The organism is Modicisalibacter sp. MOD 31.J (assembly GCF_020147985.1).
Classification (GTDB): Bacteria; Pseudomonadota; Gammaproteobacteria; order Pseudomonadales; family Halomonadaceae; genus Modicisalibacter; species Modicisalibacter coralii.
Window position 1 is genome coordinate 334,285 of record NZ_JAGXFF010000002.1, and the last position, 55,895, is coordinate 390,179.

Here is a 55,895-nt window from a genome sequence, read left to right on the forward strand (position 1 = left end):
TCCTGACGCATCTCCTTGAGCAGCACCGCCATGGTCGACAGCGGGGTGCCCAGTTCATGGGCGGTGCCGGCCGCCTGGGTGGCCACCGCCAGCACCTGCTCGTTGCGCAGGGCCGCCTCGCGGGTGCGCGACAGCGAGATGTCCCGCCGACGCAGGGCGTGCGCCATCTTGAAGATGAAGTAGGTGACCAGCCCCGCCGAGAGGCCGAAGTTGAGCCACATGCCCAGCACGTGCAGGCTGATGCCGGGCCCGATCATGCCGTGACTGAGCTGGGGCACCGGGTCGTAGAACAGCATCAGGAAGGTGTAGGCGGCCATCGCCGCGCTGGCGATGATCCAGGCGTAGAGCCAGGGCAGGGTCGCGGCGGCGATGGTCACCGGCACCAGGTAGTAGGTGATGAAGGGGTTGGTCGAACCGCCGGTATAGAAGAACAGCAACGACAGCCCGGCGATGTCGGCGAGCAGGTGCAGCAGGTATTCGACGTCGGTCACCGCCCGCGGGCGGCCCAGGCGCCACCAGGAGGCGATGTTGATGAAGCCCATGGCGATGATCACGCTGATCACCGGCACCACGCGCAACTGGAAACCCAGCACCTCGATGCCGAAGATGATCGCGGCGAGAAAACCGGTCCAGGTGATCCCGCGCACGAAGGTCAACCGCACCAGATTGCGGTTGGGGGTCGACAGGGGCAAGGGCAGGGGCGTGGGCTGTGGCATGGCGGCTCCGAGGTCAGGCTGGGGGCATGATAACCGAAGACGGCGACGGTCTCAGCGGCCGTGGCGGCCGCCCGGGCTACAACTCGTGCCCGCGAGGCCGTAGAATTGGCGGCCTTCGATTCACGCACGCCCATCCGCCCGACCGCGAAGCCTCGCTTGGCCGACCGGGTGGGCAACGAGACGACGACCATTCGATGTCAGACACCCAGACCGCTCGCGAAGCCGAGCTGCGCAGGACTTTCGCGATCATCTCGCACCCCTATGATTCTGTGCGTGACACCGAGTGTCATCTTGAGGCGTAAACTACCCGGAACCCGCTGTTTATGGCCTCTTAGCGCCGTTCTGGTGTGACACGCTGTGACGATGTGTAGCGGCGCGAGACTTGCCAAACGTGTACAAATCCGAGTACAAACTCACCCTTTGAGACGAGCGCTGGCTCGCTTGTACATATTATTGGCAGGAGGGTGGTCATGCCGCTCACAGATAGTTGGCTGAAGGCCAATCATAACAAGGAGATTCCCAAGACAGTTACCCGTAGCGACCGCGACGGTCTGAGCGTGAGAGTGTCGCCCAAAGGTAAGCTGACCTTCCAGGTTCGCTATCGGTACGCCGGGCGTGCACAGCGCATCGATATAGGCGCCTATCCCATCATGAGCCTCAAACGTGCTCGGGAGGAAGCGCTGCGCATCCATGGCATGATCCAAGACGGCAAAGACCCCAAGTTGGCCAAGGAGCGTGAGCGGGGCAAGCTGGCCGAGGTGATCAGCGTAGAGGAGCTGTTTCGTGAGTGGTACGCCAAGTACTGCTCAAAGCACAAGGCGGAACCCTCGCTGATAAAGCGAAGCTTCGAGATTCACTTGTTGCCCGAGATCGGTCGACTCCCTGTGGATCAGTTAGAGACGCATCACTGGATCGAGGAATTCGAGCGGGTCGCTGTCTTTGCTCCGTCGATCGCGGAACGCCTCCTGGTCAACTCCAAGCAAATGCTCAACTGGGCGACGCGTCGCAAGGGCAAGTTGGTGCCTGAGAATGTCATTGCGCACATTGGGGCACGCACGGATCTGCACATCAAGAAAAATATCGTGACGCGCGTGCTATCCGCTGACGAGCTTGCGTTGGTTTGGGAGGCGCTGGATAAGTCCCGGATGACGCCCAAGAACGTGCTCTTCGTCAAGCTTTGCATGGTTTTTGGCTGCCGGACGGGAGAGGTTCGGTTGAGCAATATCGAGCATTGGAATCTGGACAAAGGTGTCTGGACGGTTCCACCGGAGAATCATAAGACAGGAAAGGTGACGGGAAAGCCTTTGACTAGGCCCATTATCGATCCGGTAAAGCCGTTGGTCGAGGAAGCCATGCGGCTGTCATCATCGAAAGGAGAGGGGCCACTGTTCAACAATAGGGAAAGTGCGGCGAGGATTGGGCGCAGCTCGATATTGCCGCTGCCTTATAACATCATGCAGTGGGTCCGGCGTCACCGGAAGGTGAACATGGAGCATTGGTCTATGCATGACCTGAGGCGCACGGTGCGCACCAACTTATCCGATCTCACGGCCCCGCACATAGCCGAGACGATGCTGGGGCACACCATGCCCGGGCAGTGGCGGGTCTACGACCACTACGATTATCTGCCAGAACAGGCGGCTGCCTATCAATCCTGGTGGGAAAGGCTGCAATCGTTCGTGTCCACTGAACATGCCAGCGGCAGCAATTAGTGTACCTGTATGTCATTGTCCGCCACCTCGGAGGCCTCCGTGAAGCTCAGCTCGAAGTCCTCGATGTCATCAATCGCCCAGCGGTTGAAACCCGACTTTCCGCTGATGCGCGGCGCCGGAAGCGGACGCTCTTTACGCTCCATCCAGCGGTACAGTGTGCGGCGGTTGATCTTATAGCGAGCACATAAGTCGTTGGTGGTGAGGTAGCCTTTAACCATCTGATTTCTCGCGGGTTACTCTCTGCTTTCGTGTACCAGGGGTGGCGCACTAATGTGATCGCCACCTCAGCAATTATGTAGAGCGCAGCGTATACCAGCGGCAAAAAGCAGTAAGCGTTAAATGGGCTATCTTGAGAGGGGGGTTGATTGGGGAAGGCAAAATGAGACGGCAGATCGTATCGATCCACCGCCCCGAGTGCTCACGTACCTCTAATTTCACGAGTGACATCAACAAGCTGCGCTCGAAGCCTGATTGCCTCATCGCGATACTCCTTAGTGCGCTCCTTAATCCGGCGATCACGCCCCACCATATCGAACTCCCACGGGTTTGCGCGGCGTTGGCCAGGTGTCTGAGAGCGCTCGGATACCATTGTTCTTGCTCGATCTCGGGCATCCCCCCAGCCCGACAGCTTGCGGCCAGCAGGATCCTCGACCCAGCTTTGGATAGCCAGCCCCTTGAGGTTGACTGTTTCGGTCAAGCGCTTCGTATCCCCATTCGGGGCAACATGCCACCTCGTTCCACCGTGGTTGAATGTCGGGCCTACCTTGCTTTCGCGTGCCCTGAAGACACCGAAGAGATGCAGGTACTGAAGCGAACTTCGTAGAAGGAACAAATCATCCTCTTCCTTCCAGACCTCATGCATCCGCATGCGAACGAAGTGCAAAGCGACATCCAGCCACTTGTGCAAACGAGAGACATTGATGCAAACACGAGCGCGTTCACGCTGAAGCGGCTGATCGAGTTTTGGATCGAGCGGCTCCGGCTCAAAGCTCCAACGCACGATATAGTCGCGATAGACTTCCTGAACACGGTCCGCCACGTTTTCCCATCCTCTGGGCAGTTGTTCACCGAGAAGCGTGTGTCGCTGCTCGGCCTCGAGGCACAACGCGCAGCGCGCACATGTTGCCTCTTCATGGTATGCGAGCAGGGCCCAGTCAGACCCTGTACACGCAGGCGTTTCGGTAAATCGTTCTATCCGGTGCCATTCAAAGGCAGTGACCTGATGTCCTCGCCAAGCTGGGGTCAGGTTTTCCTGGTCCCCCCGCAGTCTTACCGGGACAGGGCGATCACCCTTTTTATCGTGGAACCTGACAAACGGTTCGCCCTTGCGATCTAATTCAATGACGAGGTGTTGATTCCGCATCCTTACATCTCCTTCGTGCCTGTCGCTCATTCATTTGTGAAATCGAGGGCATGGATCGCATCCCTCCCCTTGAAATCACACTCCTGCGAGATAACCCAGCTTGTGCCCACGGGCTCCGCGGGCACTGACCAGTTTTATCTCCACTCCGCCATCCAGCGGAGAGGTCCATCCGGAGCCGTGTTGGCGCCGAGTGAACGAACCTCGTTTCCTTCCGCGGTGAGGCCAAGCCGCGCCAGGCATTGCCTGGTGTTGAATGAGCGAAGGCGACTCAGTTTCCTTCAAAGGAGAGCGAATCTCCTGAGTCTAAGCAATATCCTCGGTTTTTTCCCAGGTGTTATCTCTTTGCGCCGATTGAGGCTACTTGCTGCTTTTCACATATTTGGATAATGGGGACCAAGATATAAGGGTGCAGCTAAAGAATCCCCACGGGTAGAGCGATGATTGCGCATGTTTACGCTCGTTGGCTGCATCAGAATGATAGTACGACGAATTTTACAGCGCCCGGCCAGCGGTGGCGCGAATAACACTGGCAGCCAGTGCTCGCTAGCCTCCTAAATCAACTGGCGAGTGAACTGGTAGCCCTGGTCAGGCTCAAAACTGACTTCGATTTCAACTCAGGCAGTCGCGCCTTGGGAAGTGATTCCCCGGCTTCGGTCGGGGTTTTTTTTGCTTATTGGATTCCCATTCAAATCCCCCCCTGCTTAGCCCCCCTATTTCGGCATTTTTACGGCCTGCCAAACACCACAATCGGTGCTCTCACCTTTCACTTTGGAGCCACCGAATGGATCGCATGACCCTGAACACCATCATTACTGCCACTGTGCCGGTCTCTATGCTGGCGCTGGGGGTTGCTTTCTACAACGATTTCGACGCGCCCAAGCCGGACCAGTCAAACAGCGTCGAGCGATCCGAGGTCCGCCAGATCGTGCGCGATGAGCTTAGTCAAGCCGGCCTTACTGGTGACGCACTGGATGCCACGATGGAGAAGGCCATTGTCAACTTCATTAAATCCCGCGCTACCGAGCCGGGGAACAACGCCGCACCACCCAAGCCTACTGCCCAGCCCCAGGCTGCGGAGAATGTTGATATCGACCCGATTGATCCTTCTAGCGAGCCCCTTGCTGGCAATGAGGATTCCCGTTACCAGCTTATCGTGTACTCAGACTACGAGTGCCCGTACTGCCAGCGTTTCGATCCGACGGTGAAGACCGTGATCGAGGAATACGGCGCGGACCTCGCGGTGACGATGCGCGACTACCCGCTTCCGTTCCATGGCGAGACCGCTATGGAAGAGGCCGTCGCGGCGCAGTGCGCCTTCCAGCTCGGCGGCAACGAGGCCTTTTGGCCGTACTCGCACGGTATCTTCGATCGTACGAATTCCAATGGCAGCGGACTCGGCGATGGCGGCTTGGTCGAGCTGGCCGTGGACGTTGGCCTCGAGAAAGACGCCTTTACTACCTGCTTGGCCAACGACGAAGACATTCGCGCCGGCATCCAGGAAGACATGGCGAGCGGTGATGCCATTGGCGTTCGAGGCACGCCGACCTCGGTGATTCTGGATACGGAAACCGGCAGTACGGCAATGATCCGTGGCGCGCAGCCGTTGTCCGCCGTCACCTCCTCGTTGGACAACCTGCTTGGGTCATCACAGTGATGCGTGCCAGCCACTCGCGTCGCGCCCGGCTCTGCCGGGGCGGCGCCAACCCGCTCAAGGTAGCATTGAGGCACCCAATGGGCGTGTTCAGGCCCGCCACGCTCATCCTAATGCTGGTTTTCACCTCCATTAGCCTGGATACCTTCGCCTCGCCCCAAGATAGCAAGCCTTATGCCGCCCTGGTGGATCGCGCGGGCGAAGCGCTGGGTGTCAGTCCAACAGTGGTTCACGCAGTCATTGCGGCTGAGTCCAGTTATGACCCTTCTGCGCGCAGTCATGCTGGCGCCTTGGGGCTCATGCAGCTCATCCCGGAAACTGGTGCACTGGAAGCCTACCGCTACCTGTACGGTCGAAATGAGATCCCTACCGACGCCTCTCTGCTGCGGCCGGAGGTCAACGTGTGGCTCGGTACCGCATACCTGCGCGTTTTGGGTGAACGTTACTTCGGTTGGGTCGGTAATCCGGACGTTCGGGTTCGGGCGATCCTGGCAGCCTACAATTGGGGGCCGACCCGGGTGCTTTCGCGCTTGCTGCCTGAACGGAACCCCATAGGCTTGGACGAGTTCATGGATCGCCTGTACGCCGAGGCGCCCAAGGAGACGCAAGAGTATCTGCGACGGGTGCTTACTCGAGCAGTGGCTCAGGCGGGGCCGGTCCTTGCTTTGAGATAGCTTTCAGGAGACATTCCTTCATGCTGAACTCCCATACCCTCTCCCGGGGCGCCGCCCTCATCACCATGGCCCTCGTGCTGAGTCTCACGGCATTCTTGAGCACGGCCGCCGAGCGGTTGGATGCCACCGTAGTCAATGTCATAGACGGCGACACGCTGAGCATCAGTACCACAGGTTGCCAGGACTGTCGGGTGCGCCTCCTCGAAATAGATGCTCCCGAGAGTGATCAGCCCTACGGTGACCAGTCGCGAGCCGCTTTGATCGAGTTGACCGGTGGCGCTGGCGCCAGGATCGAGCTGGCCACCGATGGCCGTGATCGTTACGGGCGGATACTCGCCACCGTGTATCGTGACGGCGTAAACCTCAATGCCGAGATGATCCGTCGCGGGGCCGCTCACGTCTATGAGCGGTATAGCGACTCTCCCGTCCTCCTGGAACTACAGGACGAGGCAAAAGAGGATGAACGCGGGCTGTGGAATTTAGAGGAGGCCGACCGGAAGAAGCCCTGGGAATGGCGCCATGCCGGTGTTTCGCCGCCTGACTGGGACGCCATAGCAGACAAAGTGGCCGAGATGCTGACACTCTTCGTCGATGTTATCGCAGAGCTGATAGGCTCGTTGATTGAGTGGCTACAGGCGTTTGAGTCGGACCCTGCTGCCTAACGCAAATTCACCGAATTCACCGGTATGGTCGCCGGGCCGAATGGCCCGGCTTTTTGCTGGCGGCTACAGCGGCTCTACCCGAATCTCTGTGTCTACGGAAGTCGCTCTCACGGCCTGAGATTTACTTAGGCGAAGGCGCAGTGGGGTAGGACGGTTGACGCCAATGAAGCGCTCACCGATATGGTCTGGGTCTGGAATGCAGATCACTACATCATCTGGATTGCGTAAGGCTCGCTGACCGATAGCGTCAGGCCTAGGGCCACACGACTCGCCGAAGTCGTGCGCGGCATAGAAAATGGGAATCTTGGCACCTGCGCCCTCAATAGCGGCGTGCAGCATGATCTGCTGGCGTACCAGCCAGCCGAACAACGGTTTCGCGTGCGAGAAGGGTGCTTCTCGGTGGAAGCTGGGGTTGGATACGCGCAAGTAACGATACTCTCTTTCCACGTGAAACCAGTTGGACAGCTCCTCCTCGATCGCGTCCATGTTGGCATTCCACCATACATTGATCCACACCTCGTAGTTGGCGCCTACCGGCTGAACCCGAGTCACTGCTGACTTGATCACGGCATTCTCCAAGGGGGAGAGGACATTACGGCCGATGGAACGCTTTGCCGCTTCGATCAACGACCGGCTGTTGCTGGCCATTTCGATAAGCGTACCTCGCTCGAAGATCACGTTCACATTCGACCGATTCTTTTTGAGTGCTGAGAGGAGGTCGCGATATCCCCATCGGGGTGGGGCCCCTGTTCGAGAACGCGTTTCGAGCAGCCGTGCCCGAAGACGGGTGTTCTCCAGGGCCAGTTGATTGATCATGCGCTGTTTCTCTTCGTCACGCTGAATGGCATCGATGCGATTTCTCAGCTCGCTTTCATCCACGCTGACCGTGGCCGTGGCAGTCAGTAACGATCGACCCTCATCGCTCAGGTGGAACTCTTGTCGGTAATCCCTGATCTCAACCATAGACGCGCCGATCACCTCGATTGTTTTCGATAGATCGTCCGTATCGGACAGCGTGGTCGAGGTCTGAATGTAAGTTTCGGTGCGCTCTGAGGCTTTCACACGCAGGGCCTCAAGGGCATGAGCCTTGGCGGTGATGCGGCTATCGCCATCGCTCATCACATAGTCGACAGAAAGCGTCGCCTCCCAGGCCATTGCCGATGCGGGCAGGAACGCGCAAAGCAGAAGAACAGGTAATTTACGCATGGGGAAAGTCCAATGGTCCGATTCGGTGTTTATCTAGCGCTCGCTCTGCTCGGATGCCTGGTGGCAGCCGGCCCAGTGGCGGCGAAGACGGTATGTCGGGATGTGTCCGGGATGAGCCCGCAGGAGATCCAGGTTGAAGAAGTGAAGCTCCGCGTGGCGCATGCCCGGTTTGGCGAGCCGACCCTTTCCGGCCGATCACTGATGACGGTCAGCGCGGAGGGCGGGGAGTACGCCGAGGTCATCCAGCGGCGGTCCCAAGGGATGGCGCCGCCGGTGACCTTCGAGATCCGCAAAACCGGCAGCGACACCTACCTGTGCGCCATGGCCGGCTAGAGTTGAGCCGCCGCCCTGGCCGCGGCGCCTGCCAGATCCGTTTCTGGCGACCCTTCATCCCTGGCGGCAGGCGCGCCCCCACCCGCGGAAGCTCCTTCGTCATTCTCTTTGGGCGAGACGCCCTCATCGGTGGTCTCCGCGGTGACGGTGGTGGCCTCGCGCACCCGCTGCTGGAGCGCGTCGAAGAGGGTGGCCGACGCCATTCCTTGCAGCGTCCCGCTCTGGGCGGCCAGCGCGTTGCGTAGCGCCTCGGCGCTCATGCGGTAGAGCACGTGGGCCTGGGCCTCGCCCTGGCTGGCGTAGACCACCTGGTCGACGAGGTTGTGGCCTTTCAGCGGCACCGCACTCACGAACCGATCCACGAGAAGCTGGTATTCACCGGACACATCGCCCGACATGGACTCGAATTCGAATTGGCGCTCCTGACCGGAAACCTCCTGTCGGATGGCCTGAGCCAGTGCGAACTCCGCTTTCAGACGCGCTTGTCGCAACGCCATGATAGGTTCGATCGAGCGCGCCGAACCAACCGCATAGATGCCGGTCGTTCCATTGGGTGGTGGCTCAATCACCCAGTCGGGGATCGACTCGATCCGCTCCGCGATGCGCTCGCTCTCCCGTTCCTTTCGCGCTTCTTCCGCTTCGGCCAGTACCTGCTGGGCTTCCATTTGCATCTCTGCATATTCGGCGGCGTCCGGCGCACCGGCGCAGCCCGCAAGTAATGCCGCACCCGCAGCGGCTGTAATAATCATCTGTTTTGTCATCATGGGTCACCTTGTTCGTTGTGGTTCCGTATTCGCAGCCTCCCAAGTTTTGGCAAAGCAGCAACCCCGCCTGATCAGTGGCCCTTAAACCCCCAGGTAACCACCTTTTATTTGGGGCTTGCTGCTTTGCCGATATCGGGCAGGGTGGCTACGGGATACCAAACAAAGGAGAGGCTCCCTTGATCACCAGCCAGGATATCCACGCCGCTACCGCCACTCACGAGATGCTCGATCTCATCCGAGATGCTGCGTCCGAGCGCAACTGTGAGTTCAATGATGAAGCCGGTTTCGATGAACAGGCCGCGTTTTATCGCGAGGAAGCTCGATGCTCAGCGTCGGATGAGGACGATGAGACTGCGATGAAGGAATTTGCTGATCTGCTTGACGCTGCGGATAAGCGCTGGGAAGAAATCGCCGAATAAACAGCTCCGTTTGCTGCTTTGTCAACCAAGGGCAAACTAGCCCTGAACGACGACATTCGGCTTCACCCATATGAAAAATCACTGGAGAAAAACGATGAATAATCGCAACCGCACCGTTCTCGCCAGCCTCACCGGTCTCGCTCTCGTTGGCGTCGCCACCGCGCATGCAGCACCGCTCAACCAGGCTATTGTCGCCTCGGCGGCTCAGGTGAGCGTGGGTGCCGGAGTCCTCGGCCAGGACTACGAGGAGAAGGACGATCGCAACTTGGTGCCCACCGGCTATCTCAATAAGGAGGAAGGCAAGATCCCTGCGTTGGAGTTCGACATCGGCTTGGTGAGTGAGACTGGCTGGTACTCCGAGCTGCACTTCACATACGCCAGCGGTGAGACCGATTATGACGGCTACCTTCAGTACAGTCCTACCACGTTCTCTCCCTACGAGACCGATACCGACAATTCGATATACGAGTTCCGCGGTAATTTCGGGCACCTGTTCGGGCTGACCAACAACATCGCACTGGCGCCCAAAGTGGAGCTGGGCCATCTGCGTTGGGATCGTACCATCACCGGCTCTTATGGTTCCTCGGCTGAATACACATACACCCGCTATGGCGCCGGCCTCGAGGTTCTGTTCGCTGCTACCGATCGGTTGGTGTTCTCGGTGGAAGGTATGTATGGCCGCCAGTCCGGCGAAGTCGCCTCTGACGTGGTGAATGAGGACATAGGTACGACCGCCTACACGCGGTTCAGCGCAGGCGTGGACTACGCGCTCACTGACCGCTGGCACATCGGTGCGAAGATCAGTCGTGCCTCTTTTGACTCGAAGGAGTCCGACGTGAGCCCTAGCGGCTTTCTGGAGCCCGCCAGCGAGACGACGCACACCCGGATGATGGCCCGCGTGGGCTTCTCTTTCTAACCCTGAACCTATGAATTAATAGGAGACATCATGCTGCAATCCGCTCAAGCCAGCGCGACCGATAAGCCCGGTGGTGGGCTTGGGCGGCTTACCGCCCTGGGTCCACGCGAGCCGTGGCAGGTCGCCTTGCTGCTGCCGCGTACCTGGGACGATCTCTCAAACGTAGTGACCGCCTTTGAGGCGGTCGCATTGCGTCCGCGTCTTGGCGAGACCGTGGTACTGCGCGGTCGGCTCGCCGATCTCCCCCAGACCCACTTCCGCCCGGTCCCGCGTGTGAACGCGCGCATTATCGATGCGCAGGGCCGCTCGGTGTCGTTCGCAATCTTCGGCAACACTGCGGACACCGCCAAGGCGCTGACGGATGCGGGCGGGGATCTGTGCCTGTGGGGGCGCATCGACGAGTTCAAAGGCGAGATTCAATTGGCCAACAGCGAGGTGGTGCATCCGGCCTGGGCTGGACGGCTCCGCCCACGCTACCCTGGCAAATCCTCGGTGATCGGGGCCGCCCTGGTGCGCGAACGCGTGGTGGAAGGATTGCGTGCGGCACTCGACGAAGCCGAACAGTATCTTTGCGAGCAGGCAGCCGGTGGCGATCGCGCCCGCCTGCTCGATTTGATCGAGACCATTGCCGGCGAGCCCATGGGGCCACGTCAGGTGCTCGTTGAGGCGCATGTCCCGCGCACGGTCGAGCGTGGCCAGCGGGCGCAATCGGTGCTGGAGCGGCTCAGTGCGTTGGTGCTGGTGCGCTCGACGTTGGCCGAGCGGGATCGCCGGGGAGAAGCGCGTTGGCACGCGCCGAGGGACGCCGGTAAGCGTGCCGCTGGGCTACCGTTCACGCTCAACACCGACCAGGACCGGGCAATCCAGGAAACCCTCGAGGACATGGCCGAGGGCGCCCCCATGCACCGGCTCTTAGCCGGCGATGTCGGCACCGGCAAGACGGCGGTCTACGGCGTGGTCGCGGCCACGGCCATGGACGCCGGCGCCCGGGTCGCGGTGCTGGCGCCCAACACCGGGCTCGTCGCGCAGATCGCGGAGAACCTCTCGGCCTGGTGGCCCGATCTCGACGTGCTGGCGGTCACAGGGGCCACGCGTAAGCGCGAGAAGCTGGTCGATCGTCAGTGCCTGGTGGGAACCACCGCGCTGCTGCACCGGGACATCGGCGAGCGGGATCTCGTCATCGTCGACGAGCAACACAAGTTCTCCCGTGGACAGCGTGAGGAGCTGCTGGCGGCGGGATGTCATCTGCTGGAGGTCACGGCCACCTGTACGCCACGCTCGCAGGCGCTGGTGGAGCTGGGCGTGCGCGAGACGAGCCGGCTCACCATGCGCAGCGTCAAGCGCCGCGTCGAAACCCGACTCTGGGACAAGGACTCTCGCCCGGAGTTGATGGAGGCGATCGAGCAGAGCCTGGGGCGCGGCGAGCAGGTCCTTGTGATCTGTCCGGAGCGGGGAGAGCAGGGTGGCAAGGCTAATGGCGCGGAAGCGAGGAAGAGGGCTTCCGATGCCTTTGTCCTGTGGGAAAAGCGCTTTCCAGGGCGAGTGCGGCTCAGCCATGGCGGGCTCAAAGCCGCCGAGAAGACAGAAGCCCTCCAGGCCATGCGCGATGGCGAGGCGGACATCCTGGTCTCCACCACGGTGGTCGAAGTGGGTATCGATCTGCCGCGCTTGAACCGGGTGGTGGTGCTGCACGCCAATCGCCTGGGGCTGGTCACCCTGCATCAGATCCGCGGCCGCGTGGCGCGCGCCGGCGGTACCGGCTACTGCGATCTGTACGTGCCCGACGATGGTGCCGAGGTCGAGCGACTGAACGTGCTGTGCCAGACCGACGACGGCTTCGAGATCGCCGAGAAGGATCTGCGCCTGCGCGGGTTCGGGGATCTGTCGTCCGGATCGGACGCTGAGAAAGGATTTCTGGACGGCCTGCTGTTCCAGCGTGGTATCGAGGTCGCGCATGTGGAGGAGGCCGCCAGGCTCCTCGAAAACACCCCTTTCCCGCCCACTTAAAACCCCTCCACACACCCGCCGATTGGGTGCTTGCTGCTTTCCTGGTTTGGGGCATGTTGATCTCACCGAACACGAATTGAAGGTTGAGGATCAGCATCATGTCCCGCTACGAATGCCGTAACCCTGCCTGTGCCGCCTACACGATGGCCATTGAAGCCGATAAGGAGACCGCCTGTCACTACTGCGGTGCTCCGATGCTGTCCTCCAGCACCGAGGCGGGGAGCGCCCTGGTGCGCCAGGTGGCCAGCACGATCACCAAGCTGCAACAGGAAGTGGTGGAGCTTGGTCATGAGCGAGACGACGTGCAGCGCCGTCTGGCGGCATTTGGGGGACCGGCCGTGCTCGCGCACATGCAGCGCCTGCAAAGCCTTGGTTGGCGGGCGCAGAACCGTCTGGCGCTCATGGAAGGTAAGCAGAACGCCGGGAGCGGCTTGAGCGAGCTGATGCAGGAGCTGACGGACGCCCTCGATGCGGCTCCGGAAACCAGTTTCGCCGAGCTTGAAGCTCAAGTAATCAGCGGCCTTCGTTTTCCGACGATGCTGCGCAAGATGTGGAGTGGGGGTGAGGTGCAAGCCTGGCTGGAAGAACAGGCGGACGCGCACAGGGCTCGAGCTGCTCGGCCGCAGCGCGAGGTGGTCAACGCAGACCCTGGCGAGGAGGAGTGAACGTGGCCAAGCACACCATCGTCGTTGAGTTCGACGACTGCACCTCGCCCCAATACAGCATCGACAACCGTGTACTGGGTGGGCGGATCACCGCGGTGGACATGGACGGCGATCGATTAACCATGCAGGAACGCCTCCTGACGGCATTGGAAGCCCTCGCCGACAGTGGCGAATTGAGCCCCGAAGGGCAGGCCGTGGCCGATGCGGCCATCGAAGAGGCTACTCGCGCGGTGCGGGAGTAAGCCGTGGATGTTGTCCCATCTCGACGCCGGGCATGTCGCTGTCGTGTGTGTCGGGCGCGCCAGGTGAAGGCAAAGCACCCGCTAGAGTACGTCCGGACGCCGAAGTGCAGCGGCTGCGGTCGGCGCGGAACGCTAAGTATCGATCAGCACCGCGACAGCGGGCTCGAGCGCAAGCAGCACCCTGCGTGTCGGTGCGATGGCTGGCCGTTCCCTCACCGGCATGGCAGCGAGGGCTGCAACTATTACGAGGCCCGGCCGCCCGAGGTCGAGGACTTCCAGGAGTTGTACGTAAGCGGCGACGAACCGCCGTTTTGATGCTGAACAGAAGGAGAATTTATGCAGATTGCCATCCAGGCCCTACGCGATCTTGCCTCCAAGGCGTCCCGCGGGCCGAGAGTCTTCCACGGCGACGGGGAGATCTATCTCGAGAACGCCGACGGCCGTTATACCGTCCTGCTTCCCGAGCCTTCGGCGATCATCGGTGAGTGCGGGTACGACGATATGGCGTCGAAGGAAGCCATGACCGCGAATCATCGACTGTTCGCGGCCCTCGATCCGGACACGGTGATTGGCCTACTCGATCGGCTCCAGGAAGCGGAGCGGGAACTGGAGGAGACGACCCTGTACGCCGAGAGGCTGCGCCGAGCCGCGCTCGAGGTCTGTAACGATTGGATCGACCTTGGCCTCCCGCGTTCGACGGTGGCTGTCCAGCGCGCCTTCCTGGAGAGCACTGGAGACAGATCGCCTGCCGGCAAGCCGATCGATTGGCTCGCGGGCGCAGCACTGTCGATGCCCGCTCGGCCGCACCTGAAACTCAAAGCGGAAACCTCTGCGCGTGATAGTGGAGGTGATTCATGCTGATCCATCTATCTCCACGCTTTTTGACCTGCGCGACCACCGGCCCGAACTGCGAGCTGGTCGACATGACCATCCCCGAGCTGGATCTCATGTGAAAGGTGGGAAGGATCTCGCCAGCCGGCGGCCGTACCCGAACAAGCGCTACGTGGTGGCGTGCCGAAAGGTCGGACGCAAGGCGATCACGGGTTTTCTGATCCAAGCCCCCGATGACGTTCGATGGTTTTCCGCCACGGCCCGCTGGGCAATTGGCGCCACGATCGTTGTGAGACATGTGGTGCGCTATGAGATCATCGACAGCGATTACGATGCAGTCAGCGACGACATGCTGCTGTGGGGGCCGACACCGAAAGCCCTGGGCAACTGGCCGTCTAGGTGGCCGGACTTCACTGCGCAGTGGCCGGCCTACACTGCACAGTGGACACCGGCCAACGCTCAGCCATGCATGGAGGTTACGCCCACGGGGAGAAGAGAAGGGGATGTTCGAGACACCGTGGAGGGTGGCTTGATCCTCTATCGCGAAGAGCGCCTTGGGTTGCCGACTATCGAGAGCGGAAGGTTGCTTGAGAAGGAACTCTCGGTACGCCATCGCTTACCGGAGATCAAGTCGGCGTTTGACACGCGCGGGTGAGCTTGGCGAGGGCGGCTGTAGGAAGAAGCACTTCGTTGCAGGGTAGGCCTCCCAGCCCGTATCGAGCCAAGTCGGTCTGGGAGGCGCTATACGGGAGCCTGTTCGCTAAACCGGTGCCGTGGTGAATTTCTCACTCCTTACCTTGGATTGCTGACACTCGGTGCAAGGCCCTGCACGTCAATGACTTGTTCTTAGGTGGCTCCATGTTGCGTAGTAAGTCACGCTGCTCCTCGTTGAGTGGGAGATTCATGCACAGCTCGCGCCAGGCATTCATTTCATTACTGCTCCAACCCGGTGATGGGGCTGAGTCGACCTCGATGGTCCTTTCACGAGCGGCCAAAGGATATGCCATCGCCTCACGCGACTTTCTCGCCTGGTCGTCTTCATCACGATCCAAAGCGTGGCTGGCATCGGTTACAGCTGTATTGGTCGTCGATGTTTTGAGGTCACCGTCATGCCACCATTGGGGGCCATCGGTGATTACGTGCCGATAACCGTCAACGCGCGCCACAACAGCGTGCTGGTCAAATTCCACCCATGTGACTTCAGCGTGCGCGGGGTCCGTCGTAAGCGTGGGCATCGTCCGGACAACAGTCTCTTCAGGCTGGGGCTGAAAGGCGCAGCCAGTGGTTAGAATTACCCCGGCGGCGAGGAGGGGTGTCCAAACAAAACGATGGCGAGTCTGCTGCATGATTTAATATCCGTGGTCTTGAGGTTGGGTATCGCCACGGTACCGGGCCACTCGCGATAGAAGGTCCAGAATACCCCTTTGGCGAGATGGTGTTTGCCTGCTCAGTGCACGCGCGTGGAACGCATGATGTTGTGCATGATCAAGCTACTACGTGCCCTCTGGCCTCCGCTCGACGAGGCCCCCGTTGAAGACGAAGAGGAGACCCCTCGCTATCCGCCTTTTATGCGAGGTCTCCCCGCTAAATCTGTCGACAAGTTGCTCGACTCACAAGCCGAGCTGATCGGTCGTCTACGTGGGGCCGTCGGCATCACCGACGAATTGTACGACGAGATTTATACCCCCCTGATTCGGCGCTACGCCGCCTACGTGCATCTGCTCCCCGCCAGCGAGGCCCACCACCATCGTGGAGCGGGAGGGCTGCTGCGACATGGCCTGGAGGTGGCCTTGTGGGCGACCCAGGGGGCAGATCGGGTGATGTTCGCCACAGGGGAGCCGCCAGCACGCCGGCGCGAGCTAGAACCGCGCTGGAAGCTAGGTGTCTTCATCGCAGCACTTCTCCACGATATCGGGAAACCCATGTCGGACGTGCAGGTGGTCGATGAAACCGGGGAGCACGAATGGGGCGCTCATGGCGAAGATCTCGCAGACTGGCTGGCGCGAGTCAACTCGAAGCGTTACTACCTTCACTGGCGGGACAACCGTCATCAGCGCCACGAATCGCTAACCCCGTTGGTGCTGCCTCATGTCATCCCCAAGGCCACTATGGGGTATCTACAGACCGCTGGCCCTGAACTCTATAAGCAGATCCTGTTCGCGATCAGTTCACGTGATTTTCAGGCCCGCGACCAGGAGCATAACCCGATCTTCAAGTTGGTGCGCGAAGCCGACCAACACAGCACGCGAAAGGACATCGGCGATCCCTTAGCCGCCGGCATGCCCGGGGCGCTTGGCGTACCGCTGGAACGCTACCTAATGGATGCCATGCGGCGACTCACTCGTGAGCGGACCTGGGCCTGCAATAAGCCGGGTTCACGGCTGTGGGTAATGGATAACAGTGTGTTCGTGGTATGGCCCTCTGGTGCCGAGGATATCGTGAAGATGCTGGCACGCGATCAGGCCCCTGGCATCCCTCGTCATCCAGACAGCCTGGCGGACGTGCTGCTCGATCGCGGGCTCGCCATCCCGTTCGAGGAGGCCGGCTCCCGGGCGCGCTTGTGGACGATCCAGCCGGAGCCTCTTCGCGAACGCAACCCCGGTGTGGTGCTGCATGCTATACGCTTGGATTCCAACGCGTCCGTATTCGACGAGTTTCCTGCCTCGGTGCCAGGTGAGATAGGGGTGGCGTTGCTTGAGAAGCTCGCTTCACGAGAGCGGCCGTCCAGTGGCACCGAGGTAGTGCCCAAGGCGCCCACCGAGACCAATCCCGAGCCTGAGCCCGAGCCCGGGGCCGCGTCTGAGACTGTGGCCGGGGCCGAGCCCGCCCGTCAGCCCAATGCATCGAATCCGGCGCCATCGGCAACCCCCGCGGCGCCTTCCGCTTCATCCCCAGAAAGAGGAGCGACGAATGAACCAGCTCGATCACGGCCCGACGTCGCGCCAACCACTGAGCCTGTCGCAGCGGCGAAAAGCACGGCAGGGGTGGATACCCGGTCGCGAGCGACACGTGAGGCAGCCCCGGTCGAAGCCGAAGAAGCCCGCGCCTGGTTCTCCCGTCAAGGGCACGCCGGGGCGGTGATTGCCTCGCTCGCCGAAGACTTTCGTGATGGTGTGAAGAACTGGGCCGAGCACGGTGTGCGTATGAAGGACGGCGGCGTCGCCATTCGACATCCCGAGGGGTGGGCTGGCGCCGGCGTCGAGGCGAAGGAGATCCTGTCGATGCTCTCTGAGGCCGGCTGGGTCTCACTGGACCCTTTTCAGCCGATGAAGCGCGTGCGCGAGGTCGACGGCTTTACCGCGCTCAAGGGGGCAAGCCAGCGGTCGACGATCGTGCTAACCGAAGCGGTCTCCCAACGCTTCGCGGCGATTTCTGGCGAGGTTGGAGCGAGCCCGCAGACCCCGAAAGCCAAGACAGGCACGCCGGCCAAGGATAAGCCCAAGCGCCAGAAGCCGTCAGTCGGCCCCGAAGCTGCGCCCGATCAATCACATTCTTCCAAGTCGACGAAGCGGAAACGTAAGGCAAAGCCCGAATCCGAAGGTTCCCCTCAGCGGACCCACCACGCGGACGCCGGGTCGAAGTCCGACAGCGAGCCAAAGGGTCCGCAGGGCAAGAAAGATGCCTCTAAAGCAAAAGCGGCGCACGAGGCGAGGCCGGACCCGAATCCCGAATCCCCGGCTGACCATAAATCGAATCACGACGCGTCGAAGTCCGACAATGGCAAGACGGACCGCGATGCCCTCATCGCCACACTTCATGCCCTTATAGCGCCGGATGGGGCAGGGCTCACGCATCGCCTAACGGAGGGACAGGTTTATATCCCAAGCGCCGATGCCACCGCGGCGGTGGCCGAACGGCTCGGGATCTCACTCTCCAAGGCCAGAGGCGTTATGACCGGGCTGCCGACAACCCCAGACCGCAGCGAGATCGTAATCCCCGCTACACCGGAATAGCCCCCTTCCGCCCCGGCATTAGTGGCCTTGCCAGGCCCCTCCCTTTTCTAAACTGGCTCAGTCATTTATCTAATTGGCCAACGAATGCGACGACGCGATCAATCGTACGAATTTCCTTGGCGCCCAAGCTATGAACGCACGAGTTCGCTGGCATGGGGCGCGGGCGCCTTGACCAGCGCGGGCATTTGGACAAGTGCCAGCCTGCCGACTGCCCCATTCATCGTGATGACGAGCATGGGGGCGGTTATGTGTGGCGTGCGGGGAGCCCAGGCGCTGCGGCAAATGCATCGAGTCCGCCGGCTACGGAATACCGAGGCTCTCAAGATCACCCGAGACGAGTTGTTGAAGATCCTCGCCAAGAACCCCGATGTGATCTGGCTGGGCCGGGGCTTCAATTGGCAGGCCGAGCACGCCCAGCTCGCCCACGAAGTTCGCCAATCGGGGATCGAATCGAGTTTGAAGTCCGCCCGCGACGAGAGCGATCCATTCAAGGTCGGCGCCCATTGGATTCATGGGTTGGAGCGAGAGCAAGCCGTCGAAGCGCCGCTAGGGATTCTCGCAGGGCAGACATTGATCGTCGGTACCACCGGCGCGGGGAAGACGCGAGCGTTCGAGACGCTGATCACCCAGGCGGTGCTGCGCGGTGAGCCGGTGATAGTGCTCGATCCCAAAGGGGACAAAGAGTTGTGTGAGACGATGCGTCGCGCCTACGCGCACGCGGGGCATCCGGAGAAGTTCGTCTACTTCCATCCTGCGCATCCATCGGAGAGCGCGCGGATCGATCCCTTGCACAACTGGAACCGACCGACGGAACTGGCTTCGCGCATCGCGGCGATCATCGCTTCTGAGGGGAGCATGGACCCATTCATCGCATTCTCATGGAAGGCGCTGAATGACGTGGTGCAGGGGCTACTGGCCATTGATAAGCGGCCCAACCTGGTTTCGCTACATCAATACATCGAGGGTGGGGTGGACTCTTTGGTATCGGAGGCGCTTAAGCGCTTCCTGGACGAACATGACGCCGGTTGGGCGGATTCGATTCGCTCCCGACTGTCAAAAGCCGCCCAGCGTGGCGGGGAGACCAGCGTCATTGTCGATTACTACAAGGAGCGAACCCAGGGGGCACGGCCAGCGATCGAGCCTTCTCAGGCGCTCAACGGCCTAGTGGGGTCCTACGAACACAATCGCGAGCACTTCCAGAAGATGATCGCCACCCTTATCCCGACGCTCTCTATGCTGACCAGCGGGGATCTTGGAGATCTTCTCTCGCCCACGCCGGACCCCGACGATGAACGGGTCATCACCAACATGACCAAGATTATCAATTCGCGCCAAGGGGCTTACATCGGTCTCGACTCGCTGGCCGACTCCACGGTCTCCGGTGCCATAGGCTCGATCTTGATGGCCGATCTCACCGCCGTGGCGGCCGACCGCTACAACTACGGGATCTCGGATGTGGGCATCAACGTGTTCGTCGACGAGGCCGCGGAAGTCATCAACGAACCCACGATCATGCTGCTCAACAAGGGGCGAGGCGGGAAGTTCTGCCTGACCATCGCGACCCAGACCTTTGCCGATTTCGCTGCTCGGCTCGGTTCCGAACCCAAGGCGCGCCAGGTGCTGGGCAATACCAACAACCTTATCGCGTTACGAACGATCGACGCTGAGACCCAAAAATACGTAGAGGAACAACTCGACGAGGTGATGCTCTCCACGCTTTCCCGGGACTATCGCACCGGCACGAGCGCGAGTGAACCTACCGAGTTTGACGGCTCTTACTCGGAGTCCATCCAGTCCGAGACTGGGGCGTTGTTCCCAGCGAGCATGCTGGGAAAGCTTCCCAACATGCACTACCTCGCCCGGCTTACCGGCGGCCGTATTGTCAAAGGCCGATTCCCAATCATGCAATGAGTAGACAGATGACACCACGATACACCCATCTCGATTCCAGCTTTTCCAGCCAGGCGATTGAGGCGCTACGCCGCGCCGGGATCGTTGCGCTCTGCCGCCGCCTGTTGGTCACATGCCCGCCCGCGGCGGGTATCGCCAACCGCGTTGCTGAGTGCATTGGCCAGGAGCTAACCCGCCCAGAGGACAGCCTGCCGCTACTGTTTACGATCTGGTCCGCTGGTGCGGCCCATCTGCGTACTGCTGAGCAACGCTACGGGACCAATGATCCCCATTACCTCGTTGCTGCCGTCGATGTCCTGCTGTCTCCGATCGACGCGGCATTAGGTCTTGAGGTGTCCGCCGCAGACGGGCATGTCTGGCGTCCTGATGAGGTGCCGTCGTGGGCGGCGTGGCGTGAGCGCCATCCCGGTGACCTTACCATCACACCAGTCGCGCCGAGTGATCGATACAAGCGGCGTGTTGAACTCGAACGCTGGGCATTGGGATCACTATTCACCGAGAAAATCAGGGCGACGAAAGGATGGCCAAACAACGAAATGGCGGGATAGGGCTTGGCTGGCTGCTCGCCGGCGCGATCGTATTGGAAATCGCTGCGGTGCTATTGTTGGTGCCCAGTCACCAAGTGAAGTCTTACAACGCTGCCGAGCGAGCTGCCGTTGTCGCCGACCTGGGCAGGGAAGCCGAAGCCCACGTCGTCGAGACCGCCAATACCTGGTATAAGGCCACCTTGATCGACACCGGGTTCGTCGAAGCGCTCGACTCGTTTCTGTTCGACACTGGTTCGCCGGACTCAGTGATTCAGCATGGCTCTACAAGCTATGTGAGAGACCGCGTTGGCACGTTCTGGTATGCGCTGTACGCGCTCTACTATCGGCTAGCCCTGATTTGCCTCTGGGTGCCTTACCTGCTGCCGATCGCTATCCCAATGTTCGTCGACGCCATCCAAGAACGGCGTGTGCGTCAGTGGCGCTTTAGCTACGTCTCACCACTGACAAGGGTGCTCGCCACCCGTACGAAATTAGCCGTCGGCACGCTTCTGCTCGGGGCGATACTGCTTCCGTTTCATGTGTCGGCGCTCGCTTACCCCATTCTCTTTGCCGTGTTGATGGTTGCGAATTGGGTGTGGGTAGCGAACCTGCAAAAACGTATCTAGTCGCTCAGCGGAGGGCGGATCTCGCCCTTCCTGCCCTCACTTTATCGAAACCATCGCTGCGTACCCGCCCATTTCGGCCCATGCGCCACCCTGTCGAGCGTGATACTGCCCTCCGAACTGATTTCTTCGCGACCAGGAGGCGCGCGCCGATGAGTCATGACATGGAACTACCCCGAACGATCGACGAGCCTCCCCAGCTCATGCTGTGGAGTGCCGATGAACTGATCCCGCTTATGAGTTGCGTAGGCATCGGGATTATTACCGACCACTTCATGATCATGCTGTTTGTCGGGATTGTGCTCTGGCGCGTGCTGCGCCGTTACAAGGACAGCCGCCCAGATGGCTATTTGCTGCATATGGTCTATTGGACCGGCCTGCCGATCGGCTCCTCCCGCATCTTCGTCAATCCTTTTCGCCGCCACTGGCACGGGTGAGGTAAGCCAATGGATTTTTCCCGTTTCACCAACCGCATCGTCGGCGCACAAACCGAGGCGCGCTGGTTGCGCTGGATCGCGCTGGGCCTGCTCGGCGCCAATATCGTGCTCGCCGTCGGCGTGTTCCAGACGCGCACCGTGGTCACCATTCAGCCACCTGGGATGAGCGAGGCCGCGCAGATCGCTGAGAACCACGCCAACGCCGCCTACAAGAAAGCCTGGGGGCTGTTCATCGCCAACCTGCTCGGCAACGTCAAGCCGGGTAGCGCGGATTTCGTCATCGCCACGCTGACCCCGCTGCTCGCCCCGGATCTCTACCGCCCCGTGGTCGACGCCATCCAGGATCAAGCGCTGAAGATCAACCGCGCCAAAGTGGCCACCTCGTTCATCGCTCAAGAGATCCTCTACAACCCGCAAAACGACCGGGTGTACGTCGCCGGTCGTCAGACCAGTTCCGGCCCTGGTTCAGATCCGGTCACTCGCGAGCGCACATACGAACTAGTCCTCTCCATCGAGGATTACAAGCCGATGATCACCGCTCTCGACGTTTACGCCGACAGCCCACGCCTGGAGGAATGACTTCGCCATGACCTCTCGAACTCTTTTGACCTGCCGTCTCGCTCTTGCCGCGACGATGGGCCTTGTTGGTTTTCCCGCAGTGGCAGGGGGGCCTGGTACCGAACCTGGGGATACGCCTCACCCCATCGTTGGTGCCACTCTGCCGGGTCTTACACTCCCTACGGTAGACACCCGTCCAGTACACGCTAATCCCGCGTCGAAGACTGATGCCACCCATTCAAGTCCCGACCCCCGGAAACAGCAATTACCCACGAGAAATACTGTAGCCCTCGTCCCTGGCGTTAATCAGGTAATCAAGATCGCCAGGGGACACCTTAATCGGATCATCACCCCGTTCGAGAACCCGGTAGTGCATACCACCTCGACGGCCAAAGTGAACACCGAGGGACAGGTGTTGTACGTCGCCTCGCAGTCCAGCTCCCCCAGCACGCTGTACGTGAGCCCAGAGGGTCAGCGTGACTTGGCATTGTCCATCACACTGCTGCCTCGCGGGATCGCACCGCGAGAGGTGCGGCTGAGTATCGCTGGAGCCCCCGGTCGGGTCTATGCCAGCGCGGCCCGCGCAGGAGAGTGGGAACGTTCACGCCCGTACGTACATACGATTAAAGATGCCGTCAGTCGCCTAGCACTCGGCGAGGTACCGCCGGGATATGGACTGCGTGAGTGGCGCTCAAGTGATGCCCCGATGAACTGCGCCCAGCCCGGCATCGAAGTAAACCCTGGACAAGTGCTCTCGGGATCAGAGCTGATCTTGCTGGTCGGTACGGCTACGAATAATGCCAACGAACGTTTGGAAATCGAGGAGGCGACTTGCCGTCGTGCTGGCGTGCTGGCGGTCGCTGCATGGCCCAAAGCGAGCCTTGCCCCTGGCGAGCGCACAGAGCTGTACATCGTTATGCGGCGTGCCTTAGAGACTGTCGAATCACGCCAGCGACCCTCGCTGATCGGAAACACGACGGAGCTCGTCCATGAGTGATTCCAAATCCTTTAAATTTATTTCGCGCCAATGGAATGGTCTCTCGCCCAAGGCGAGACGCATGGTAGTGATCGGCTCGGTTGGTGCCGTTGTTGTTCTCATCGCCTACATGTTTGTTACCTCGAGCCCGTCGAATATTCAGCGGACCGATCCCCGTGATGCCGTGGTTCAGGACATCCTGACTGACGCGAACACACGCAAACTTGGCATTGACGGTCTGGACAATCGTACTGCCGCGCTTGAGAACTCTGTCGATGAGTTAACCAATCGACTCAATGAGCTGACCGGAAAGCTGGATGAGGCGAGCCATAAGGCGGTTAGCGCGGACGAGATGGCCGCACAGCTCGAAAACCTTCGCGAGAAATTGGCGCAAGAACGGAAATTGGCGCAAGAACGTGAGAGCGAGTCGCCCTCACGTGGTGCTGAAGGGCAGGGGGAGGGGAATCCCACGCCACCCGCACCCAGTCAGCCCCCTGAGCCGGCACCTGACATCTGGAACGATTCGGCGCCAATGGCGACGACCTCAGCCGGCCAGGGTGGCCAGGGTAGTGCAGGGGACGATGCGGCTTCCGCCAGCGGATCGAGCCCTATCGACATCCGGGTCATTGGGGCCAGCGGGAGCGACCCGGACTCGGCAGGCACGAAGGCTGGGAAAGGCGCCTCGAGCAACGAAGTGTTTCTCCCTGCTGGCAGCATCCTGTCAGGCGTTCTCGTGACCGGGATGGATGCACCGACCAATAACGCAGCCCGCTCTGAACCGTTCCCAGCCCTAGTCCGTGTGAAGAAGGACGCCATCCTGCCCAACCGCTACCGGCTGGACGTTCGGGAGTGCTTCATCATCGCTAGCGGTTACGGCAGCCTCTCGGCCGAGCGCGCCTATCTGCGCTCAGAGGTACTTTCCTGTGTCCGCAACGACGGCGGGGTTATCGAGGTGCCGCTGTCCGCCTACGCCGTGGGCGAGGACGGCAAGGTCGGCCTGCGTGGCCGTGTGGTCTCTAAGCAAGGTCAGATGCTGGCGAAATCGCTTAGCGCTGGCTTCTTCTCCGGCATGAGCCAGGTATTCGGTAAATCGCCTGTGCCCACCCTCCAGACGGGTTCAAGTGGCGAGGTGGCTTATCAGGATGTGCTCTCCTCTGAGTCGGTGACCGCCGGTGCAGTGGAAGGTGCGAGCAGTGCCCTCGATCGACTGGCCCAGTTCTATCTGGATATGGCGAAGAACATCTTCCCGGTCATCGAAATCAACGCTAATCGCAAGGTGGAGTTCATCGTTACGCAAGGTGGCCCGCTGAGCACCGTCGAAAGTGCTGAGGCGGGGCAGTGAAATGCTGGCTGTCGACCAGGGCATTTGGGGGGTTGCGGCTAGCCCGGAATCCCTACCCTTATCACAAAGAATCACCAGGAGAGTTCTCGTGAAACATCTTCGATCCCTTTTTTCTTCACTGGCTCGGTCGTTGGTATGCGGTACGGCAGTACTCCTGGCAGTGGTCGGCCAGGCTCATGCCCAAGAAAGCGAGGCCGTACCGCAACAAGCTCTGAATCGAGTTCTTGGTAACCAAGAGGTGGACGAAGCTCACGATTTGCCCACTGCTGGCGGACTGATGGCCATTGAGTCCAATGGCAAGCTCTACATCATGTCCAAAAACGGGCGCTATCTGTTCGACGGCACGCTGCGGGATCTTTGGCATGACGGCCAGACGCTCGATTCGATGGGGGACATTGAGCGCTACGCGCTACGTCTGGATCTCGATGGGCTGGACCTCGACTTCGATGAGCTGGTTACAGCGCACTTCGGCAAGGGTTCGAAGCAGGTAACGGTGTTCGTCACGCCTGATTGTGCTCATTGCAGTCAAGCACTGAATACTCTGGCTGACATGAGCGATCGATACCGGGTTCGCGCTGTGATCGTCCCTCGCCCGGGACAGGTCGAGCCAGTGCGGCGTATCGATTGTGCCAACGATCCTGCGGCTGTGCTCCTCGGCCGGGCATCCGGTGATGAGGCACTCCAGGCATCCTGCCCGGACTCCGCGAAGCGCATGGCGTCAACACTGATTGCGTCACGAATCATCGGTGTCGATCGCGTCCCCTACGTGGTGGCGCCGGATGGCCGCGTCAGTCACGGCATGCCCACTCAAACATCGCTGGCTGGCTTCTTGGCCGGCACGGAGGCAAACCAGTGAATCGGCTTCGACTCATCACCGCCATGTTGGCACTCGGGGCTCTATCTGGGTGCGCCAACATGACCGGCTACGGCGAGAGCTTCTCCTGCCCGGACGTGGAATACGGTTCCCCATGCATGTCCGCGCGCGAGGTCTACATGTCCAACGGCACCGATACCGGTGCCGACATTCACGCCGAGCATGCCGCTGGCACCGGCAAAGGGGTCGCCCGGGAGAACGATACGCGGATACCCCGTCAGCGCATGGCCAATAGCCCACCGATGCCAGGGCTGGATGGACCCAAACCGTTGCGTACCCCCGCGCGTGTCATGCGGATTTATATCGCACCGTGGGTAAGCGTGGACGGTGCTTTGACCATGCCGAGTTACGTATTCACCGAAATTGAGCCGCGCCGCTGGTCAGTTGGAGAGCGCGCGCTTTCTTCTGCCGGTGGCTCACAGAACTTCTACCCGCTCCAGGTAGGAAAGCGGGCGAAGGATGGGCGTGGGTCGCCCGATTCCTCTAACCGCGGCGCGGCCGCGCATTGAAACGCAAGAAACCTGATAGGAGTTTCTCTCTATGATGCACCCGACCCCCAACTCACTGGACACCGATCTTGGCGCCACCCTGAGACGCCACCTTGGCATGTTTGCCCTGTTGGGTGTTCTGCTAGCGCTTTTCGTCATTCCCGATCAAGCCTTTGCAGGCACCGCGACCGGTTCCGGTACGGCGGCTGCGCTCGATCCTGTCTGGCAGATGCTGGTTGATTTCACCAACGGCACGCTTGGTCGAATCATCACGCTGCTGATCATCGTTGTCGGTATCGGTGCGGCTATCCTGACGCAATCGCTGGGTGCCTTCGCAGTTGGTATCGGTGCAGGGATTGGCCTGTCGTTCGCCGAGGAAATCATCAACGCGCTGTTTGGCGCCGCACTGACTGCCATCGGCGCCTGATCAGCACACTTGCCATCTTCCAAAGCACTTCCGGTGCGAGTGAGGTTCGCACCGGAAGCACCTTCCCGGAGATCCCTTGTATGACCTTTTATACCAGCATCCTGCCGGCGTGCGTCGGTGTCAAACTTTCAAAACCCACCATCGGAGGCTGAGCCTATGCCTGGGGCTCTCAAAGGGCTTGCCGACCGCGACATGCTTCGTGAGCTGGTGCCTGTGCGGGCCTTTGCGCCCGACCCAGAGGATCAGCTTTTTCTACTCGATGATGGCGGACTGGGCTTCGGCTTTCTGTGCCAGCCGCTTACCGGTGCTGATGCCGGGGCAAGCGATCGTCTCAACGTCCTTCTGACACAAGACTGGCCCAAGGACACGATTATGCAAGTCGGCCTGTGGGCAGGCCCGGACATCGAGCCTACCCTTCATGCCGTCACGTCGATCCGCAACCTCCCGCCACGTAGACGTGCGCCAACCGCGCCAGAGTCGACGATCCTGTCCCGTAGAGACTTCCTGCGCGAGCGCACCGAACTGCCAATCATCTCCAGTACCGGCGCCCGGGTGCGCGACATCCAAGTATTCATTACAGTTGCGCTGCCCGGCGATGGCAACGAATCACCGCGCGATAAACTCATGGCCCGAGCGCGCGATTTGCGCAAGGCCCTATTCCAGACCCTGAAAACGGCGGGCATGGCGCCGTTGTCGCTTGATGCTCAGCGTTACCTGCGTCTGATGCAGACTTTGCTCAACCCTCACCGTGCCGCGAGCTGGCGCGAGAGTACCACGGCCGACTGGGACAACGAGACCGAGCTGCGCGACCAGCTTCTGGATTTCGATCACCGCCTGGAAGTTGACTCTCGCGGTCTGACACTTGGCCCCCCGGAAGAACCAACCCGGGTGACCACCATGAGCATCAAGCGACTCCCGAAGCGCGTCGGCTTTGGGGCGGCGCTACGCTATCTGGGAGACCCCATAAAGGGGGCCAGGGGTATCCGCGAAACGATGTTGGCTACCGCCACGCTGGTCTTCGGTGATCCCGAGCAGGCTACCAACAAGCTCGAGACCCAGCGCCAAATCGTGACTCAGCAAGCCTATGGGCCGCTGCTGAAGTTCAACCCCAAGCTCAAGGAGAAGAAAGAGGCTTACGATGCCTTGTTCGAGGCTATCGGCGATGGTGATCGGCCCATCCGGATCGCTCTGTCGTTTTCCTTCTACACACCGCCAGACCAGGCCCCGGAGACGGTGAGCAATGCGCGAACTTACTTCCGTGAGGCTGGCTTCACCTTAATGCCCGACCGTTTCGTGGCGCTGCCAACCTTCATCAACTCTCTGCCGCTATGCGCGGACGCCTCATCTTCCAACAGCCTGATGCGCTTCCGCACCATGGCAACGCGCCATGCAATCGCGCTACTGCCGCTGTTCGGGGACTGGAAGGGCAATGGCCGGCCGATGCTCAATTTCATCTCTCGCAACGGTCAGCTAATGAACTACGACTTGTTCTACGAGGGTGGGGGTAACTATAACGCCCTGGTCTGCGCGCGTTCGGGCTCAGGGAAATCGGTACTGATGAACGAGCTGATTTCTTCCTATCTTTCCTCTGGTGCGCGTGCCTGGGTCATCGATGTCGGGCGCAGCTATAAAAAGCTCTCCGAAAACTTCGATGGGCAGTTCATCGAGTTTACCGACGACGCCAATATCTGCTTGAACCCATTCCCAATCATTCGGGACATCGATGACGAGGCCGAGGTGCTCGTAGGGATCATCGAGGCCATGTCCGCGCCGCGCGAGTCTCTGTCGGACTTCCAGCGCTCACAGCTCCAGAAAACCCTCAAGGTTCTCTGGGATGACAAGGGCCGCGATGCGGTTATTGACGACCTGGAGGAGCTGTTGCTCGCGCATGACGACAAGCGCGTACGCGACGTGGGGCACCAGTTGTTTGCCTTCACGAGTCGTGGGGCCTACGGGCACTTTTTTGTTGGTGACAACAACATCTCCTTCGATAACAACCTCGTCGTACTCGAACTCGAGGAGCTTAAGACACGACAACATCTCCAGCAGGTAGTGCTTTTCATGCTGATCTACCAGATCCAGCAGGGGATGTTTCTGTCCGGAACGGACCAAGAAAAGCTTCTCATGATCGACGAGGGATGGGATCTACTTACCTCGGGCAACACCGGCAAGTTCATGGAAAACTCCTACCGCCGCGTGCGAAAGAACCGTGGCTCGGCGGTCATTGCTACCCAGGGGCTGCTTGATCTCGATGCAAGCTCCGGTGGCCGCGCGATCAAGGAGAACTCAGCGTCGACGTTGCTTTTGGGTATGAAGCCGGAAACTGTCGAGGCGTTGCAAGAGAAAAAGGCCCTGGATCTCACGGAATTCGGCTTCAACGTGCTGAAGACGGTGCATACCCAGCCAGGCATCTATTCGGAGGTATTCATCTACACCGACGTGGGCTCGGGGATCGGCCGTCTGGTATTGGAGCCGTTCAAACAGCTCATGTATTCCACCAATCCACGCGATATCAGCGCCATCGAAGAACGCCGTGCAAAGGGCATGAGCCTGGATGAAGCGATCCGCGATGTTGCTGCTGAAAGGGAGCGTCATGCCAATGCTTAAGCAAACCGTAGCCGTCTCACTGTTCGCCGGCGCACTCGGCGCCGGAGTCGCCCTAGCGGGCGCCTGGTGGCTGGGAGCTTTCGAGGAGCCTCCAATGCCGGTGGCTGTCGTTAACCTCGGGGGCCTGGTGCAGGCCGCCGCTGGCGGCGAAGAGGTGGATCAGGAGGCCATGGACGCTGGCTTCGAGCACATGAAGCGCGTCGGCGATAAGCTCGCAGCCAAAGGATATCTCGTGCTCGATGCCAGCGCCGTGATCAACGCACCAGAAACGTTCTATGTGCCCAAGCGGTCAAGGGTAGAGCAAGGGGGGCTGAATGGCTCATGAATCCTCCGCGCCGCCGCACTCCTCTGTGACACAATCTCCGAATGCTGGATCGCGAATCCTTCGCCGGCGTAAGCATCGCGACCCTTTGCTGGTGTTTCTGGCCAAGGGGCTGCTGGCCACCGGCGTGCTGGTGGGCACTGCCGCGGCCATACTGTCGGTGTTTCAGTTACACTACGATCCTCAACGCAATTCGAGCCTGCCATACCACGCCTGGGTGGTGGTCACCTTCGACGACAGCTTCGCTCACGGCGACTATGTGGCGTTTCACACCGACGAGCGGATGAGCGAGTTCTTCCCAATTGGTACCTCGTTCATCAAAGAGGTCGTCGGCATGCCTGGCGATCGAGTGGTGGTGACCGGGGGAGAAGTAATCGTCAACGGCGACACGGTTGGCGAGCTGCCGCTGGCCAAAACGATTGGCAAGCCCGAGTCGGCCTTCAGCCGTGATCTGACTGTGCCCCAGGGGCACTACTGGGTGATGGGGACCAAGCCCATCAGCTATGACTCACGGTATTGGGGGACCATCAGCAAGGACCAGGTGATCGGTCAGGGCCATCCCATCTTCTGAGTGCCTTCCCAACCATTGAGCTGGGAGGCCGACGCCAATATTCCCCTACAACCAGGCTGGGAAATGCCCATTTCCTTCTTCCGTAGCCTGTTTACTGTCGCTCTTACTGGAGTAATGCCTATGGATCAGTTCGAGTGGGCCCATCACGATCTATGCACCATAGCCGTGAAGTGGCTACAGCGGCCGCACAGCGCCAAGGGCCACGGCTGCGATGTGGCGGTCAGCGAGATCCGTTCGGGCTGGGACGGCGAGGTGCCGGACGCGATCGGCTTTCGGCGAAAGGGCATTCCCCAGGAAGACGGCTCGATCGTGGTGGAGGTCAAGGTGTCACGCGCTGACTACCTCGCCGACCGCAAGAAGGATCACCGCCAGACTGGCGGGCTGGGCAACTGGCGCTATTTCCTGTGCCCGGAAGGGCTCATCCAGGCCGACGAGCTGCCGTCCGGCTGGGGGTTGATCTGGGTGACTCGCCGCGGCCACGTGAAGCCACAAGCCGGCGCGGCCACGGCCATCCGTTCCTCCGGGGAAAGACGGGAATCGCTTGCCGCGTTTCGCTTCGACAGTGACGTTACCCGGGAGCAATTCATCCTGGTTCGCTTGCTGGCGCGAGTGGGCGATGTCGAGAAGGTGAACCGCAAGATCAAGGAGGCGGTGAGCGAACAGTATCGCTTGGCGCGGCGCTGCGATCAGAAGCAAAAGGAGAACGAAGAGCTAACCAAGGATCTGCACAGAGTTCGCAGGGGAGAGGAGACAAGTGACGAAAAGTGGATCAGAGAGGCATTTCAGGGAATTCCGCGTGGTTGAGGGATTCCAGGCATGAGAACGAAGCCCGGCAATGCCGGGCTTCGCTCGTTACGCGACAGTGACTATCCGTTAGCGTAATGCCTCCTCCAAAACCTCCTGAATCGCATCCACGCTCTCGTTACCCAACAGTGCGAGTTTCGCATAGCTCTCATCGGTACCGGCCATCTCCGACAGGAGCGAACCTAAGCCACGGGCCTTTGTGTCGCGCTGGATCAGCAGGTCCATCTCTCCTTGTGTGGATGGTAGGAATGCCATCTCAACTTCCTCAAGGTGTCGCAAACGGCACTCATGAGTCGGCTTGAACTCGAACTCCTGGAGGCAGCCAGTAGAGGTGTTCAGGCGCGAGGGCTCGAGAGGTGCCTCGGTGAGCCGGAATCCCAGACTTTCCATGGCGGCGAAAACCGCATTGTGCAGATCACCAGGGAGAATGCGGAGACCATCACGATCTCGTGGGTCGATCGCCTTCTCGATATCCGCCCGGGTTGCCACCCATGTCTTTGGGTGGTGGCGGCCCACAGACAGCGGCGACAGCACGGGGACGGGCATCTCAAAGCTGATGCGGCGGGTCTCGTCAGGCTCGATCGTCAGCGGGTCGGATACACGTATGGATGCCCAGCAATGGGGTACCTTTAACTCCTTGTCGTCGATTTCTTCAGTTACCTCGCTGGTTAGGTCCAGCATGAGCGCGTCGATCTCCTGACTGACCTTCCCGCCCCGGATAACAATGTTGCCGCGCAGAATCGCGCCGGCTTTGATCTCACCTGTCTCGAGAATGGTGTCAATTGTGGCGCTGCCAATACCAATGGATGCCATGAGGCTGCCGATCATGCATATCTCCTTCGTGATTTTGAGGCCCGTCGACAATACGGGCGCCGGGTCTGGCGATAGGCGCGAAAATGCCGTCCGTTGCCCGGGTATTTCGATGCACCTCTGACAACGGGGGGCCTATCGTGGCACGACACCCAAAACCAGCAACCGCACACTTATGCCCAGGTTTTATCGACGTACCCGCCTCCTTGTCGCCGGCCTTGGCCTGGCGAGTTTTTTCGCGCTGCCCGTGGTAGCGCTCGCCAATGGTCCCCATGCCGCGCCGGACCCGAATTCGCCGTGGATGCAGCACTCGAAGTCAATCTTGGAAGATGCTGTTCAGGGGCCACCCCCGAAGTGGACCCAGCCCGAGGTCACCGAACGTCAGCGCCGCTGGGCTCGCGACATCATGGAACGCACTCAAGTAACGCAGCGGGAAGGTAGGGGAGAGGGCGCAGCAGCCGCTCGAGCGATGTTCCCCGATGTGAAATGGCCGGAAGGGAAAGGCGTGGCCACGCCGGATGCCATCGAGCCAGACCCAGATGCGACGCGGGTATTCCTTACGCTTGGGGATGACCAAGCAGGTCGCGAACTGTTCGTCGACCAGCTCGAGTCTCTCGCCGGCAGGGAGAATATTCAGGTGGTCTTGCGCGGGCTGCCCTCCGGTACTCGGCGTATCGGTGAGTTAATGCGCGTACTCGCCGATATCACCCAAAAGATCGAAGGCGCACCCCCAGTGCTGCTCGATCCTAAGCGGTTTACCAAGGCAGGGGTTGATGTTGCGCCAACGGTGGTGTTCTACCGCGACGGAGAGGCGCTGGCGCGGATTACTGGCTCGCTTGAGATCGGCTACCTCAAGTCACGCATCGCAGATGGGCAGCGAGGAGATCTCGGGACCCGTGGGCCGGTTTATCCCATCGCCGAACGCGACCTCATGAGCGTGATTCGCGATCGCTGGGCGAATATCGACTGGCAGGCGCAGAAGAAGAAAGCGGTCAAGGAATACTGGGAAGCCTACACGCCGACACGGCTACCCCAAGCCGAGGAGTTACGTGAGACCACCATCGATCCAAGCATCGTTGTCGCTCGCACCATCCGTGCCCCCAATGGTCAGGTGATCGCACGAAAGGGGGAGCACATCAATCCATTGGAGACCGTACCGTTCACCGGGGCTGTGATCGCCTTCGATGGTGGGTCACCCCAACAGGTCGAGGTCGCCGGTCGCCTTGCTGAGCAGGCTCGAATGGACGGTCTGCGCCCAATCCTTGTGACTCAGGGTATGCCCGGCGACGCCCCCGGCTTCAAGGCGCTAGAACGTCTCAATCAGACGCTGGGTTCCAGGGTATATCTGCTCGACGCTCAGATTGTCGACCGATTCGACCTTCAATCCCTCCCGGCAGAAGTACGCGGCGGCGAGACGCTGTTCCATGTCCGCGAGGTGCCCCCCGATACGGTGATTGGAACCAGCTCAAAAGGAGAAGGTGATGAGTGATTTGCAGCGGTACCTTTGTGGTGCCAAGCGCCTGCTGCTGGCTACCTCGGTTTCGATAGGGCTGTTGGCTAGCGCAAACCAGGCAAACGCCGACGGTGCCAACGCCGCCTGCCCGGATGCCGGGGTATTTGGCACTGGGATGATCACGAACGTTTGTTGGAGCTGTATCTTCCCCATGTACGTGAGCGGGATTCGCATGGGAGGTAGCAGCGAGGATGTCCCTAACGGTGCGGCAGATCCAAAGCCGTTGTGTCTATGCCAAGACGCGAATGGCGTTTATCGGCCTGGGACGCAGATGAGTATGTGGCAACCCGCGCGGCTGGTGGAGTCTGTGCGCGTGCCCTATTGCTCGCCCACATTGGGTGGCGAGATGCTCCAGGAGGATCTAACTCATATTGGTACTCGGGGCTACGGCCAAGGCAGCTCCAGGCAGCACATGGCGTTTTACCAGTACCATTACTTTGCTTATCCGTTGTTGGTGATGTTGGACCTTTTCCTACAGCCCCACTGCAATCCTGGAGGGTTCTCGGACATGGACTTGATGTACTTGTCCGAGCTGGACCCGACATGGAACGATGACGAGCTGGCCTTCTACCTGAACCCCGAGTCGGCGATCTTCGCAAGCCCAGGTGCAATCGCTGCTTGCACAGCGGATGCGGCCGCAGCTAGCACAGGCTCGCCTATCAAAAATATGTTCTGGTGCGCCGGTGCCTGGGGTGGAATCTACCCCCTTACGGGCCATGTGATGACCAACGCATCACCGCCGCGTTCGGCTGCCCTGGTTGGTACCCGAGCGCTTGCCGCACTACATCGCCGTGGCCTGGCCCTACAGACGATGGGCGACGACGCCATGTGCGCAAACCCGATCCATCCGACCATGCTCAAAACTCAGTACAAGTTTCAACAGCTCTATCCACTGCCTGAAGCCAATGGGAACCATTGGATCGGCGAGCCCACCTACCTGTGGGGAGAATGGCGTAACATTCCCGCGGTGGGAGAAGACTTCGTTAACCTGATCTGGCGCTACGACGACTGCTGCACGCAGTTCTGAAACAGCAAACGGCGCGCACAAGGCGCGCCGTTCTCCCCGACATCAATCATCCATCCTTCACTACAGCGCCATTTTCAATTTTGGGCAAAGCCTCATATGAGTAAATGGTTTGATGCTCAGTCGCGCGATTGTGGTGTTACTCGACCAGGTTCTCGACGTACTCCGTTAGCAGCTCCCTGATTGTCTTCCCTTGATTGGCGGCGTAGACCTTGAGCTTCCGGTGCTGTTCGGCTGTAACGTCAAAGTTGACCCGCTTCATCGCGGGTTGGTCCGACAGACTGGCGAGCGTGGTGGTGTTCTTGTTGCGCGCACTTGGACGGCCAGCGCTGAGTGGCGTAGATGATTTACTCATCACATCATTCCTTCATCAACACATTGACTCAAAAACACGGGGACACACTAATTCATTCTCTCATGAGTTCAAAAGAGTAGCTGCTTGATTTCGCTCGCCAGTGCACGCACCTCAGTAGCGGCATCGCTGTTGGGTTCAGCCTCGAGGACGGTAGTGCCGGCGGTGGCGCTTACTGGATAAATCACTCGTTGTGTGATCCGGGACTCGAGCACAGGCAGTTCGTAGCCAGCTAGGGCCTCGGTGACCTCCGCACCAATTCGTGTCCCCTTGATCGCTCGGGTGACCACGAATGCCGCCTGCAAGCGGCCTTCGGTAATCTCCATGCGCTGCTTGACCAGATCCACCAGGTCTGAGGTGGCCCAGATGTCATAGGGGCTGGGCTGCACGGGGATCAGCACCAGGTCGGCTGCTTTCAGGGCGGATACGGCGAGGTCCGCCGCCTGGGGCGCGCCGTCGATCACCACGATATCCTTCTTCGCGATGTGCTTGAGATCGCGCTCGATGGTAGGGCGGTCGATGCCAACCACTGTCACGGGCTGATCCTCTCTGACGGCGGCCCAGTCGCGGGCGCTACCCTGAGGGTCAGAGTCGACTAACAGTACATCCGAGCCATCCATTTGCAGAGCGCGTGCGAGATTGGTGGCGGTCGTGGTCTTGCATGATCCGCCCTTCTGGTTAAGTAGCGCGACGACACGCATCGTTATCTCCTTGTTGCAGATGTGTGCTTGGGTAAATGATCGACTACTCATTCGCACCTGTAAGGCAATGAGTATAAGTTCATTGAATCATCTACTGATGGGTGTTTATGAGTAAATGTGTATCGCAAATGCCCTGATTCTAAGCGGGATCGTGAGCAAGCTTGTGGCGGCGGCTGCGGGGACGCAGCCGTCACTTGTTACCATCTCCCTTACTGCGCGGCGATGTCCTTCTGTTTGCTGGCGGGTTCAACAAACAGCAGCGGCTTGCCCTGATTGAGCATGACCGGGTAGTTGTTCTGCTCGGTCGGGGGCAGGTAGATGTAGGCCCAGGCCGGAAGGTTCTCGCTCACCCGTGCGAGGTAGGCGCGTGCGTTGAGATCGTCGGGCAAAGGGAGTTCCTTGTTGGTTTCAGTGTTCAAGCGATACATGTCCAGGCCAATTCGGTGAACACCGGAATAGGACGTGGCCCCCCGCTCCCAGTTAGACCAAACATAGACCGCCTCCCCCGAAAGCCAGTCCGGCGATGAATTGGCTACAGCCGGCATGCTTACCGAAGTGAAATCTACTGCACACATGTATTGTGAATTGCAAGCGTGACCATCCTGGAAGAGGGCTGCTGAACTATATTCTGCATAACGATCTACTCGAACCTGGTAACCCTGAAAGTCCCCCGTTGGTAACGCTTCAGCCAACATCGTGGCCATCTTCCCGCGAGCATCTTCAGGTGAGTTCGCAGACGACGATGGCATCCATGCGAGCAATGCAGGCATGGATGCTGGGTCGTCCAATTCGCTGGGCTCAAGCATAAAGCTGCCAATGGACAGCATACCGCTGGCTGTGCCCGATAGCCCTGTCAGGGCGTCCGCCATCCCCGCCATCTGCGCGACACCATGACCGACAGACCAGGCATCTCCCAGGTCTTCGATCATGTCCACATTGCTGACGCTTTGCATGGACTCCGGGAGCTTTGAACGCGCCACGTCATCGAGCGGAGCGCACTGGCCGTTCTCGCACTCAGCCAGACCAGTGGCTATGGCGACGTTGAGGGCGCGAGAACGGTCGGGATTGCCATCGTAGTGGCCCTGGTCGGCATGACGTTGGGCGTAATTGATCGGGCTTCCCGCGCACCCGGAGAGTGCTACTAGGGCGACGGCAGATGCCGCGACAGTCAGAACTCGTTTCACTGCGATCACTCCTTCCGTTATTGGTTATGTGTGCCCATTGAATCTCATATCGGAATAGCAGCAAGCCGCTTGAGCGTGGAGGAAGAAAATACCCATTGGCAATGGGGTATTGGAGGGATTGTCGTTTCGAGTTGCTCGCTACGCTGACGCCATGAAACGACGAGCCCTTACCAAGTCCCTCGCCTGGCTCCTTTGTGTGCTCATGGCCATCACCCCCACCACCCAAGTGCTGGCGGATTCGTTCTCCAATGCTGCCAACCAGGGGGAGTCCTTCGGACGCGGCATAGTGCCAAATCCGAATGACCTGTTCCGCTCGGACGAGGGTAATGGGGGGTACAAGATATTTCCCGGTAGCGACGATGCTACTACCATCTCTACAAACGAGCTGTTCGGGGCTGAGTCGGACAGTGCCTCAGGTTTAAAGGGGCTCAGCGGCGACGACGAAGCTATTCGAGAAAAGACCATCTCCACCCAGAACCGCCTGTCATCAGCCCCGTCCGAGTACGGCGAAGCCTACCGGGTGCTGTCCAGCTCGAGTCAGCGCGCCCATACCGATATGTCCAAAGATCCCATCTGGGATTCCAGTCGGGACGTCATGGAGGACATCTTTGGCAACAACGGTGACTTCAGCGCTTGCGAGGTGTCCCGCAAGGTTACAGAAGACAGCTTTACGACCCACCTTCCTGATTACCGTACCTGCAATCGTGTACCTGCCGTTGGTGAGAGCTGCTCAGTCAACCACGATTATATCGCAGGAGTGATTTTTCATGAGTCAGGTCCGCTCAACGTCCAAAGCTGTGGGAGCGGCTGTCGTACTGTTTGGCTCGGGCGCGTGGGTGATAACTATTGGGGTGGACGTTGTTCCATCTATGAACATCAAATGAGCTTTCGCGTTCTCCAGCCCAAGGCGATCACCAGTGCGGTGATCAACTACGCCAAGTGGGACGACTATATGCAGATCTGGGTTGATGGCAAGAAGGTATGGGCTGGCCCAAATAACAATTTCCCGCCGGAAACGGGTGGTTCATGCGAGCTTGAGACGAGCTGGGAGCAAAACCCTAACACCGATATCACATCCATTCTCCGATCGGTAGAACCTGGGGATGAGATCCGAGTGAAAGTCCGCGTGTCCGTCACTGGGGGAGGTGAGGGCTACGCGCGGCTTCGTATCAAATTCGATGCTTCCCAGAAGGTTGCCAATGATGAGTGGAATGTCAGCGATGGCTGCCAAACCACGATGGAGGCAATCGAATCGGGCTTTGCTAGCGGCAACTACACCTGCACCGACATGCCCTCAACATCCAATGGGTGCATTTCGCTAGGTGTCACCAAGATATGCGAATCGGACCTTAAATCGTCCCCAATGCCGGGGATCTCACCGCTATGCCGTCAAGTAAAGGTTGAGGCCGATCTGGATTTCAACAAAGGGAACATGTCATGCTGGACGGACCCTCAAGGCCAACGGCGTTGCCCGCAGAATGCCGCCAATGTTCCGGACACCTGTAAAGCGTTAGAAAGCGATCCGAACTGCCGCTTCATCGAGAGTCAGTGCATTGATGGCGCCAAGGATGCCAATGGCAACTGCTACGCATACAACGTGCGTTACGACTGCGGCAAGGATGTCGATATCCCTACAGCGAATGCCGAGTCAACCTACTCCTGTCCAGGCGGCGTTCGCTGCATGGGCAGTGAGTGTGTGACCACGACGCAGGAGAGTAACGACGACTTCGCACGCGCCGTTGGTGCCCTTCAGGCCGCTGACCACATGGCCATGGACATGTCTTGTCCGTCGGACCAGGAGCAGAACATCGACGTGAACACCTGCGAGGTGTTCCAGGGCGAGGCCGCTGAGTGCAAGAAAGCGGTAGGCGGCGTCGTGGATTGCTGCGAAAAGCCAAGCTCCGGCGTCTCGCTCGGGCAGTACATCCAGCTCCTTCAAACCACGCGAAAGGTCTCAGGCTTGGTCGTTGGCGAGGGAGGGGCGCTGCACGGCGCCTGGACTGAACTCACCGGCCCGGTCACCGATGCCTGGAATTCTATTACCTCCTACTTCAGCAGTTCCCTGGACGCCAATAGCGCCTCGACGCCCCTACGTATGGTCGGCATGGAGCAGCTCAAACAGGAGGTAATGAAACAGACAGCACAGGTCATGGTGGACACCTTCGGGGCCGATGCTGCATCGATGTTCTTCACGAACCAGGCCGGCGGCGGTCTGGCGACCAATGCTGGTGGCCAGCTAGCTGGGGGATCGGTTCAGCTCAGTGCCGCTGTCGGTACCGCACTATCTGTGGTCATGTGGGCCTATACCATTTACACGGTGGCGATGATCCTGATCAAGATCATTTGGGAGTGCGAGGAGGATGAACTACAGCTCGGCGTCAAGCGGAAACTCAAGAGCGCCCACTATGTCGGGTCTTATTGTGCATCGGAGGTCCTTGGCGCGTGCGTTGAGGAGCGAGAGGCCTATTGCACTTTCAATTCTCCGCTCTCGCGCATTATTCAGGAACAGGCGCGCAAGCAGCTCGGTATCGGCTGGGGTGATGCCGAAGATCCGAATTGCCGAGGATTGACGGTTGCCGAAATCAACAAGCTCGACTGGGATAAAATCAACCTCGACGAGTGGTTGGCGATCCTCCAGACCACGGGAAACCTGCCCAGCGCATCCGAGGCGATGAATGCCTTCTCAATGGACGAACTCACTCAGAACACCCCGACACTGAATACCGACGGAGAACGTGAGGACACCCTGACCCGCAACAAGCAGCGTCTCGATAATGAGTGGACGCTTGATCGCAACGAAGATCGCCGGCAGAAGCTCTGGAATGGCGACCCGGGCCAGGGAAACACTGCGAATCCTCCGCCGGAACCGGCGCCTCGCCCCTCGCCCTGTGTGTCGGGCTACAGGCTCTTCAAGTACACCGGGAACGTCCAGCACTTCACCGTACCTCCCGAGTGCCGGCGGCTGCATGTCGTGGTCGAGGGGGGCGACAGCGGGGCAGCAGACAATTTGCCCGGCAACGAGGGCCAGCATGTCACCAAGAAACTGGTGGTCGATCCGGGTGATACCCTGCCGATCCGTGTCGGTCGCGGTGGAGGCGTGGATTCCTACTGGGACGAGGCTCGCGGAATTCCGGCATATGTGGGCCTTGCCGGCCAGATGAGCGCGCTCTACAAGCCAAACGGTGAAGTCTGGGCCCGCGCCAACGGCGGCGAAAAAGTTGGACCGGTGTCTTCTCGTGGATCGAAATACTGGCGTGGTCAAAATGGCTGGGTGTTGATTGGCTGGGGCGAAGATCCCGGCAGCGTCGATGGCCTGCCCACCCCAACACCTGTGCCGGCTCCAGAGGATCCAGAGCCTGCATGTGAACCAGGACGTAGGGTGTTCGGTTACACCGGATCTCTACAGTCGTTCACCGTGCCGGAGGGCTGCGGACATCTGGACGTTGTGGTTGATGGCGCCGGTGGTGGGGGCGCAGGGGGGGCCGGTTTAAGTTCAAATGGTGGTCCCGGCGCTCGTGTCAGCGGCACAATCGCCGTTAAACCGCAAACTAATTTCTTGGTACTAGTCGGCCAAGGGGGGGGGGTCGCAACACACTACACGTCTGGCCCTGTTACCGCTGGTGGGGGTGGCGGGCGTAGCGCGATACTGGAATCATCGGGTGCCCCTATGGTTGTGGCGGGTGGCGGTGGCGGTGCCTATAGGGGAGACGGTGCGCCAGGGGGGGGCAACGGGGGAGATATTCCTAACGTTGATGCGGTCCTTTTCTACGGCGCTATCACGGGGCCTCAAGGTGGAACACAGAACAGGGGTGGAGCTGGAGGCATCGCATATAATGTCGATGGGAGCGTGCTTGGTAGAGGTTTGGCCGGTCGTCGTGGAGTTGGGGGCGGCTCTACCACAAAATGCGACTGCAACCCGAGGGACTCTTCAGGCAGTGCATATGGCGGAGGCGGTCCAGCGCGGGGTGTCGGCGGAGGCGGAGGTGGTGGATATTATGGTGGCGGTGGGGGCGCGAACGGCCCTGGCGCAGGCGGCTCCTCCTATACATCTCGCCTCAGTCACGCCGACGTCTCGACCGGGGGCGGTGGACAGGGCGGAACTGGTCCCAATCGCGGCGATCACGGCAGATTAGTCATCGAATGGCGGCGATGAGCCGCCGTCACTGGTGTTGGCTGAGAGTATTACTGCCACACCACGCCCCTCACCACTAACTGGATCGTTCGCTGCCCATTCCACTCGTTGAGTTGCGGGGTGAAGGCCAAACGCACCGTCTTGCCGGCCCGCACCGGTGCGTTTCCGCCTTCCTCGGTAGCAAAGAACCAGATTCCTTTGAAACATCGGCGCCCATCGCTCAGCGTGAGCTGGGCGTGCGTCTTGTCCGCCCCAACCAAGCGCGCTCTGAGTACCTTCAGCTCCGCTTCGAATAGCGGCGCCGCAAAACCCTGGCCGTAGGGCTCCAGCGTGGCGAGTTCTTCGATCAGGGCGTGGTTGATCATCCCTGTATCGATCTCGCCGTCGGTGGTGACGACAGGGCCTAAGGCACCTTCGTCAAGGCCATTCGTCTCGGCGGCGAATGCTGCCTGGAAACGCGTCAGGTTCTCCGTGGCGATCGTCAGCCCGCCTGCGGCCGCATGCCCGCCGAACTTCACCAGTAGATCGGGCTGGGCGCGATGAATCCGCTCCATGATGTCGCGCACATGCACGCCGACCGGCGATCGTGCTGATCCTGTAATCAGGTCGGGATCTTTGGCATGTGGCGATAGGCAAACGATAGGTCGCCCGAAGCGCTCGAGTACGCGGCTGGCAACGATGCCGTGAACGCCGGGATGCCCGCCAGCCAACCAGATGGCCAGGCCCTTCTCGCCGCGCTCCAGTGCCAGCTCGGCCTCGAGCACGGCCACTTCAGTCAGCTCCCGCTCTATGCGCTTGCGTTCCTGGTTCTCCTCGTCGAGCTGTCCCGCCAGGTTCTCCGCTTCCTCGTCGGTTTCCGACAGCAGAAAGCGCACGCCGGCCATGGCCTCGGAGAGCCGGCCGCGAGCATTGATCCGTGGTCCGATACCGAAAGCGAGATCCTGCGCGCTGAGGCCATGCGTCTTGCCGGTGAGGGCCTGCGCAGCACGCCAGCACGGGCGCTCGGCTCGTTCGATCATCGCCAGGCCCCGGCGTACCACGGCACGGTTGTTCGGGCTGGCGCCCAGCGAAACGCAGTCGGCGACGGTGCCGAGCGCCACGTAATCGAGCAGCGCGCTCAGCGAAGGGGTCTTGGCGGGGATGGCGCCCACCTTGATCAGCCAGGCCCGCGTCGCACACATCGTCAACCAGGTGACCATCGCGCCACAGATGAGCTTGTCGTCGTAGTCGCTATCCGATCTCGCCGGATTGACCACTGCGTGAGCGGAGGGCGGCGGCGTATCCACCAGATCGCCCTCGTCGTTCTCGGCGAAACCCAGTTCGTGGTGATCGGTGACGATCACCGCGCGGCCGGCTTGAGCCAGACGGGCGATCCGCGGTTCATCGGAGGAGCCGCAGTCGGCGGTGACGATCACGGTGGGAGAGGGGGCGTCATCGAGGATGCGGTCGACCACCGGGTCGGATAGACCGTAGCCGTCCTTGAGGCGGTGGCCGATATAGGAGCGCAGACGCTCGCTCGGAACACCGAACCAGCGCGTGAACGTCTCGATCAACACGGCATGCGAGGTGACCCCATCCACATCATGGTCGGTCACCAGGCCGATCGTTTCGCCGGCAATGACGGCCTGGGCCAACCGCTCGCTGGCCCCCGCGATGTCGGGCAGGCTGTCGGGCGAGGACAGGCCCGCCAGCGCTGGCGCTGCCAGTGAAGCCGCATCGGCACCGCAGCGCGCGACCAGCACCTGGGCCGCAATCGGGTGATAGCCGTTGGCAGTGAGTTCGGATACTACCTCGGGATTGGCCTCACGGCGCACAAGCCGCGCAGTGTGGCGCCCAGTATCAAGCTGGGCGCTGCGTTGAGGTGAGTGAGAGCCCGTGACTGCCATGGCGTTAGCTCCGGCCGTAGAACGCTCGGATGCAGGCGATCGTGCCGGCAGTGTCCAGCCGTGCGGGGCTGCCCTGCTGGATGGCACGAATCACGATCTGTGCCACGTAGAAAGCGTCCTCGCGGGGCATTGGTACCGCACGCAGATTGCCTTTGCCCTGCCAGACCTTCACGAAAAAGGCTTGGCGCTCGGGCTGCCAGGCAATCGAGAATCCCTTGTCGTTAGCCGGGCCGTGATTCTGAAAGGAGCATTCCGGCATGATGCCAAGGAACACCGCGGCGACCACCGGCAACTCACGGGTGGTGAACTGAATACGCACCTTTGAGCCCCAGTCGTATTTGCGTTCCCCCACCGAGTTCGCACCATCAAGCGCCACGGTCGGAATGCCAGCAGTGGTTTCGTCCAGCTCGAAGGTCAGCGCAGCCTTGCCGCCGTAGACGTGATGCTGCGGTGGGCGGGCGCGCTGCTGCTGGCCGTTCCCCTGGGCAGAGCGGTTTTGCCGGGTGTCTCGCGGCGGCGCCGGTTCAGGGTCCATCGGGGGCGGCTCGGGCGCCTGCTGCACGGGTTGGGGCGGAGGCGCATCATTCGCCGCACCGAGAAGGCCCGCGGCCTGGAGCGTCTTGTCGAGGAAGGCTCGGGCGCCGGCGTCGTTAGCCTGCTCCACACGGGAGAGAGCATTGAGTACACGCTCGCGCGGGGCGGCCTCCTTGAGCTTAGCGGCGGTCTGCGGGTTGAGGTTCACCGGCAGCCCCACGGCGGCCAGGCGGCGATTGATCTCCTGCAAGTTGGGCGACGACATGGCGGTCTCCGGTCAATGATTGCTGCTGTTGGTGTTCATTGTCCGGATTTTCAGAAAGCAGCAAGGCTGCAACGAATCGGCGCCAGCGGATGTTTCCGAGTCAGTGCGAGCATCGGCATTTTTTCGTGGCCAGGTGATGAAGGGGTACGTGCGACCCCGGCGGTGGTGCCAAAGCCACCGAGAGGCGCCTGTGCGGCCGCATGCGGGACGATCTCGAATAAAGCAGGGGAAGGGCGGCCCCCTTGGTGGGTGTTCGGGCTGGCGGCGTGTGAGCGCGATTACGAAGAATACCAGTCACGAAGCGGCCATGACGGGCCATGCCATGATGAAATGACCGCCATGGCGCCAGCGAGGCGCGAGAGGGGCCGTTCGCGCATTAAGCTATGCCTACCTACCGGGTTGGTGGAGCGACGCTGAGAAGCGCTATGAGGGTTTGTTACGCGGCAAGGGGTGTCCGAGCATTCGGTGTCGTTTCGGTTCGACGATGCAGCGATCTGCGGCCGGGAGAGATTGGCAATCCGGTCTCGCGGAAATTTCCCCCGCGCACACGTACGCGCGCACGCGGGTGGAATTAATTCGCCGACGCCCAACTCTCACTGATCCTGGCCACGAAGATTTTCCTCTTAGATAGGTTTATTCATAGATACCCTCGTGGATAACTCATAGATCGATTTGTCCGGTCGGCCTGGAGGCCGCGTGGTTGCAAACCTTGGCCTTTCGCGGTGATGGACTGTTCCGCCCCGATAAGTGGACCGTTGCGCCCCATTAGGTGGACCGTTCCGCCCCACTCGGGTGGACTGTTCCGCCCCATTGGGGCTGAGGTCATGAAGCGCTTTCTCGCATCCAATGCAGCCAATATGGACTGTTCCGCCCCACCCGGGTGAGCAATTAGAGCGCCCCTCAGGGGTCAAAACAATGAACAGGCATGGACGCCGCGTGGCTGCGGGCCTGGCGTCGCCGAGCAGGTGGACTGTTCCGCCCCACTCGGGGGGCAGTAAGAACGCACCCAGGATGAGAACCGAAGGCAAGCGGACGGTCGCGACGCGCCCCAGGTGGACTGTTAAGCCGCGCACTTGTGCTGTATCAGGAGTATGGTTGCGACTTGCGTGAGAGAAGCGCAGGGAAAGGCGGGGAGGGCGTGCCGGGATGGGTATGGCGACGAAAAACCCGCGGGGGGACCGCGGGCGACGCAGGGACGTGAGAGCGGAGGAGAGGGCTAGAGTAGGGGGGCGGGGCGCGTGATGCGGAACTTGCCCTTCTCGATCTCGTCTACGGCCCAGCCGAGGGCCTGGAGTTCCTTCAGGGCTTTTCTCGCGCGCTGCTTGCGTTTGATGATAGCGTCGGTGCTGGCGATCTGCTCCGGCCAGGCGTAGGAGCATAGCGTCTCGAGCATGACCTCGCGGTCCTGGCCGGGATTGATCCATCCGCACAGTCGGTTGTGGATCAGGCGGGCGACATCGCTCTTGAGTCGGCGAACTTCCTCCAGCTCGATGCGGACATAGCGCCCGCTGCCCACGACGGCCCGGGTGATCATCGGATTTACCGCAAAGGTTATACGGCCGGTAATTTCGTCCCCGCCGAGTCGAGAGAGTATATGGAACGCCTCCCAGCGGCTCTTCGATTCAGCGATGATGGTGACGGTGCTCAGGCGTATCAGGCCCGCCTTGATCACTTTGCCCTGTTCGCCGCCCCAGGAGGTATACCCCATCTCATGGGCAAGTTGGCGGTAGGAAGTTTCGACGGCGGTGACATCCTCGTGCATGGAGCTTCCCTGGACCTTGAGCAATGCCCGTAAGCGTTGCTCCGGTTCGGTCTCCGGCTCGGGGGGGAGCGCCTTGCCGGCGGGGCCTGTCATGGCGACGAGAACCTGGAGCAAGCGGAGATCGTCGGCGCCGAGGGGTTCAGGGCCTTTGAAGGTGATCTGCTGATCCTTGCCGAACTCGTAGGTCACATCGAGCTTCTTGAGCTTTCTCTCACCCCGCTTTAGCGCGCGAAACAGGCCGGGAGCCAGGCAATGGGCCGGTTCGTAGCGGGCATGGGTCAGTCTGTGGGGGGGCGCAGGATCGCCGGATGGGCCACCACTCGAGGGCGGCGATGCAGATGATTGCGGCTCCGGTATGGGGAGGTCGTCGAATAGTGGGATGACGTTGGATTGGTCCATAATGCATCGATCTTGTCGGTTTATTGGCGCCCGAAGTCCTCGGGTAGTGAATTTGCGGTTAGGTGTGTTAGATCCGCCTCGCCAATGAAGCCGGAGGGCTTGCCCTCGTCGCGGGCGAACGAGAGCACCAGGTTGTCCTCCGCGCGGGTCATAGCGACGTAGAAAAGCCGGCGCTCTTCATCGGTTTCGGAATCGGCGTGGGGACAGGTGCCTTCCTCGCAGCCGACGATCCACACGTTCGGGAACTCGAGACCCTTGGCGGCGTGCATGGTCATTAGCGTGACGCCCTCGGTGTCCTTGGGCTGCTGGGTCAGGGTGAGCGAGGCGACCCGCGCTTTGAGCGGTCCTTGCGCCCGGCACAGGGCCTCGGCGCACCAGGAGAAGACGGCGCCGCGCTTGTCGTCGACGCTGGCGGCGAGCCACTGCGCGGTCCCCCAGGCGATCAGGGATACGCGGTCGCGCTCGTTGGCCTCGCGCCAGTCCCGGTGAAGTCCGGAGAGGATGCGTGCTGCGCGTTGAGAGGCCCCCGAAGTTTCGCCTGGGGCAGGCTGGGAGAGCCGGGAGAGGAAGCCTTCGGCGTCTTCTCCGGGTCGAACTTCCACCGAGGCTTCGCGGAACATTCCAGCCCAGCGTACCGCTTGCAGAAGGGCCACAGCATCGTCGTCGGATACTGACTTCAGCATGCCAAGGTAGGCCTGCGCGGCGGGTTTCTCCCAAAATTTCTCACCTCCGATACGGCGGTAGGCAATGTCTTCGCTGCCGAGCGCCAACTCCACGGCGTCGAGCAATCTGTTGGTGCGGGCCAGCACGGCCCACCCCTCGGGTGAAGTGGAGAGAAGATGGTTGACGATACGCGTGGATTCGTCCCAGCGCGTGTCGTTGGCGATCACCGCCACGGCTCCCCCGGGGGAGCGGTGTGCGGTGATGTCCTTGTCCACGCGATCGTTGTTGTGGCCGATCAACTGGACGGCGGGGTTCAGTATTTCCGGTCGGCAGCGATAGTTGATCGGCAGGCTGACGTGGTTCGCACCGGTGGCCTTGGCGAATCGCATTAATCCGCCGTAACCGAGCGCGTGGCGCCACTGGTAAATACTTTGATCGTCATCGGCGACGCACATCACCTCAACGCCTGCATTGGCATGGGCCAGTATCCAGGCGTACTGCACGTCGTCCATGTCCTGGGCCTCGTCGACCAGCATCCAGCGCGCGGGTATAGGCGCCAGCGCCCCGGTTCCCATGTCTTGAACAGCACGGAGCATCAGATCGGCAAAATCGTGAGTGCGTGAACGTGCGAGGAGGCGCTGGTAGATGGTGTAAACGGCGCCGGCCGCGCTGGTCTTCGGGTCTGGTGCTGGGTCCATGCTGGATTTGATTGCGTCAATGGCAGCGCGGGCGTCGTCGAGCTTGTCGAAGGTGAATTCGGCTTCGGTCGCTGCCTGGCTCCAGGCCTGGGTCAGCATCATGTGTTGCTCGCGGCCGGATAGGATGCGGAAGCCTTCTTTGCCGTATTGACGTTTCAACTGGTTCAGCGCCAGCGCGTGGAATGTCCCTGATGCCAGCCGCCGGTTATGCTCTCGGCCGGCTTCGTCGAGGATGCGTCCTCTCAGCCCCTTCGCCGCATCACGGGTGAATGTTACGGCGACGAGTTTGCCGTCTCGGTTCGACGACAGCAGCCGTGCCGAGCGCAATGCCAGCACGCGGGTTTTTCCGGCACCGGGGCAGGCCGATACCAGTCCGTGGCCATTGATGTGAATAGCTTCGCGCTGATACGCGTCGGCACGTCCGGAGAGTTCCAAGTCAGCCACCTTCCAGAAATCGAGGAGGGCCGGAGATCCAGCCCTGGACGGCATACGCGCCGGCAGCGAACATGGCTTCACGCACTGCATCGGTAGCCACAGCCTCGGCGATGAGCACCGGCGAGCAGTCCGGGTTGGGGTGTTCAGTGAGGTCGCGTAGGGCGCGCTGGGCCTCGTCGAGCGATAAGCGGGCGCAGTCGATCTTGATGCAGTCCCAGTTGGCCCGGACCTTCCGCCAGCACTCCGCGGAGGCATGGAAGTCGTCCATCGCTACGGCCATATTTCGCTCGCGCAGAGCGGCGATGAGCGCGTCGAGGTCTCCGACCGAAGCGGTGAGGTTTTCGTTGATCTCGACGACGAGTCGGCCCGGGGGTAGAGCCGCGGCGCAGCCCTCGGCCGCGGTTAAGTAGCGATCGCGAGTCAGGGGGTTCGCGGCGGTGGCCTCGGATAGGTTGACGAACACCAGTGTAGGGCGCGTTTGGGTGAGGGCGTGAGATGCGGCCTCACGCAACATGGTGACATCCAGTTGCATCCAGTCGACGGGTTCATGGAGAAGTGAGAGAACCGGCCCTGCGCCTTCCCCCTCACGGGCAGCGGCACGGCGAGCCAGCAACTCGATGCCGTAAAGTCGCCCGCCCTGTTGGCGCATGGGTTGGACCGCCGGTCGGACAGCTATGGGCGTTGTGTTCGGCCCGTGGGAAAGTTGGCGCAAGGAATCGTTCATTCAGGCGCCTCGTCATCGTTCTCGTCGCCGATCCCGTCTTCGCCATCCTCATGCTTCTCGGCGACCAACAGTTCGGCGAGCCCGCTCACAGAAGCGTCATCGCGCCGCGCGAGCGCCATGCTGCGCTGGGCGAGGTTTCGCAAGCGGTTGGCGAGTTTGATCAGACGACGCTGCCACTGGTAGCTGCCAGCGTTGTGCTGCGAGTCGTTGTAGACGCCTGACAACCACAGCACGTCGATCAGCCCGATAAGCCGATCCAGCTCCCGTACCAGGCCAATGTACTGGCTGGCTTTAGGGGTGGTGATCTCTGCGACGTACTCTTCAGGTTGGGTGTAGGCAACGGCGCCAAGATCTACGCCTTGAGTCTCGGCCACCTGCTGCATGCGCGCGATCTCTTCGTCGAGATCCTTGCGAACCGACGCCAGCATCTCGTCGCAGAGCGTCCCGATTTGCTCGGCCTCTTTTTCGGAGGCGTAGATCCTTAGCATCACGGACAGGACATAAAGGGCTCGCGCGGCGGTGCTATAGGACCGCTTGTAGACGCGTTGGGCATGGCGCGAACTCAGGCTGACACGGGACATCACTACAGCCTGGCTCACCGGCGCGCTGGGCTTGCGGCTGCTTTGGGTGTTTTCTGCCCGGCTTGCGTCCTTCTGCTTCTCGTCCTCCTTGGGTGTAGGGCCGCTGGATTGTTTGTCGGGCTCAGTGGCCTCTGACGATTCGCTCGCGGTGGTTTTGTCGATCGCTGGCGCGGACTCTCCAACTTTGGTGTCCGCATTCTGGATCGGCGCTTCAGTGGGGTCGGTAACGGTCTTAGGGTCAGACATATTGACTCTCTCTCGATCCTGGCTTCTATTAACTCTTGGCCGCACTCAGATTGCCCCATAGGGGAAATGCAGCAATGGCGAAATACCCGCCCCGCGAATGGGGATTGCTGCTTATTGCTTTCGAGCGGGGTGCTGAAGAGGAGGAATCGGCCTTTTCGGAGCGGCCATTAGCGGCTTGCTCGAAGTAAGAGGTTGCTAGACTCACCAGCGAAGATTCACTAAAACCCATCGTTCATTGATGGATGCTGCCCCGGCGAATGGGGGGACGTTCACGGCGCGTCAATAAACAATGTCAGCCGCGACGGTGCCTGTGTGCGATCCAGTTCGTGCGGAGATGCCGCGTAGGCCCTTCAGAGCGACCACCTGAAGTGACCCTTTCTCATCCGGCACGGTCACCGGAAGCTTGATTACTCGGCAGCCCAATGTCGGGCTGCTCCCTATCTAGTGTTGATGAGCGATCTTCCCTTGTCCGGCTCCCTGAAGCCGTGCAAAGGAAGAGCGGTGTCATTGACACCATCCGGTAGCTGGCCACAACCAGCAATTTAATGCCCATCATCGGGGCGCATAAGCACCCTGATGAGGGGGCCTCCATGCGCATCCGATCGGGATTCAGTAGGGCACACACCATCCGAAAGGAGAGCGCAACAATGGCAAGTAACAATAAGGTTTACGTGAAGGGCAATCTGGGTCGTGATCCGGAGACCGCTCAATCTCAATCTGGCACCACGATCTGCCGTTTCTCTGTTGCCACCAACGAGAAATGGAACTACCGAAACACTGGACAGCAGCAGGTGCATACCGAGTGGCACATCATCAAGGCGTTTGGACGCCAGGGTGAAGTGCTCGCTCAGCATCTGAAGGCTGGAGACCCGATAATCATCTGGGGCAAGCTCAGGACGAACAAATTCCAGGACCGTCACGGCAATGACCGTCAGGTCACGGAGATCCACGTCGATGAGTTCGATTTCGTCGGTGGTCGGCAAGGTGGAGGGCAGAACCCGCAGCCGCAACAGCCGCCGCAACAGCCGCCGCAGCAGGCGCCGCAGCAGCCGCCGCAGCAGGCGCGGCCTCAGCAACAAGTACCCCAGCAACCAGCTCCGGCTGGTGATGGCGACGATTTTTTCGATGATGAAATACCGTTCTGACGAAAAAATCATTTAAAACAGCAAGATAAAGCGATATAGGCGTGCTGCCTTTCCTTTCATCCCCCGCCGGGGCCATCCCGGTTGGGGGTGGTCCTTGGCTGGGGCACCCACCCAAGGAGAACGAATCAATGATCGAGATATTCAACGAGAACGGCGAGGTGCGGGACTACCTGACGGTAGCCGAGCGCCTTCCGGCCTTCCTGGAGAAGTACGGTCCCGACAGTGGGTATTCGATCGAGACTCGCGTCCTCGACTATCTGGGGATGCATCCGGAGTTGGCGGAGCTGTACAGGGCCGCACTGGCGGCCGGCGCCTCGGTATCGGACCTGCCGGCGATCGATATGTCGCTGCGTCTCTTCGAGGCGATATTGCTCAACTCCGATCGTCAGGTCGTGGCGAAAGCCTCGTCATTGCGGCGGATAGATACCCAGTCGGGTTACGCGATACAGGCGCGCGCATGGGAAAGCGGTGAAACCGCAGCCTTGCAGCGTCTTGCGGCACGCCTGGGGTTCGGTAGCGACACGCTACTGGCCGACGAGATGAGCGACATGGCTGAACGCGGCACCGCCTGCACCTCCAAGAAGGAGTCCAAGACGCGCGCGGCGCTGAAGGATGAATCCGTTGAGGAAGGTGGTACCGGTGTGGATGAAGACGGTCAGACACCGGCCTCGGATGAGGAGGCGGAAGTCGGGGTGGCGTATACGTACGACCCGGAATGCTGCCCGTCAGCTCACTGGAACGATGGCAACGATAACTGTGCTGACTGCGGTATCGACCTCAATCCCAGCGGGCCAAGCGAGCCAGACTCCGATCCCGAGCCCGAGCCCGAGGAGGAATCTCAGCCCGAACCAGATCCGGCCGGCAAGCCGGCAACGGGGAAGGCCAAGCCGACGGCTGTGAAGAAAGCCGATTCCTCAGCGAAGTCGACGTCCAGCAAACCCGCGCCTGCCGCGAGCGGCGAGGTCTCGGAAGCGCTTCTGCGTCAGATCAAGCATCTGGCAAGTGTGCGCGGTATCAAACCTCCCCAGGTCAAGACCAAGGCCGAGGCCAAGGAGGCACTGAAATCGCTGCGGGCGACGCCTGCCAGCTAATCAAACCAGGGCTTAGCCCAGCCCGGCGTTCGCCGGGCCTTTCCAGGTCATCTTCGGGAAGCCGAGGGTGACGCGGAAAGGCATCTCACTCGAGCGTTCTATCTGACCGCTCATCATGGTAGCTGGCCGCAACCAGCATTAAGTTGCTGCGCAAAAACCTAGCGCAGCATATCAAACCAGCCCACGGGGTGTACGTTCGCCCCTTGGGGAACGTGTGCCTCGGGCAATCACCGGAGGTGTGCAAAATGATTAAAGCTATCTATCTGACGGATGAGCAGTACAGGGCAGTTCAGTGCTTGGTGAAAAGCGGTACTGACAGTCTGAACGAGTACCTGAGCGACACGAAGGATCCTCGAATGGACGGGTATAGCGACGAAGAAGTGTCGGATCTTCGTCAGCTCGCCAAAATTGACCCCGATGCATTACTGGATGTCGACGAGACACTCGAGGCCCGATTGATCGGGTTCGATGAGCGTGAAAAGGCGAACATCTTGATGGCGCTAAGGGTCGTGCAATGGGACACAGAGCAAGGCTTGGATTACAACGGGCATATGAGCCTGGATCTGCACACGGCATTGTCAGCGGAAGAGATTGACGACCTGTGCGTGAAAATCAATGACTAAATAACGCCATCAAGAACGGGCATTAACGGGTTCGTTAGCGGTGTTGTGAGGCCATACTCAAACCTCTAACCCATCACGCCTGAAGCGGGCGCTCGATCTCGAGTGTCTGGTGTGACCGGCCATCTGGCTGGGGGCTTCACTACAAAACCGCGTTCCGCTGGGACGCCAGCAAAACAAATCAGCCCATGGGGTGTGCATTCGCCCCCCCTTGGGCGAAGTGCGCCTCAAGCTATCCACGGAGGTGCATGATGAATCACTTAATCCCTGTTCAATTGAAAAAAATGGATGACGCCCTTGCAAAAGCTCTACTGGGTAGCAAGCCCCATAATGAGATGGGCGAGGGTTTTATCCTTAAGATACGTGTTGATGCCCGGACGACGGCTGACGATCTATATCATGAACTCAAGGCTGAAACGTGGCCTGCCGGATTGGATCAGATGGAGATCCATCAGGCGATTTTCGACATGATCGGTGAGGCAGCTTTTCGGGAGAATACGTGCCTATTTCCAGACACAGGGCCTTATGAAGCCCCCTGCGTCAGGGATAGTCAGCTCCAGGTTGGAGTGTCCCTCATGCCTTGCAACTCTAGCTGGGCTGTTGTGGACGGCCAGTCCATGGACGTATGCAGTGTTTGGGATAACCGGGCGCAATCGATATGCGCCGCGTGGGACTACGCTCTCGACACCTTCTCGTATCTAGAGCCGGAACCACCGGAGCCCGTCTACGCTTACTTCGCGGTTGAGGTGCCGGTACCGGAGGGGTACAAGATGTACTTGTACGACGGCGCAGGCCCCTGGTCGTGGCGTTACGCTGATCGTTCCGGGCTATCTGGTCACGGCGCTGGTTTCGACACTGAGATGGAGGCCCGCATTGCCGCTTGGCGCCATAAACTGAGCCAGCCTGACGACCCGGTAACGGCGGGCGGATATGCCAACACCTATGAGGAGTTACATGATCGACTGTCTGACATGATCGAGGGCGGCCGTCTGACCGAAGGCGATATTCCCGATGATTACCGCTGGCTGGTCGAGTCGCTCAGCTTCCTGGGCAACTCCCCCGGGACCCGGAAGACAGCCATGAACGGCAATCCTGACTACAAATCCGCTCTCGACGAGATCCATGCTTTGGTAGATGGCCGTGAGTGGAACGGAGAAGCCACCGCTAAGCTGATCAACACATTGGTCAGTGCTGGCTACACCGTCCGGGAGCCGGTCGATGTGAGCAATTCATCTGTGTAAGGGCGATGGTGGACACCGATGTAACCACTTGAGCCGATAAGACCTCTCCCCTGACGGCCGCCTTCGGGCGGTCCTCAGGGGCCTTTCCAGGCCATCTTCGTCCTGTGTAGTGGGCGAGGGCGGTGCGGAAAGGCATTTCACCCGGGCGTTCTGCTTGAACGCTCACCACGGTAGCTGGCCGTATCCAGCCCTAACCCGACGGCATCGGCCGTCTCACCCACCCCCGGCCGGGGCACATGCCCCGGTTGCCGGGATTTGTGCGTCCGGTCTTCATTAACTTGGAGGTCGATAATGCACACCAACAATGCCAGCAATAGCTGGAGCTGGGAATCGATGGGCCACGCGGCTGTTCTTGCGCTCCATGGTGCAAATCAACAGCCGTTCGAGGTTGCCGTGGCGGAGCATGATCAGTACCGCTACATCATCAACCTTGACGAGCGAGGCGAGTTCAGCGCGACGTTGTATCCGATTCTCCCGAACGGAGAGGACGGTGAGCCCGCGCTGGAAATCGATACGCACGAGGCTGCCTTCCTGTTCAGCGAGGGCGTAGATGTACGAGATGCGACGTCCTTGGCTGACTACCACAGGGGTATGGGCCTTCTGCCTGTCTCTGCCTGCGTCATTGGTGCCAGCGACGATCCTGTGATGGTAGACCCGACCAACTATCCGGTCTGGGAATACTTGAGCGTTGACGTGGTTGAAGCGCTTCGGCTGCGCGCGCGAGGTGAGGTGGTGATCGAGCACCCAGGGCTCAGCTCTGGCGATCGAGGTCATCTCATCTGGTGCCGTGACTGCCGATCGGATTGCGCACCGCACTAATTACCCACCCACCCTGCCGGGGCATGTCCCCGGGAAGGGGTGGCGTGCGCCCGGCCTTCAATCCAAGGAGGTCGTATGCAGCACGCTCAGCAATGTAGCTTCCGCACGATCAGCCGCGGACTTTATGAGAACGCCGATCGGCTCGCTCGTCGTGCGCGATTTAGCACGCGGCGTCGCGAGGAGCTGTTCACCGTCAGGCAGTTCTTTCGGCAGGAGTCTCCTTGGTTCAGGGCGGTTGAAGCCGCCTGCAAGATCCATGGAGTCGCCTTCGGTCCGAGTCTTAAAGCCCAGCACAACAAGGAGAGACAGTATGAGCCCTAACGCGATGAATCAGTGTGGCGCCAACGACAAACCGCTGCGCGATCATCCCGACTTCAAAGAATACCGCGAGGCCACCGATTTGATCATCGAAGGTCTTCGAGCGGATCTGACATCGGTACGCTATAACGAGGCGGCACTTGCCGCGCAAGTTAAGCGCTTCCAGTCCCTGCACCGCGCGCGGAAGAATTACACGGATGCGGCGTTCCGTGAGGCATTCGAGAAGTTGATTTCAGAGCTTCCCGAGTCGACCTATACCGTGGTGTTGCTCTATCCCGACTATGCCACCGCAGACTATGGCGCCGATGCCTATGTCGAGTCGGCTCAGGCATTAAGCGCCGAGGAGGCGGCCGGGATAGTCCAGGCGATGGCCAGTGAGGCCAATGGGGGTGACCTACCAGCCGAGGACTTTCGGGTTTCCTTGGTGTTGCACGGTAATGTTGATGTGGCGCTGGATGCGACCTCCTTCGAGGCTTCGTCCGAGGAGGCTGTCGATGCCTAGCTACGTAGATCATCTGGTCGATAAAAACTGGCCTACTTGTCCGAGCTGCGAGTACAGCAACCTCAAGCAGGCATGTGTCGTACCTGACGAGACGGTGCTGAGGTTCACATGCCCGAGATGCGGCACGGACTATCGCGCCAAGGCCGAGGTTCAGATTGTCTGGTCAACATTCCGCTTGGATGAAGATGATGACGACATCGCTTCATCAGGGATGCCGCAAGAGGAGGGCGGTAATGCCTGACTTCGAGCGGGTCACCCGGACGCTGGAACGGGATCTAGTCGCTGACGATCCGGTAAAGAGTGCCTACGTGCAAGGAAAGCATGATGGCATTGACAAGGCGCGCAAGGAGATCGCCTTGACAGCCATCGCGTTGGCAGTAACGGCATTGATCGTCGTCGCCATTGCGTTCAAGCACTGACGAACCTATCAATCCAGGTGTGCTCCGACCCGATGGGCCGGGGCCGCCTTCAACAGGAGTGCTATTTATGCATGGTCAGATAGACTCCTCCCAGACAACGACTGGGAGCGAGTCTGCAATGCCCACTTACAAAATCCACTATGGGGATCGGGAGACGTTGCCGACGCATATCGAAGCGCGGGCAAAAGAACTCGGTATCACCCCCGAGGAACTCATCCATCGCCTTATCTGCGACGGGATGCGCGATTACCTCGACAACGGCGCCCCCCCCGAACTTGGCCATTCCCTTGAGGATTACCTGGTTCGTAACGGAGTGCTGAAGCCGAAGTAACTCGCACCACATCATAGAGCGCCCACAGGGCTGGAGGTTATATGTCTAATCTCACGGCCCTGGTAGGGGCTGTCGTGTTTGCTTGGCTGCCGGAAGATGAGGCCCCTCATCATCCTGGTCCCAAGTTTCGTCCTGTCCTCGTGGTGGATATGGATCTCGAGCGTAAGCAGTTATGCGTCGCCTATGGCACCAGCCAACGCGTCGATCGCTGTGGTCGTGGAGAGATCGTGTTCACTCCGAAGGAAATCGAGAAGCTCTCGAAGCCCACGAAGTTTTGCTTAGGCAAGGCCAAGTGGATTCCGCTATCGAGCAGCTATCTCTCCAAGACTGGCGAAGGGAAGAACGTCGCCTACCTCGGCCGTACTCCGGCCAATCGAGCTGCCGATCTGTTGAAGCGGCTCGAAGAGGTGGGGTACGCGTACGCCTGAGCCTTAACCCACCCCGGCGGGGCACTACCCCGTCCTGGGGTGGTGCTCCTTCGTTTTTCGGAGGAGCAAGTCATGACGACACCGACTGAGCATGTCGAGGCGATGAAGACGCTGTGCGAGACCCTGAACGCCGACGAGACCATCCGGTCTGCCTGGGTCGACGACTGGGGCCGCTACAGCAACTTCGCCATCATGGTGGTGCCGGTGCATCACGATCGGTTCACGACGAATCGGCTCAAGGCACGGGTCCAGCGTAAGCTGCGCGGTACGGGCGCTCACCTGCGTGAGTGCTTTCCGCCGGAGCCGCAGTACATCTGGAACTCCTGCGAGCAGAGACGCGAGATCCGCGGCTACAACCGGGACTACTGGACGTTCGACGTGGATTATCGAGAATACGACGCCGCAAGCAATAGCTTCGCGGACTAGATGAAATGGGCCGTTCGCCGGTGGGGTTTAAACCCTCCGGTGAGCCGGTCTTCCTTCTACCCTTC

The 55,895-nt window shown here is 60.4% G+C and carries 57 protein-coding genes and 1 pseudogene (1 of these 58 running past the window's edge); 41 read left to right on the forward strand and 17 right to left on the reverse strand.

Annotated elements, in window-relative coordinates:
* Positions 1-716, reverse strand: the 5' portion of a protein-coding gene (locus KGR00_RS07120; RefSeq protein WP_224417198.1) for an ATP-binding protein. 562 nt of this gene lie to the left of the window's left edge; the window shows 716 of its 1,278 coding nt (coding positions 1-716); the start codon lies at positions 714-716; the stop codon falls past the left edge of the window.
* Positions 717-1,186: 470 nt separating this feature from the next.
* Here KGR00_RS07120 and KGR00_RS07125 point away from each other — a divergent pair, with 470 nt between their 5' ends.
* Positions 1,187-2,428 carry a site-specific integrase gene (locus KGR00_RS07125; protein ID WP_224424223.1) on the forward strand — a complete coding sequence of 414 codons (1,242 nt, stop codon included), beginning with the start codon at positions 1,187-1,189 and terminating at the stop codon, positions 2,426-2,428.
* On the opposite strand, the gene KGR00_RS07130 is transcribed toward KGR00_RS07125, so the two are convergent.
* On the reverse strand, positions 2,425-2,646 hold the full coding sequence (locus KGR00_RS07130) for a helix-turn-helix domain-containing protein (protein ID WP_224424224.1): 222 nt from the start codon (positions 2,644-2,646) through the stop codon (positions 2,425-2,427). The two genes, KGR00_RS07125 and KGR00_RS07130, sit on opposite strands and share 4 nt — an antisense overlap.
* Positions 2,647-2,846: 200 nt before the next feature.
* A complete protein-coding gene (locus KGR00_RS07135) occupies positions 2,847-3,791 on the reverse strand; it encodes a hypothetical protein (RefSeq protein ID WP_224424225.1) in 945 nt (314 codons plus the stop codon).
* A 790-nt stretch (positions 3,792-4,581) separates the two neighbouring features.
* Between KGR00_RS07135 and KGR00_RS07140 the strand changes: the two genes are divergently transcribed.
* The 3 genes from KGR00_RS07140 (at position 4,582) to KGR00_RS07150 (ending at position 6,778) form a co-directional block, all read left to right on the forward strand.
* Positions 4,582-5,445 carry a thioredoxin domain-containing protein gene (locus KGR00_RS07140; RefSeq protein ID WP_224424226.1) on the forward strand — a complete coding sequence of 288 codons (864 nt, stop codon included), beginning with the start codon at positions 4,582-4,584 and terminating at the stop codon, positions 5,443-5,445.
* Positions 5,446-5,522: 77 nt separating this feature from the next.
* Entirely contained in the window at positions 5,523-6,116 is a 594-nt protein-coding gene (locus tag KGR00_RS07145) for a transglycosylase SLT domain-containing protein (protein WP_224424227.1), read from the forward strand.
* Positions 6,117-6,136: 20 nt separating this feature from the next.
* A complete protein-coding gene (locus KGR00_RS07150; RefSeq protein WP_224424228.1) occupies positions 6,137-6,778 on the forward strand; it encodes a thermonuclease family protein in 642 nt (213 codons plus the stop codon).
* Between the two features lie 63 nt (positions 6,779-6,841).
* Here the strand turns inward: KGR00_RS07150 and KGR00_RS07155 are convergent, their stop codons facing one another.
* Positions 6,842-7,984, reverse strand: coding sequence for a hypothetical protein (locus KGR00_RS07155; protein WP_224424229.1), 1,143 nt, complete (start codon positions 7,982-7,984; stop codon positions 6,842-6,844).
* A 111-nt stretch (positions 7,985-8,095) separates the two neighbouring features.
* Here KGR00_RS07155 and KGR00_RS07160 point away from each other — a divergent pair, with 111 nt between their 5' ends.
* Positions 8,096-8,317 (forward strand): hypothetical protein, encoded by a 222-nt coding sequence (locus KGR00_RS07160; RefSeq protein ID WP_224424230.1) that lies wholly within the window; start codon positions 8,096-8,098, stop codon positions 8,315-8,317.
* Here the strand turns inward: KGR00_RS07160 and KGR00_RS07165 are convergent.
* Positions 8,314-9,081 (reverse strand): hypothetical protein, encoded by a 768-nt coding sequence (locus KGR00_RS07165; RefSeq protein ID WP_224424231.1) that lies wholly within the window; start codon positions 9,079-9,081, stop codon positions 8,314-8,316. The genes KGR00_RS07160 and KGR00_RS07165 overlap by 4 nt on opposite strands.
* 176 nt (positions 9,082-9,257) lie before the next feature.
* Between KGR00_RS07165 and KGR00_RS07170 the strand changes: the two genes are divergently transcribed.
* The 7 genes and pseudogenes from KGR00_RS07170 to KGR00_RS07200 all read left to right on the forward strand — a co-directional run bounded on the left by KGR00_RS07170 (position 9,258) and on the right by KGR00_RS07200 (position 14,816).
* Complete coding sequence (locus tag KGR00_RS07170; protein ID WP_224424232.1) at positions 9,258-9,500, forward strand: hypothetical protein; 243 nt, start codon at positions 9,258-9,260, stop codon at positions 9,498-9,500.
* Positions 9,501-9,594: 94 nt separating this feature from the next.
* Positions 9,595-10,416: a TonB-dependent receptor gene (locus KGR00_RS07175; protein ID WP_224424233.1), complete on the forward strand. Its 822-nt coding sequence runs from the start codon at positions 9,595-9,597 to the stop codon at positions 10,414-10,416.
* Between the two features lie 30 nt (positions 10,417-10,446).
* A complete protein-coding gene (locus KGR00_RS07180; RefSeq protein ID WP_224424234.1) occupies positions 10,447-12,423 on the forward strand; it encodes a DEAD/DEAH box helicase in 1,977 nt (658 codons plus the stop codon).
* A gap of 98 nt (positions 12,424-12,521) precedes the next feature.
* A complete protein-coding gene (locus tag KGR00_RS07185) occupies positions 12,522-13,088 on the forward strand; it encodes a hypothetical protein (protein WP_224424235.1) in 567 nt (188 codons plus the stop codon).
* Positions 13,089-13,090: 2 nt separating this feature from the next.
* A complete protein-coding gene (locus KGR00_RS07190) occupies positions 13,091-13,330 on the forward strand; it encodes a hypothetical protein (RefSeq protein WP_224424236.1) in 240 nt (79 codons plus the stop codon).
* Between the two features lie 336 nt (positions 13,331-13,666).
* Positions 13,667-14,191 (forward strand): ead/Ea22-like family protein, encoded by a 525-nt coding sequence (locus KGR00_RS07195; protein ID WP_224424237.1) that lies wholly within the window; start codon positions 13,667-13,669, stop codon positions 14,189-14,191.
* Positions 14,185-14,816 (forward strand): annotated as a pseudogene (locus tag KGR00_RS07200) (DUF6012 family protein). Before KGR00_RS07195 ends, KGR00_RS07200 begins: the two are co-directional and overlap by 7 nt.
* A gap of 130 nt (positions 14,817-14,946) precedes the next feature.
* Here the strand turns inward: KGR00_RS07200 and KGR00_RS07205 are convergent.
* Entirely contained in the window at positions 14,947-15,507 is a 561-nt protein-coding gene (locus tag KGR00_RS07205) for a hypothetical protein (protein WP_224424238.1), read from the reverse strand.
* Between the two features lie 123 nt (positions 15,508-15,630).
* Here KGR00_RS07205 and mobH point away from each other — a divergent pair, with 123 nt between their 5' ends.
* From mobH to KGR00_RS07280, 15 genes are all read left to right on the forward strand, one after another.
* A complete protein-coding gene (gene mobH / locus KGR00_RS07210; RefSeq protein WP_224424409.1) occupies positions 15,631-18,114 on the forward strand; it encodes a MobH family relaxase in 2,484 nt (827 codons plus the stop codon).
* 84 nt (positions 18,115-18,198) lie between these two features.
* Positions 18,199-20,025 carry a conjugative transfer system coupling protein TraD gene (gene traD, locus KGR00_RS07215; protein ID WP_224424239.1) on the forward strand — a complete coding sequence of 609 codons (1,827 nt, stop codon included), beginning with the start codon at positions 18,199-18,201 and terminating at the stop codon, positions 20,023-20,025.
* A gap of 8 nt (positions 20,026-20,033) precedes the next feature.
* Positions 20,034-20,573, forward strand: a complete 540-nt coding sequence (locus KGR00_RS07220; protein ID WP_224424240.1) for a hypothetical protein — start codon at positions 20,034-20,036, stop codon at positions 20,571-20,573.
* Positions 20,546-21,178 carry a DUF4400 domain-containing protein gene (locus tag KGR00_RS07225; protein WP_224424241.1) on the forward strand — a complete coding sequence of 211 codons (633 nt, stop codon included), beginning with the start codon at positions 20,546-20,548 and terminating at the stop codon, positions 21,176-21,178. Before KGR00_RS07220 ends, KGR00_RS07225 begins: the two co-directional genes overlap by 28 nt.
* Before the next feature lie 149 nt (positions 21,179-21,327).
* Positions 21,328-21,612: a type IV conjugative transfer system protein TraL gene (traL, locus tag KGR00_RS07230; RefSeq protein WP_224424242.1), complete on the forward strand. Its 285-nt coding sequence runs from the start codon at positions 21,328-21,330 to the stop codon at positions 21,610-21,612.
* A gap of 9 nt (positions 21,613-21,621) precedes the next feature.
* Positions 21,622-22,191, forward strand: a complete 570-nt coding sequence (locus KGR00_RS07235) for a TraE/TraK family type IV conjugative transfer system protein (protein WP_224424243.1) — start codon at positions 21,622-21,624, stop codon at positions 22,189-22,191.
* Between the two features lie 55 nt (positions 22,192-22,246).
* On the forward strand, positions 22,247-23,167 hold the full coding sequence (locus KGR00_RS07240) for a type-F conjugative transfer system secretin TraK (RefSeq protein WP_224424410.1): 921 nt from the start codon (positions 22,247-22,249) through the stop codon (positions 23,165-23,167).
* Complete coding sequence (locus KGR00_RS07245) at positions 23,160-24,488, forward strand: TrbI/VirB10 family protein (RefSeq protein WP_224424244.1); 1,329 nt, start codon at positions 23,160-23,162, stop codon at positions 24,486-24,488. The genes KGR00_RS07240 and KGR00_RS07245 overlap by 8 nt, the downstream gene beginning before the upstream one ends.
* Positions 24,489-24,576: 88 nt before the next feature.
* Entirely contained in the window at positions 24,577-25,344 is a 768-nt protein-coding gene (locus KGR00_RS22490; RefSeq protein ID WP_224424245.1) for a thioredoxin fold domain-containing protein, read from the forward strand.
* A 23-nt stretch (positions 25,345-25,367) separates the two neighbouring features.
* Complete coding sequence (locus KGR00_RS07255) at positions 25,368-25,871, forward strand: TraV family lipoprotein (protein WP_224424411.1); 504 nt, start codon at positions 25,368-25,370, stop codon at positions 25,869-25,871.
* A 31-nt stretch (positions 25,872-25,902) separates the two neighbouring features.
* Complete coding sequence (traA, locus tag KGR00_RS07260) at positions 25,903-26,277, forward strand: TraA family conjugative transfer protein (protein WP_224424246.1); 375 nt, start codon at positions 25,903-25,905, stop codon at positions 26,275-26,277.
* 192 nt (positions 26,278-26,469) lie between these two features.
* Positions 26,470-28,884 carry a type IV secretion system protein TraC gene (gene traC, locus KGR00_RS07265; RefSeq protein ID WP_224424247.1) on the forward strand — a complete coding sequence of 805 codons (2,415 nt, stop codon included), beginning with the start codon at positions 26,470-26,472 and terminating at the stop codon, positions 28,882-28,884.
* Positions 28,877-29,209 carry a hypothetical protein gene (locus KGR00_RS07270; protein ID WP_224424248.1) on the forward strand — a complete coding sequence of 111 codons (333 nt, stop codon included), beginning with the start codon at positions 28,877-28,879 and terminating at the stop codon, positions 29,207-29,209. Before traC ends, KGR00_RS07270 begins: the two co-directional genes overlap by 8 nt.
* Complete coding sequence (gene lepB, locus KGR00_RS07275; RefSeq protein WP_224424249.1) at positions 29,199-29,777, forward strand: signal peptidase I; 579 nt, start codon at positions 29,199-29,201, stop codon at positions 29,775-29,777. Before KGR00_RS07270 ends, lepB begins: the two co-directional genes overlap by 11 nt.
* A gap of 120 nt (positions 29,778-29,897) precedes the next feature.
* Positions 29,898-30,581 (forward strand): adenylosuccinate synthase, encoded by a 684-nt coding sequence (locus tag KGR00_RS07280; RefSeq protein WP_224424250.1) that lies wholly within the window; start codon positions 29,898-29,900, stop codon positions 30,579-30,581.
* Between the two features lie 69 nt (positions 30,582-30,650).
* Here the strand turns inward: KGR00_RS07280 and KGR00_RS07285 are convergent, their stop codons facing one another.
* A complete protein-coding gene (locus KGR00_RS07285) occupies positions 30,651-31,409 on the reverse strand; it encodes a sporulation protein (RefSeq protein ID WP_224424251.1) in 759 nt (252 codons plus the stop codon).
* Between the two features lie 157 nt (positions 31,410-31,566).
* Here KGR00_RS07285 and KGR00_RS07290 point away from each other — a divergent pair, with 157 nt between their 5' ends.
* Positions 31,567-32,880 (forward strand): TrbC family F-type conjugative pilus assembly protein, encoded by a 1,314-nt coding sequence (locus tag KGR00_RS07290; RefSeq protein WP_224424252.1) that lies wholly within the window; start codon positions 31,567-31,569, stop codon positions 32,878-32,880.
* Positions 32,873-33,931, forward strand: a complete 1,059-nt coding sequence (locus tag KGR00_RS07295) for a TraU family protein (protein ID WP_224424253.1) — start codon at positions 32,873-32,875, stop codon at positions 33,929-33,931. Before KGR00_RS07290 ends, KGR00_RS07295 begins: the two co-directional genes overlap by 8 nt.
* 136 nt (positions 33,932-34,067) lie before the next feature.
* Here KGR00_RS07295 and KGR00_RS07300 read toward each other — a convergent pair whose 3' ends face one another.
* The 3 genes from KGR00_RS07300 to KGR00_RS07310 form a co-directional block, all read right to left on the reverse strand.
* Positions 34,068-34,283 carry a chromosome partitioning protein ParB gene (locus tag KGR00_RS07300; protein ID WP_224424254.1) on the reverse strand — a complete coding sequence of 72 codons (216 nt, stop codon included), beginning with the start codon at positions 34,281-34,283 and terminating at the stop codon, positions 34,068-34,070.
* A gap of 68 nt (positions 34,284-34,351) precedes the next feature.
* Positions 34,352-34,981: a ParA family partition ATPase gene (parA, locus tag KGR00_RS07305; RefSeq protein ID WP_224424255.1), complete on the reverse strand. Its 630-nt coding sequence runs from the start codon at positions 34,979-34,981 to the stop codon at positions 34,352-34,354.
* Between the two features lie 209 nt (positions 34,982-35,190).
* A complete protein-coding gene (locus KGR00_RS07310; RefSeq protein WP_224424256.1) occupies positions 35,191-36,165 on the reverse strand; it encodes a hypothetical protein in 975 nt (324 codons plus the stop codon).
* Between the two features lie 202 nt (positions 36,166-36,367).
* Between KGR00_RS07310 and traN the strand changes: the two genes are divergently transcribed.
* The gene (gene traN, locus KGR00_RS22420; protein ID WP_275423122.1) at positions 36,368-40,318 is read left to right on the forward strand and encodes a conjugal transfer mating pair stabilization protein TraN; all 3,951 of its coding nucleotides are present in this window, start codon (positions 36,368-36,370) and stop codon (positions 40,316-40,318) included.
* Positions 40,319-40,347: 29 nt separating this feature from the next.
* Here the strand turns inward: traN and KGR00_RS07320 are convergent, their stop codons facing one another.
* The 6 genes from KGR00_RS07320 to KGR00_RS07345 form a co-directional block, all read right to left on the reverse strand.
* Complete coding sequence (locus KGR00_RS07320) at positions 40,348-42,183, reverse strand: DHHA1 domain-containing protein (RefSeq protein WP_224424257.1); 1,836 nt, start codon at positions 42,181-42,183, stop codon at positions 40,348-40,350.
* A 4-nt stretch (positions 42,184-42,187) separates the two neighbouring features.
* Positions 42,188-42,982 (reverse strand): hypothetical protein, encoded by a 795-nt coding sequence (locus KGR00_RS07325; RefSeq protein ID WP_224424258.1) that lies wholly within the window; start codon positions 42,980-42,982, stop codon positions 42,188-42,190.
* Positions 42,983-44,198: 1,216 nt separating this feature from the next.
* The gene (gene repC / locus KGR00_RS07330; RefSeq protein WP_224424259.1) at positions 44,199-45,143 is read right to left on the reverse strand and encodes a replication protein C, IncQ-type; all 945 of its coding nucleotides are present in this window, start codon (positions 45,141-45,143) and stop codon (positions 44,199-44,201) included.
* A gap of 20 nt (positions 45,144-45,163) precedes the next feature.
* A complete protein-coding gene (locus KGR00_RS07335) occupies positions 45,164-46,939 on the reverse strand; it encodes an ATP-dependent helicase (RefSeq protein ID WP_224424260.1) in 1,776 nt (591 codons plus the stop codon).
* A gap of 1 nt (position 46,940) precedes the next feature.
* Complete coding sequence (locus KGR00_RS07340) at positions 46,941-47,663, reverse strand: EAL domain-containing protein (RefSeq protein ID WP_224424261.1); 723 nt, start codon at positions 47,661-47,663, stop codon at positions 46,941-46,943.
* Positions 47,660-48,490: a hypothetical protein gene (locus KGR00_RS07345; protein ID WP_224424262.1), complete on the reverse strand. Its 831-nt coding sequence runs from the start codon at positions 48,488-48,490 to the stop codon at positions 47,660-47,662. The genes KGR00_RS07340 and KGR00_RS07345 overlap by 4 nt, the downstream gene beginning before the upstream one ends.
* Before the next feature lie 647 nt (positions 48,491-49,137).
* Between KGR00_RS07345 and ssb the strand changes: the two genes are divergently transcribed.
* The 5 genes from ssb (at position 49,138) to KGR00_RS07370 (ending at position 53,406) form a co-directional block, all read left to right on the forward strand.
* A complete protein-coding gene (ssb, locus tag KGR00_RS07350) occupies positions 49,138-49,635 on the forward strand; it encodes a single-stranded DNA-binding protein (protein WP_224424263.1) in 498 nt (165 codons plus the stop codon).
* A gap of 128 nt (positions 49,636-49,763) precedes the next feature.
* Positions 49,764-50,726, forward strand: coding sequence for a hypothetical protein (locus KGR00_RS07355; protein ID WP_224424264.1), 963 nt, complete (start codon positions 49,764-49,766; stop codon positions 50,724-50,726).
* A gap of 245 nt (positions 50,727-50,971) precedes the next feature.
* Positions 50,972-51,349 carry a hypothetical protein gene (locus KGR00_RS07360; protein WP_224424265.1) on the forward strand — a complete coding sequence of 126 codons (378 nt, stop codon included), beginning with the start codon at positions 50,972-50,974 and terminating at the stop codon, positions 51,347-51,349.
* A 245-nt stretch (positions 51,350-51,594) separates the two neighbouring features.
* Positions 51,595-52,587, forward strand: a complete 993-nt coding sequence (locus KGR00_RS07365; RefSeq protein WP_224424266.1) for a hypothetical protein — start codon at positions 51,595-51,597, stop codon at positions 52,585-52,587.
* Between the two features lie 291 nt (positions 52,588-52,878).
* The gene (locus tag KGR00_RS07370; protein WP_224424267.1) at positions 52,879-53,406 is read left to right on the forward strand and encodes a hypothetical protein; all 528 of its coding nucleotides are present in this window, start codon (positions 52,879-52,881) and stop codon (positions 53,404-53,406) included.
* A 57-nt stretch (positions 53,407-53,463) separates the two neighbouring features.
* Here KGR00_RS07370 and KGR00_RS07375 read toward each other — a convergent pair whose 3' ends face one another.
* On the reverse strand, positions 53,464-53,664 hold the full coding sequence (locus KGR00_RS07375; protein ID WP_224424268.1) for a hypothetical protein: 201 nt from the start codon (positions 53,662-53,664) through the stop codon (positions 53,464-53,466).
* A gap of 52 nt (positions 53,665-53,716) precedes the next feature.
* Between KGR00_RS07375 and KGR00_RS07380 the strand changes: the two genes are divergently transcribed.
* The 6 genes from KGR00_RS07380 to KGR00_RS07405 all read left to right on the forward strand — a co-directional run bounded on the left by KGR00_RS07380 (position 53,717) and on the right by KGR00_RS07405 (position 55,830).
* Entirely contained in the window at positions 53,717-54,226 is a 510-nt protein-coding gene (locus tag KGR00_RS07380; RefSeq protein WP_224424269.1) for a hypothetical protein, read from the forward strand.
* Complete coding sequence (locus KGR00_RS07385; protein ID WP_224424270.1) at positions 54,219-54,467, forward strand: hypothetical protein; 249 nt, start codon at positions 54,219-54,221, stop codon at positions 54,465-54,467. Before KGR00_RS07380 ends, KGR00_RS07385 begins: the two co-directional genes overlap by 8 nt.
* On the forward strand, positions 54,460-54,645 hold the full coding sequence (locus KGR00_RS07390; protein ID WP_224424271.1) for a hypothetical protein: 186 nt from the start codon (positions 54,460-54,462) through the stop codon (positions 54,643-54,645). Before KGR00_RS07385 ends, KGR00_RS07390 begins: the two co-directional genes overlap by 8 nt.
* Before the next feature lie 118 nt (positions 54,646-54,763).
* Positions 54,764-54,976, forward strand: coding sequence for a hypothetical protein (locus KGR00_RS07395; protein ID WP_224424272.1), 213 nt, complete (start codon positions 54,764-54,766; stop codon positions 54,974-54,976).
* A 41-nt stretch (positions 54,977-55,017) separates the two neighbouring features.
* Entirely contained in the window at positions 55,018-55,404 is a 387-nt protein-coding gene (locus KGR00_RS07400) for a hypothetical protein (RefSeq protein WP_224424273.1), read from the forward strand.
* 72 nt (positions 55,405-55,476) lie between these two features.
* Positions 55,477-55,830: a hypothetical protein gene (locus KGR00_RS07405; protein WP_224424274.1), complete on the forward strand. Its 354-nt coding sequence runs from the start codon at positions 55,477-55,479 to the stop codon at positions 55,828-55,830.
* Positions 55,831-55,895: the final 65 nt, after the last annotated feature.

Coding starts and splice junctions, on each gene's coding strand:
- KGR00_RS07125 (WP_224424223.1), top strand. CDS start 1,187: ATGCCGCTCACAGATAGTTGGCTGAAGGCCAATCATAACAAGGAGATT.
- KGR00_RS07130 (WP_224424224.1), bottom strand. CDS start 2,646: ATGGTTAAAGGCTACCTCACCACCAACGACTTATGTGCTCGCTATAAG.
- KGR00_RS07135 (WP_224424225.1), bottom strand. CDS start 3,791: ATGCGGAATCAACACCTCGTCATTGAATTAGATCGCAAGGGCGAACCG.
- KGR00_RS07140 (WP_224424226.1), top strand. CDS start 4,582: ATGACCCTGAACACCATCATTACTGCCACTGTGCCGGTCTCTATGCTG.
- KGR00_RS07145 (WP_224424227.1), top strand. CDS start 5,523: ATGGGCGTGTTCAGGCCCGCCACGCTCATCCTAATGCTGGTTTTCACC.
- KGR00_RS07150 (WP_224424228.1), top strand. CDS start 6,137: ATGCTGAACTCCCATACCCTCTCCCGGGGCGCCGCCCTCATCACCATG.
- KGR00_RS07155 (WP_224424229.1), bottom strand. CDS start 7,984: ATGCGTAAATTACCTGTTCTTCTGCTTTGCGCGTTCCTGCCCGCATCG.
- KGR00_RS07160 (WP_224424230.1), top strand. CDS start 8,096: ATGAGCCCGCAGGAGATCCAGGTTGAAGAAGTGAAGCTCCGCGTGGCG.
- KGR00_RS07165 (WP_224424231.1), bottom strand. CDS start 9,081: ATGATGACAAAACAGATGATTATTACAGCCGCTGCGGGTGCGGCATTA.
- KGR00_RS07175 (WP_224424233.1), top strand. CDS start 9,595: ATGAATAATCGCAACCGCACCGTTCTCGCCAGCCTCACCGGTCTCGCT.
- KGR00_RS07180 (WP_224424234.1), top strand. CDS start 10,447: ATGCTGCAATCCGCTCAAGCCAGCGCGACCGATAAGCCCGGTGGTGGG.
- KGR00_RS07185 (WP_224424235.1), top strand. CDS start 12,522: ATGTCCCGCTACGAATGCCGTAACCCTGCCTGTGCCGCCTACACGATG.
- KGR00_RS07195 (WP_224424237.1), top strand. CDS start 13,667: ATGCAGATTGCCATCCAGGCCCTACGCGATCTTGCCTCCAAGGCGTCC.
- KGR00_RS07205 (WP_224424238.1), bottom strand. CDS start 15,507: ATGCAGCAGACTCGCCATCGTTTTGTTTGGACACCCCTCCTCGCCGCC.
- mobH (WP_224424409.1), top strand. CDS start 15,631: ATGATGTTGTGCATGATCAAGCTACTACGTGCCCTCTGGCCTCCGCTC.
- traD (WP_224424239.1), top strand. CDS start 18,199: ATGCGACGACGCGATCAATCGTACGAATTTCCTTGGCGCCCAAGCTAT.
- KGR00_RS07220 (WP_224424240.1), top strand. CDS start 20,034: ATGACACCACGATACACCCATCTCGATTCCAGCTTTTCCAGCCAGGCG.
- KGR00_RS07225 (WP_224424241.1), top strand. CDS start 20,546: ATGGCCAAACAACGAAATGGCGGGATAGGGCTTGGCTGGCTGCTCGCC.
- traL (WP_224424242.1), top strand. CDS start 21,328: ATGAGTCATGACATGGAACTACCCCGAACGATCGACGAGCCTCCCCAG.
- KGR00_RS07235 (WP_224424243.1), top strand. CDS start 21,622: ATGGATTTTTCCCGTTTCACCAACCGCATCGTCGGCGCACAAACCGAG.
- KGR00_RS07240 (WP_224424410.1), top strand. CDS start 22,247: ATGGGCCTTGTTGGTTTTCCCGCAGTGGCAGGGGGGCCTGGTACCGAA.
- KGR00_RS07245 (WP_224424244.1), top strand. CDS start 23,160: ATGAGTGATTCCAAATCCTTTAAATTTATTTCGCGCCAATGGAATGGT.
- KGR00_RS07255 (WP_224424411.1), top strand. CDS start 25,368: ATGTTGGCACTCGGGGCTCTATCTGGGTGCGCCAACATGACCGGCTAC.
- traA (WP_224424246.1), top strand. CDS start 25,903: ATGATGCACCCGACCCCCAACTCACTGGACACCGATCTTGGCGCCACC.
- traC (WP_224424247.1), top strand. CDS start 26,470: ATGCTTCGTGAGCTGGTGCCTGTGCGGGCCTTTGCGCCCGACCCAGAG.
- KGR00_RS07270 (WP_224424248.1), top strand. CDS start 28,877: ATGCTTAAGCAAACCGTAGCCGTCTCACTGTTCGCCGGCGCACTCGGC.
- lepB (WP_224424249.1), top strand. CDS start 29,199: ATGGCTCATGAATCCTCCGCGCCGCCGCACTCCTCTGTGACACAATCT.
- KGR00_RS07280 (WP_224424250.1), top strand. CDS start 29,898: ATGGATCAGTTCGAGTGGGCCCATCACGATCTATGCACCATAGCCGTG.
- KGR00_RS07285 (WP_224424251.1), bottom strand. CDS start 31,409: ATGATCGGCAGCCTCATGGCATCCATTGGTATTGGCAGCGCCACAATT.
- KGR00_RS07290 (WP_224424252.1), top strand. CDS start 31,567: ATGCCCAGGTTTTATCGACGTACCCGCCTCCTTGTCGCCGGCCTTGGC.
- KGR00_RS07295 (WP_224424253.1), top strand. CDS start 32,873: ATGAGTGATTTGCAGCGGTACCTTTGTGGTGCCAAGCGCCTGCTGCTG.
- KGR00_RS07300 (WP_224424254.1), bottom strand. CDS start 34,283: ATGAGTAAATCATCTACGCCACTCAGCGCTGGCCGTCCAAGTGCGCGC.
- parA (WP_224424255.1), bottom strand. CDS start 34,981: ATGCGTGTCGTCGCGCTACTTAACCAGAAGGGCGGATCATGCAAGACC.
- traN (WP_275423122.1), top strand. CDS start 36,368: ATGGCCATCACCCCCACCACCCAAGTGCTGGCGGATTCGTTCTCCAAT.
- KGR00_RS07320 (WP_224424257.1), bottom strand. CDS start 42,183: ATGGCAGTCACGGGCTCTCACTCACCTCAACGCAGCGCCCAGCTTGAT.
- KGR00_RS07325 (WP_224424258.1), bottom strand. CDS start 42,982: ATGTCGTCGCCCAACTTGCAGGAGATCAATCGCCGCCTGGCCGCCGTG.
- repC (WP_224424259.1), bottom strand. CDS start 45,143: ATGGACCAATCCAACGTCATCCCACTATTCGACGACCTCCCCATACCG.
- KGR00_RS07340 (WP_224424261.1), bottom strand. CDS start 47,663: ATGAACGATTCCTTGCGCCAACTTTCCCACGGGCCGAACACAACGCCC.
- KGR00_RS07345 (WP_224424262.1), bottom strand. CDS start 48,490: ATGTCTGACCCTAAGACCGTTACCGACCCCACTGAAGCGCCGATCCAG.
- ssb (WP_224424263.1), top strand. CDS start 49,138: ATGGCAAGTAACAATAAGGTTTACGTGAAGGGCAATCTGGGTCGTGAT.
- KGR00_RS07355 (WP_224424264.1), top strand. CDS start 49,764: ATGATCGAGATATTCAACGAGAACGGCGAGGTGCGGGACTACCTGACG.
- KGR00_RS07360 (WP_224424265.1), top strand. CDS start 50,972: ATGATTAAAGCTATCTATCTGACGGATGAGCAGTACAGGGCAGTTCAG.
- KGR00_RS07365 (WP_224424266.1), top strand. CDS start 51,595: ATGATGAATCACTTAATCCCTGTTCAATTGAAAAAAATGGATGACGCC.
- KGR00_RS07370 (WP_224424267.1), top strand. CDS start 52,879: ATGCACACCAACAATGCCAGCAATAGCTGGAGCTGGGAATCGATGGGC.
- KGR00_RS07375 (WP_224424268.1), bottom strand. CDS start 53,664: ATGGATCTTGCAGGCGGCTTCAACCGCCCTGAACCAAGGAGACTCCTG.
- KGR00_RS07380 (WP_224424269.1), top strand. CDS start 53,717: ATGAGCCCTAACGCGATGAATCAGTGTGGCGCCAACGACAAACCGCTG.
- KGR00_RS07385 (WP_224424270.1), top strand. CDS start 54,219: ATGCCTAGCTACGTAGATCATCTGGTCGATAAAAACTGGCCTACTTGT.
- KGR00_RS07390 (WP_224424271.1), top strand. CDS start 54,460: ATGCCTGACTTCGAGCGGGTCACCCGGACGCTGGAACGGGATCTAGTC.
- KGR00_RS07395 (WP_224424272.1), top strand. CDS start 54,764: ATGCCCACTTACAAAATCCACTATGGGGATCGGGAGACGTTGCCGACG.
- KGR00_RS07400 (WP_224424273.1), top strand. CDS start 55,018: ATGTCTAATCTCACGGCCCTGGTAGGGGCTGTCGTGTTTGCTTGGCTG.
- KGR00_RS07405 (WP_224424274.1), top strand. CDS start 55,477: ATGACGACACCGACTGAGCATGTCGAGGCGATGAAGACGCTGTGCGAG.